The organism is Aliishimia ponticola (assembly GCF_004803475.1).
GTDB classification, from domain to species: Bacteria; Pseudomonadota; Alphaproteobacteria; order Rhodobacterales; family Rhodobacteraceae; genus Aliishimia; species Aliishimia ponticola.
This window is the reverse complement of sequence record NZ_SRKY01000002.1, coordinates 678,348-734,241: the sequence shown is the minus strand read 5'-3', so window position 1 is coordinate 734,241 and position 55,894 is coordinate 678,348. Positions and strand designations below refer to the sequence as shown.

Sequence of the window (55,894 nt, the reverse complement as noted above, 5' to 3'; positions counted from 1 at the left end):
CTGCACTTGGGCAAATCCGAACGGATCGCGCGGCGCGGCGGCACCCACCTGCCCCCCTATGAAACCCAGGACACGCTGGATCGTCTGGCGGCAGACCTGGACGCAACATCAGCCAAGACCGTGATTTGCCTTGGCGACAGTTTCGATGACCTTGGTGCGGCAGAGGCTTTGCCCGAAAGCGCGCGGTTGCAGATTACGCGGCTGCAGGCGGGGCGCCGCTGGTACTGGATTGAGGGGAACCACGACCCCGGCCCCGTCGCCCTGGGCGGGGCGCATCTGGCGGAGTTACCCCTTGGCCCGTTGCTGTTCCGGCATATCGCCGAGCCCGGATCACAAGGCGAAATCTCGGGTCACTATCACCCGAAGGTCCATTTGCGGACCCGCGCCAAGACCGTGACCCGGCCCGCCTTTCTAATGGATCGGGACCGCCTGATCCTGCCCGCCTACGGCACCTATACCGGCGGTTTGGCGAGCCATGATCCCGTCCTTGATGCACTGTTCGGGCCGGACGCCTTGGCGATCCTTACCGGGCGTCAGGCACTGGCGGTTGCCATGCCGCGCGGCTCAAGCAGGCCGGCCGCTTCCAAATCCGGCGCATAGGTGCTGCTGACCGGAACTTCGTCGCCATTCTTCAGGATCAGCACCGGCTTGCCGCGGCGGTAGCCGGACCGGACCACCGCGCTGCGCAGCACCCAGTGCGATCTATGGGTCCAGACGCCGTCGAACCCCTGCATGTCTTCGACCGCATCGCTCAGGCGCATACGGATGGTGCAATCGGCATCCGTCGTCACAACGCGCACGTAATGCCCTTCGCCAGAAAGGCGCAGGATCGCATCGGGAAACGCATCGGGCAGATGGCGCCTGAGCCGGGGCGCCTGGGGCGCTGCGGGAGGGGCATGAACCGGCTGGGCGGATTGAACCGCGAGGCGTGGCAAAAGCCGCGCAACCAGTCGGACCAAGGCCGTAACACTGGCCACATAGATTGCCAGCGCGAACAGGTCCGGACGGTCGTAAACCGGCTGCGGCAGCACCGCGCGTGTCCAAAGATACAGGATCGGCACAAATCCCAGAACGAACCCGGCAATCACGGCCGCGTCCCGGCGGGACGGGGTTTCGACGCCAAGCCACCGCACACCGCGCATCACGGCCATCGCAACGCCTGCCAGCGCCAGCACCACACCGCCCCAATACAGCAATCGGACTGCGAAACCGGTTGTGCCGAAAGTGCCGAACGGGCCGGACACAGCCAGCGCAAACGCCAGAACGACCAGCGCGGCCACACGCACCCAAAGCGGATAGGTGACCCGCGTGACTGAATTGATGGCGACGTTGTGTTTCATGTTCGGCGTCGTCATGATCCCCTCGAACCGGCTGAGCCGCATTACGCTTGCCGCCGGTCACAGCTGAGACCCGACATCGGAGTGACACACATGTCTGATCCCAACGCCGCGCGCATTCGCGAGAGCTTCGGCAAGCAATCCCTGATGACGACATTTGGCGCGCAGATCGATCATGTGGAAAGGGGAAGCGTAACCATCTCTTCCCCCATTGGCGAGAATGCGCTGCAACAACAAGGCTTTGCCCATGCTGGGCTGACCTTCGCGCTTGGCGATAGTGCGGCGGGTTATGCCGCGCTTACCATGTTGCCAGCGGATCAGGAGGTCGTGACGGCAGAGATAAAGATCAATCTGCTGTCTCCCGGTCGCGGCGCACGGCTTCGTGCAACCGGACGAGTCGTCAAGGCCGGGCGCAGGATGGTCGTTGTCACGTCCGAGGTGTTTGCCCAGGGCGAGGACGGCGCGGAAACCTGCATTGCCGTCCTGCAAGGCACCATGGTGCCTGTGCCTGCCTCTGCGCCTGTTTAGACGGTCAGCCCCTCGGGTTCAGCTAAGCCGTTCGCGCGGCAGCAGGCCGTGACCGTATTGGCCAGAAGGCAGGCGATGGTCATCGGCCCGACCCCACCCGGAACCGGCGTGATTGCCCCGGCAATGGCGGCGCAACTGTCGTAATCGACATCGCCCACAAGCCGCGTCTTGCCCGCGCCCTTTTCCGGCGCGTCGATACGGTTGATCCCCACATCGATGACCGTTGCACCCGGTTTGATCCAATCGCCCGGCACCATCTGAGGACGGCCCACGGCAGCGACAACAATATCGGCGCGGCGCACGACCTGCGGCAAATCCTTGGTGCGGCTATGCGCGATGGTCACCGTGCAGCTATCGCCCAGCAAAAGCTGCGCCATCGGCTTGCCGACGATCTTGGACCGGCCAATGACCACCGCATCCATGCCGGAAAGATCGCCATGATGGGCGCGCAGCATCATCAGACAGCCCAGCGGCGTGCAGGGCACCATGGATTTCTGTCCCGTCCCAAGCAGCCCCACATTGGAGATATGGAAGCCGTCCACATCCTTCGCCGGATCGATTGCGTTGATGACAAGGTCTTCGTCCAGATGTCCCGGCAGTGGAAGCTGGACGAGGATTCCATGCACGTCCGGATCGCCATTCAGCCGGTCGATCAGCGCCAGCAGATCGGCCTCCGATGTGTCGACGTCCAGCTTGTGCTCATAGGAATTCATGCCGACTTCGACGGTCATCTTCCCCTTGGAACGGACATAGACCTGACTGGCCGGATCTTCGCCAACCAGCACTACGGCCAGCCCCGGTGTCACACCGTGATCTGCCTTCAGCCGCGCCACATGGGCTGCCACTTTCTCCCGTACCGTGGCCGCAAAGGCCTTTCCGTCGATGACTGTCGCGCTCATGCATCCGTTCCTTTCGCATTCCAGATCGGGGGGCTGGCGGGCCGATGTTCCGGCCGCGCCCTTCCCGTAAGGCAAACGCCCGCCGAGGTCGACCCGCTGAGCGCCCCTTAGAACAGGCCTTCGATCTCGCCATCCTCGTTCAGGCAGATGCTTTGCGCCGCCGGAACGCGCGGCAGTCCGGGCATGGTCATGATCTCTCCGCAGACGACGACGACAAAGCCCGCGCCAGCGGACAGCCGTACCTCGCGCACCGGAACGCTATGCCCTGTCGGCGCGCCGCGCAGCCCCGGATCGGTCGAGAAGGAATACTGCGTCTTGGCCATGCAAACCGGCAAATGCCCATAGCCTTGCTCTTCCCAAAGCTTGAGCTGATCGCGCACCTTCTTGTCGGCCAGAACCTCATCGGCGCGGTAGATGCGCTTTGCGATGGTCTCGATCTTTTCAAAAAGGCTGATGTCATCGGGATAGATCGGCGCGAATTGCGATTCCCCCGCTTCGGCGATTTCCGCCACCCGCGCCGCAAGCTCTGCCGACCCTTCCGAGCCAAGCTCCCAATGGCGCGACAGGATTGCCTCTGCCCCCTGCTCTGCGACGAAATCCTTGACTGCCTGCACTTCGGCCTCGGTGTCGGTGACGAAGTGGTTGATTGCCACGACCACCGGCACCCCGAAGGATTTCAGGTTTTCGATATGACGGCCCAGATTGGCGCAGCCAGCGTTCACCGCCGCGACGTTCTCCGCCCCCAGATCGGCCTTGGAGACACCGCCATTCATCTTCATCGCACGCACAGTCGCCACCAGCACCACGCAATCGGGGGCCAGCCCGGCCTTGCGGCACTTGATGTTCATGAATTTCTCGGCCCCAAGATCGGCCCCGAAACCCGCTTCGGTCACGACGAAATCGGCCAGTTTCAGCGCGGTTTTCGTCGCAATGACAGAGTTGCAGCCATGCGCGATATTCGCAAAGGGACCGCCATGTACGAAGGCGGGGTTGTTTTCCAGCGTTTGCACAAGGTTGGGCTGCATCGCATCTTTCAACAGCACCGTCATCGCGCCATCGGCCTTGATGTCGCGGCAGAACACCGGCGACTTGTCCCGGCGATAGGCCACGATCATGTCACCAAGGCGCTGCTGCAAATCCGAAAGGTTCTTCGACAGGCACAGGATCGCCATGACCTCGGACGCCACCGTGATGTCAAAGCCATCCTCGCGCGGGAAGCCGTTCGACACACCGCCCAGCGAGGACGTGATCTGACGCAGCGACCGGTCATTCATATCGACCACCCGGCGCCATTGGACCCGCCGAATATCGATGCCCTGCTCATTGCCCCAATAGATGTGGTTATCCAGCATCGCCGACAAAAGCGAATGGGCCGAGGTGATCGCGTGGAAATCCCCGGTGAAATGCAGGTTCATATCCTCCATCGGAACGACCTGCGCATGACCGCCGCCCGCAGCCCCGCCCTTCATCCCGAAATTCGGACCCAGCGACGCCTCGCGGATACAGATCATCGCCTTCTTGCCGATCCGGTTCAGCCCGTCACCCAGACCCACGGTCGTCGTGGTCTTGCCCTCTCCCGCCGGGGTCGGATTGATCGCGGTCACAAGGATCAGCTTGCCATTCTGCCGGTCCTGAAGCGAATTGATGAAGCCCTGACTGACCTTCGCCTTGTCATGCCCATAGGGCAGCAGGTGTTGATCCGGGATGCCAAGAGCCGCCCCGATCTCCTGAATGGGTTTCTTTTTCGCACCGCGCGCGATTTCGATATCTGTTTTGAATGGCATGTCGCTGTCTCCCCGTCAGCTGTTCCTCAGCAAAAATGTTACTGGCCCGCCGCTGCTCCGGCACGCGCGTATTCCGACATTTCCTGCCGCTATTGCGGCGAAACGGCGGTTGATCGTTTCATTTCGGCATCTTGCGCGATCTGGGCCGGGATCAGGCATGGCCGCCGCTCAAGGCGTTGATCTGTGCTGCGACAGCGTCGACCGGGCCAAGCGCCGCGTGCAGGCGCACATTGGTGGCGACCAGCGTGCCGCGGGTGCTGGCGGCGAAGGCGTGTTCCAGATGCAGCCCGATCTTGGAGTGGCGGCGCCGTCATGCAGCGCGCCGACACGAACGCGAAGAACGCTCAGCCACCCTTGCGCGCCGCGTCCAGATGCGGCCAGACAGGCTGCCCCGGGATATAAAGCGTGCAGCTGTCCCCGATCGCAACGCTGCCGGGATGTTCCACCCAGGCCGTCACACCTCGACGCTGGCGGGCCGCCGCTTTGAACGGTTTGCCATGGCCGGGATGATCGCTATCGATCTCGCGCGCGGGCAGATGGCAGGGCAGGTTTTCCATATCAATGGTCAGCACCGCGCCCGATGCGAATTGCAACCGCGAGGATGGCGGCACCTTGGTAAAATCCGGGATGCCGGACAGCACCATGCTTGCCCCCAGAAGCTGCGGGTCCAGTTCATCCAACCCAACCTCACGGGCGATCAGGCTGATTTCCTCTGCCGACAACACCGACAATTGCCGCACATTGCGGATTTCGGTGCCGCGTTTGGGATATTGGTTCAGCACCCGACTGCAAGAGGGCCGCGTCAGCCCGCCATGGCGCTCCCCCACGGGACCGGTGAAATCCAGTTCCAGTTCGGACACGGCCTGGGCGCGAATGGACTCGCCCTCTTCCGGCACCTGCCCGAGCCACGTGATCTGGCCGGTGAAGGATGTTTCGATCAATGCAGGCATGGGCAACTCCGATCTGAACCCCGCTGCATGCTAGATCGGTCTGTTGATTTGGCAAAGAAAATCCCGACATCTAGGATCAGATGCCGGGATATTTGCTTTTCTGTTGTAGCTGCGCCGCCTTAGATCGGCTTCGGCTCCGGATCGCCAGAGGACCCGTCAGAGCGCTTCTTCCGCGTCTTCGGAATCGCCGTGACGGATGGTGCGCTGCCGGTGTCTTCCGGCTCGTCATCATCGGGGTCTTGCGGCGGCTCACCAGCCATGACGCGCTTGATCTCGTCGCCGGTCAGCGTCTCGTATTCAAGCAGGCCCTGCGCAAGGCGTTCGAACTCAACCTCGTGATCCTTGATCAGGTTGTAAGCGCGCTCATACCCTTCGTCGATGAACCGCTTCACTTCCTCTTCGATCAGTTCCTTGGTCGTCGCCGACACAGAGAAGCCACCGGTATTGCCCTGATAGCCCTCATGCGCTTCGGCGTAGTCGATATTCCCGACCTTGTCCGACATGCCGTACCGCATGACCATCGACCGCGCGAGTTGGCTGGCCTGCTGGATATCCCCAACCGGGCCAGAGGACACGCTGTCCTCCCCGTATTTGAAGATTTCAGCCGCCTTTCCTGCCATGGTCATGGCAATGCGTTGCTCGGCCTCATCCTTGAACAGTTGCAGCTTGTCGATCTCCGGCAGGCTCATCACCATCCCCAACGCACCACCGCGCGGAATGATCGTCGCCTTGTAGACCGGATCGCATTTGGGCAGCATCATCCCGACGATGGCATGGCCCGCCTCGTGATAAGCGGTCTTTTCCTTCTGATCGTCGGTCAGGACCATCGACCGGCGCTCTGCGCCCATCATGACCTTGTCCTTGGCGCTTTCGAAATCGACCATCGACACGAATAGCCGCCCGACACGCGCCGCCATCAGCGCCGCCTCGTTCACAAGGTTGGCCAGATCGGCGCCAGAGAAGCCGGGCGTGCCGCGCGCGATGATGCGCAGGTCCACATCCGGGCCAAGCGGCACTTTGCGCGCGTGCACGTTCAGGATCTTTTCGCGGCCCTTGATATCCGGGTTCGGCACCGTGACCTGACGGTCAAAGCGGCCCGGACGCAGCAGCGCGGGGTCCAGAACATCCTTACGGTTGGTCGCGGCGATGATGATCACACCTTCATTCGCCTCGAACCCGTCCATTTCCACCAGAAGCTGGTTGAGCGTTTGTTCACGCTCGTCGTTACCGCCGCCATAACCGGCACCACGGTGACGGCCCACGGCGTCGATCTCGTCGATGAAGACGATACACGGCGCGTTCTTCTTGGCCTGCTCGAACATGTCGCGCACACGGCTGGCGCCGACACCCACGAACATCTCGACGAAGTCAGAGCCGGAAATCGTGAAGAATGGCACACCCGCCTCACCCGCAATGGCGCGGGCCAGCAGGGTCTTACCGGTCCCCGGAGGGCCAACCAGCAGCGCCCCTGTCGGGATTTTGCCGCCCAGACGCGAGAATTTCTGCGGGTTGCGCAGGAATTCGACGATCTCTTCCAGTTCTTCCTTGGCTTCGTCGATACCCGCCACATCGTCAAACGTGACGCGGCCCTGCTTTTCGGTCAGCAGCTTGGCGCGTGATTTGCCAAAGCCCATCGCCCCGCCACCACGGCCACCCTGCATCCGGTTCATGAAGTAGATCCAGACACCGATCAGCAGCAGGAACGGCAGCAGGCTCAGCAAGAAGGCCTGAAAGCCCGATTGCTCCTGCTGTTCTGCTCGGATGGGGATATCGTTTGCCAGCAGCAGGTCGGTGACCTCTGCATCTTCGGGCTTGATCGCCACATAGTCCGTCTCGCCCCGGCGGAAGCGTACCTGTTCACCGTCGATCGTCACATCGGAAACCTGACCGGCCTCAACGGCCTCCACGAATTCCGAATAGCGCATCTCGCGGCTTTGCAGCGTGCTGCCCGAACCGGAGAACAGGTTGAACAGCGCCAGGATCAGCAGAAACAAGACGACCCAAAAGGCGATATTGCGTGCGTTGCCCAAGAAATTTCTCCTGTCATTGGATCACGGGCGACCGGTGCCGCCCTGTGTTCGTACTAAAATAGCCATCCCGGCCCGCCATTCAATGCGAAAGCGCCCAAGTTGCGAATGGGGTGACAATACGCGCGGCCCAATCGGCCTTTGCCATGGCCAATGGGGCACATACAAGCTCTGCCCCCTGCCAAATCGCCGGAGACGCGATAATCGCGGCGCGCGGCAACCCCGTTTCGCGCCAATCGGGACAGTCGGAAATCGCATCGCCGAGGGCGCGAATCTCCAGCCCCTGCGCTGCCGCCAAGGCATCCGGCGCGCTCACCGCCCACCGCCGGTCCCAAAGCTGCCCCACTGGCGCGCGCAAATCCCGCACGGCGGCGGGTTCGCGGAACACGACATAATCATTGGCCCGGCTCTCGATCTGTGCGCCGATCAGCGTGCCCGCCCCGCCGCTGGTGAGCCGGTCGAGCAGCCCTTCCAACCCCGATGCGCGCGGACGATACTCGGCCCCGCTGACCCACATACAGGCCGCCGCCAGTAGCCGAAGCTGGGTATCGCGCTCCACCCGGTCAAAGCCGGTGCGGTCCAGCAGCAACGCCCCGGCGCGTTCGGTCACGACTTCTTCCGCGACGCTCATCATGCGCGCATTCAGCGCCACGGCCGCGCGGCGCATCCGTCCCGCCGTGGCGAGAATGTCGTCACGGGACAAGCCCAGCACGTCAAGCCGATCCAGCAGCGCCCGCGCCCGCGACCGGTCGTATTTCGCGTCCTCATTGCTGGGATCATCCGCCCATGGCACTTGCAAGACGCGGGCATAGTGGCGCAGTTCGGCGCGGCTCATGCCCAGACAGGGACGCAGGATGTGAAAGCCCTGCGGCGCGCGGCGCATCGGTGCCATGGCGGACAGCCCTTCGACGCCAGAGCCGCGCGCCAAACGCAGCAGAAAAGTTTCCGCAACGTCATCGCTGGTATGGGCCATCAACACGGTCTGAATTGGGCCACGCCAGCCGTCGATCAGGTCAAGCCGCGCGCGCCGGGCGGCATCCTGAAGATTGCCCGTGCCGTCCCATCGCCATTCGAGAACCGTGTGCGGTCGTTCGATCTGCGCGCAGAATGCGCCGACCATCCGCGCCTCATCCGCGCTTTCCGGGCGCAGCCCGTGATCCACGGTGACGACGCTGAACGCGACACCCCAGCGATGCGCCCAGTTCTGCGCGAGGGCCAGCATCGCCATGCTGTCGCCGCCGCCCGACACCGCCAACGCGATATGGTCTGGAAAGTCCGGGCCAAGAAGCTGGCCCATCGCTTCGGCGAACCGCTGATCGAGCGTTGGCCCCGTCACGAGCACCCGATAGCGGCACGCGCGGATTGTGCGTCGGAAATCGCGTCCACCGCACCGGGATACCGCACGCTGACCTCGGACAAGGTCACGCAGGCTTCGTTGGTCTGGCCAAGCTGCCCCAGCGCGGCACCAAGGCGGACCAGTGCCATCGGTGCCTCAGGGCCGGTCTGGTTCGCCGAGAAGGCCGCCAGAAAGGCCCGCGCCGCTTCGCGCGTGTCGCCCAGCTGTTCCAACGCCTCACCCCGGCCCATTTCCGCAGCGGCGGCCAAAGGCCCGCCCGGATAGGTCTGGTTGAACGTCGCGTAAAGCTTGGCCGCAGTTGTATAATCGCCCTCTGCAAGGGCATCCTCGGCGCGCTGGAAATCCGCCTCTTCCGTGGCGGCGAATTGCGGTCCGCTTTCCGGCAGTGGCACCGGCGTCGGGGCGGGCGCAGCGGCCCCCGCCTCGGACGCGCCGCCCAGGGTCGGCGTATCGCCAAGCGTGGCAATGTCGCAGCCCGTCTCCAGTTCGCACAGGCGGAACTCAAGATCCGCAATCCGGTTCGTACCATCGGTCACGACCCGGTCGATGCGGAATTCCATCTCTTCGGCCTTGGCGGTCAGACGCTGCACTTCGCTTTCGATTGCGGCCAGACGATCCAGTGCGGAGCCTTGCGTCGCCACACTAGACGCGCCCTGCGTCGTGTTCAGCTCTTGTTTGAGCTTTTGCACCTCGACCCAAAGAACGGTCATTTCCTGCCGGATGTCGGCAAGGCTTTGTGCCCGGTCGTCCTGCGCCAGAACTGGCGCGGCAAGCAGGCTGAACGCAATCGCGAAACGCAGCATCGGCTTACCCGGTCAACCCAGCGGCCAGCACCGTGACGGAGCGGCGGTTCTTGGCATAGCAGGCTTCCTCGGAACAGATTTCCGCCGGACGCTCCTTACCATAGGACACAACGCGCAGACGGTTGCCCGCAACCCCCTTGGAGATCAGATAGTTACGCACCGTGTCGGCGCGGCGTGCGCCCAGCGCAAGGTTGTATTCCCGTGTGCCCTGCTCATCGGCGTGACCTTCGATCACGGCCGTATAGGCCACGTTCTGCATCAGCCAAGCGGCTTGCCCGTCCAGCGTGGCCTGCCCTTCGGCGGTCAAATTCGACTGGTCCACGGGGAACAGAACGCGGTCGCCGATGGACTGCTGGAAATATGCCGGCGACGTCGGGTCCGACGCGCTGCCCGGAACGATGCCTGCGTTTGCGGCCGTTCCGGCCCCGCCAGCGGTGGCATCCGCGCCGCCCAGACGGGCGGGATCGGTACAGGCCGACAGCGCAAGCGCGCCCAGCAGCAGGACCGTCTTGGAGGTCATTTTCATTGCTCTCGCCTCTTTCTTGTTTGACGCCCAGTCTATCATGACGCGCGCCGCGTTAAAAGCTATTGCAGCGGGCCCCAGCTGGCATCCGACGCGCCATCGGGCGTACGGATCTGGCGCAGCGCGCGGCCCGTGATATCGACGGAATACAGCGTGGAACGTCCCGACGCGCCTTGCGTTTCCCGGTGGAACATCAAAACCCGCCCATTGGGTGCCCATGTCGGCCCCTCATCAAGGAAGGACGCGGTAATCAAACGCTCGCGCGAGCCATCGGTGCGCATCACGCCGATATGGAACCGGCCCCGGTTCTGCTTGGTAAAGGCCACGAGGTCTCCGCGCGGCGACCAGACCGGCGTGCCATAGCGCCCTTCGCCAAAGCTGATCCGCTTCGCCTCGCCGCCCGAAGCCGGCATGATATACAGCTGTTGCGTGCCTGACCGGTCGGATTCAAAGACGATCTGGCTGCCATCGGGTGAAAAGCTGGGCGCGGTTTCAATCGACGGTGCCGAGGTCAGGCGCGTGGACTGTCCGGTGGCGATATCCATGGAGTAAAGGTCGGTATTGCCGCCCTGCGTCAGCGAATAGACCAGCCGCTGCCCGTCTGGCGCGAAGCGTGGCGCAAAGGACATCGTCCCTTCCGCGCTTTCAAGCACCCGCCGCTGCACAGATCCGACATCCAGCACGTAAATGCGCGGGAATCCGGTCTCGTAGCTGGTATACAGCACCCGGTCCCCGGTTGGCGAAAAGCGCGGGGCCAGCACCAGCGCGCTGGAATCGGTCAGGTACTGCACATTCGCGCCGTCCTGGTCCATGATCGCCAGCCGCTTCTGCCGCGCATCCTTTGGGCCGCTTTCGCTGACAAAAACGACCCGCGTGTCGAAATACGCGCCCTCGCCCGTGATCCGCGTATAAACCGCATCGGCCACCTTATGCGCCATGCGCCGCCAGCCTTCCGTGGTGCCCGCAAATTGCAGCCCTTGGCCCAGTTCGGCCCCCGAAGCCACGTCGAAGAGACGGAATTTCACCGTCACCTGCCCACCAGAGACAGACACAGCGCCACTGATCAGCGCTTGCACATTGATCGCCTTCCAATCGGGAAAGGATACCGGCGCGGCGAAATCGGTGATCGTGCTGATATGGGCAGAGGCCGGCACTTCGCGGAACAGGCCCGTACCGACAAGGTCATCCGACACCACGCGCGCGATATCCCCGGCCAAATCAGCGCCCGCCGCGTTCTCCGCCACGAAGGCCGGTGCCGCGAAGGGCATCGGTTCGATCACCCCTTGGGTAATATCAAGCCGCAGCGGCTGCTGCGCATAGGCCGCAACACCCGCACACAGGGCGCACAAACAGGCCAGAATTCCAAACAGTCTTTTCATCGCAGAAACATCCCTTCCGGATTGAACCGCATTTCGAGTTTGCGCCATTGATTGTATTTGTCACGGGGAAGCGGAAAGCCTTTGCGTCCACAATCGTTCATCAGACGGCGCACGGACCGATAAACCACATTGGCATCCTGCTGCGAGCCGCCCTCGAACCCGATCAGTTCCAGCGTCTCATAAATCACGCTGCCATCGGGGTTCATATCCATGGCAACCGTGATGATCGTGCCCTGCGCACTGGTCGACAGCGTGCCGATATACCAGCAATTGCCAATCGCGGCTTTGACATCCCCCAATTCGCCCGCCGTCAGCGGTGGCCCGGATGGCCCCGATTGCGCGCCGGGAGTGGTCTGTTGCTGGGCAACCTGGCTGGCCACGGCAGCGGCAATACTGTCGGCCACGTTTTCAGCTGCCTCCTGCGGCGGGGTCTCTGGTTCGGCCTGCGGGGCCGGGGCTGGCTCGGGCGTGGGCTGTGCCGTCTGCACCGGACGCGTGGGGCGCGAGCGCGGGCGCAGGCTGGCCGACGGCGCAGAGGGCGGCGCAGAGGCAGGCTCATCCGCCTCTGTCACGATCTGCGTTGTCGCCTCTGGCGGGGCGGTCGCCTCTTGCGGTGGCTGAGGCACATCGCCGGTGCTGTCTTCGGTCACGGTCTCTTGCGGCGTGTCATCGGGCACCGCTTCGGGCGTGGGTTCGGCCACGGGCACGGGCGCAATCCGGTCGGCCTGTTGCGGAACCGGCGTGTCCTGCTCCGGGGCAAGGACAGCGACATCCTCGGCGGGCGGCGCAGGCGGTTCTGGTTCGGCAGCGGGTTCGCTTGGCGGCTCCGGCGCGGGCGCGGGGTCCACCGGTTCCGGCGCAGGCTCCGCCACAGCCTCGGGCGCGGCGGGCGCTTCGGGGGCCTCTGCGATTTCAGGGGCGGCTTGCGGCGGCGCGGATGCCGCCTGCATCGCCTCGAAATCAGAGGCCGACACGACAGACACGTCCTGCACCATCATTGGCAATGGCTCACCGCGAAAGACGGGTCCGACAAGAACCCAGCCCAGCAGCAGCGCATGCGCGCCCAAAGAGATTTTGGTTCCGGTGTCCAAACCGACTCACCCATCCCGACCATCGAATGTCGGGCCGCCGATATCCGTCACCAGCCCGATATTGCTGAACCCGCCCGCATTGAGCGCGCCCATGATCTCCATCACGGTCGCATAGGGCACCGCCCCATCCGCCCGCAAAAACACGCGGTCCGAACTGCGTTCCGCCGCAATCGCGCGCAGTTTCGGCACCAGTTGATCGCGCGCTGTCTCAGCCGTCTGGATTTGCACCCCGCCATCGGCGGTGACGGTCACGGTCAGCGGCTCTTCCTGATCGGCGGGCAAGGCCCCGGCAGCGGTCTTGGGCAATTCCACCGGAACGCCCACCGTCAACAGCGGCGCGGCCACCATGAAGATGATCAGCAGCACCAGCATCACGTCCACGAAGGGCGTGACGTTGATCTCTGCCATTGGCTGTGCCCGCCGCCGACGCCGCCGCGAGCCACTGCGTTCCGACTTGATGACGCCTGCGCCCATGGGCTTACCCGTCCAACTGCCGCGACAGGATCGTCGCGAACTCGTCCGAGAACGCCTCGTACCCGGCGATGATGTGATCGCTGTCAGCGCTCAGCTTGTTATAGAAGATCACCGCAGGAATAGCGGCCAGCAACCCCAGCCCGGTGGCCAGCAGCGCCTCGGCGATACCGGGTGCAACAACGGCCAGATTGGTGTTCTGCTGCTCTGCGATTTCGATGAAGGCGTTCATGATGCCGACCACGGTCCCGAACAGGCCGATGAACGGCGCAGAAGACCCCACGGTCGCCAGCACCGTCAGCCCGCGCTGCAAATCTTCGGCCTCTTTCTGGATCGCCACATCCATGGACCGGTCGATGCGCGCCGTCGCCCCGGCAATCATGCCACCATCGTCGCGATGCGACCGGCGCCATTCGATCATGCCGGCGCTGAACACCCTCTCGGCCCGCCCGGAAGGGTCTGGCCCGATCTCGTCGAACAGCCCGTCAAGCGGGTCACCCGACCAGAAACGTGCGTCGAACGCCGCCGCTTCGGCCCGCGCCGCGCGGTAGACGACAATTCGCTGAATGATGATGCCCCACGCCCAGACAGACGCTGCAACCAGCGCAATCATGACGAGTTTGACGGTAAGGGTGGCGCGCATGAAAAGGCTCCACAAGGAGAAATCAATCTCCTGTGCCAGCGCCAGGGTCTCTGCTTCCATCTGCCTGCTCTTGCTTTATGGCCCGGTTTTGCCCGGTTGTTAGCGCGAATCTAGCAAGAAAGTCAGGGGAAGACCATCACTTCGGCGTCATGTCCGCCGATCACCCGCCAAGCCTTGAGCGAAGTTCCGCCGGAAGGCGCATGGGCTTGCCGCCGGTGCTCATTGTCGCGGCTGTCACCAGCGCCTTGAAGATCAACGTGTCGCCGCGCAGCACTTCCTGTTCGAAGATCCAGCGCACCGGTCCCTTGGCATAATGGCGCGTTTGCACCGTCAGCCGATCGCCAAGCCGCGCCGAGGAGACATAGTCCGCCTCCACCCGCGTAACGACAAAGACGATATCCATCTCGCGCATGGCCCGCTGGTCCAAGCCCAGCTCTTCCACGATGGTCGAACGCGCCCGCTCGATATAGCGCAGGTAATTGGCGTAATAGACGATGCCCGCCATATCGGTGTCTTCATAATAGACGGTGACCGGGAAACTATGCGGCTCTGACATGGTGGCTCCTGCGGTTGCCGGGGGATCGCGCCCCTATATCCCCCGAGCCGTGGGCCGGGCACAACCGTTTCGCTGCGTCCTTCGGGCAGTTCCGCCCAACCCGGCGACGAAATGGCAGCCGCGTCAATGCGGTGCCGTGCGCTCCGCCTGAGACACCCGCGCCGCCAAGCGCATCGCGTGGGACGCATCCTGCGCCATCACAGGCAAGACCGGATCATAGGCCGCGCGAATGACCGCCGCGACGTCAGGGCGCAGCACCGTCGTGCCATCGGCAATGGCAAGCGGCGAGCTGTCGCGGAAGGCCAGATCGGACCACAGCAGAATGCTTTGCACCGCCTGGTTCAACGCTAGCGATTCTGCGGGCATCTCGGACAGGGCCTTGTCCATCCGCAGGAACACGAAGCACGCCTGAATCGCCCCATCCTCATCGAAGCGGAACGCCCGGTACTGGTTCGCATCCGCATCGCGCAACCGCGTCACAAGGTCGGCCAGATCGGGCACCAGCTTGTCCATATTCGGCACATCCAGCATTTCCTGCCAGTCGCGCATCACGAACCACATGAAATTCGCACCCAGTTCGGGATCGGTCTCGCTTATCTGGTGACCGCAAAGCGCGCAGACCGCTTCGACCGCGCCCTTGATGACGCCCAGCGTTTCTTCTTCCACGCCGAAGACGACGGGGGCAAGGGGCCGCCCCCAGCGCGAAAACAGATAGGAGCCGTCCTCGCGGCGAAACAATCGTTCGATGTCTGACGCATCCATGAGGCGTTCTCCGATCCGCATTTTGCCCGCGCAGGGGATAAAGCCGCGCGCGCATCCATGCAAGCAATCGGGTTCAGGAACTCCCGTCAGGAAAACAGGTCGGACGGCCCCTTTGGTGCGTCCAGCCCAAGATGCCGCCATGCGCCCTGCGTCAGCATCCGCCCGCGCGGGGTGCGCTGTATCAAGCCTTGTTGCAGAAGGTAGGGTTCGATCACCTCTTCCAGCGCATCGCGGCTTTCCGACAGTGCCGCCGAAAGCGTTTCGATCCCCACGGGTCCGCCGCCGTAATGTTCCGCGATCAGCCGCAAATAGCGCCGGTCCGCGCCGTCAAGCCCGCGTCCATCTACGCCCAGCCGCGTCAACGCCATATCGGCCAGCGCCTGCGTCACGCGGCCATCGCCTTCGACCACGGCGAAATCGACCACGCGGCGCAGCAAGCGACCCGCGATCCGCGGCGTGCCACGGGCGCGACGGGCGATTTCCCGCGCGCCGCCCTCATCGGCGGGCGCGCCCAGCTTGATTGCATTGCGGCTCACGATCTCGAAAAGCTCATCCTCGGTATAGAATTGCAGCCGCGTCGGGATGCCGAACCGGTCGCGCAGCGGTGTCGTCAGCAGCCCCATCCGTGTGGTTGCCCCGACCAGCGTGAAGGGCTGCAATTCGATCCGCACCGTGCGCGCCGCCGGACCTTCGCCGATCACGAGGTCGAGTTCGAAATCCTCCATCGCGGGATAAAGCACCTCTTCCACCGCCGGATTGAGCCGGTGAATCTCGTCGATGAACAGCACGTCCCGCGCTTCGAGATTGGTGAGGATCGCGGCCAGATCGCCCGCCTTGGCCAGCACCGGGCCAGAGGTCATGCGGAAATTCACCCCAAGCTCATGCGCCATGATCTGCGCCAGCGTCGTCTTGCCCAGACCGGGCGGGCCATGAAACAGCGTGTGGTCCATCGCCTCGCCGCGCGACCGCGCGGATTGGACAAAGACCCGCAGGTTGGCCCGCGCCTCTGCCTGACCGATGAAATCGTCCAGCGCCTTGGGCCGCAGCGCGCGATCATTGTCTTCGGGCAGGGGATCGGGCCGCATCGTCGGGTCGAACGTATCGCTCATGCCACCCTACCCTTTCGGAGCCAGCAAGCGCAGCGCCGCGCGGATCAGTTCCGGCGTCTGCGCATCCGGCGCCTCGCCCGCGGCTTGCGCCACCGCCGACGCCGCTTCGGACGGGCCATAGCCAAGGTTGGACAGCGCCGACAGCGCCTCTGCCTGCGTGGCCCCGCTGGAGGCAGCAGGCGCAGAAGGCGGCGGCGCGGCAGGCGCGTCTGGTTCGATCACATCCTCCGCGGATATCTGCGGTTGCGCGGCCCCCACATGGCCCATCGCCATGACCTGCGGGGCCTTGTCCTTCAGGTCCAGCACGACGCGCTGCGCGATCTTGGGGCCAACGCCCTTCGCCGCCTTGACCGCCGCCCAGTCACCCGTTGCAATCGCGCGGCTGACACCATCGGGTCCAAGCGCGCCCAGGATGGCAAGCGAAGCCTTAGCGCCAATGCCCTGCACCGACATGAGCAGCCGATGCCATTCTTTTTCCGCCAAGGACAGAAAGCCGTAAAGCTGCATCAGGTCTTCGCGCACCAGCAAATCGGTATAGACGGACACCGCCTCGCCCGGCCCCGGCAAGGCAGCCAGCGTCCGATCCGAACAATGCACAATATAACCAACCCCGCGCACATCGATCAGCACATGATCGTCGCCGCGATAGTCCAGCCGTCCTGAAAGTTTTCCGATCACGCGCGCGCCCTCGCAATAGCCGCGGCATAGCCGCCTGCCCCGCCCCCATGATGCGCATGGCAAATGGCAATGGCCAGCGCATCCGCCGCATCCGCGCTATGCAGCTCGACCCCAGGCAATTGCAGGCGCACCATATGCTGCACCTGCTGCTTTTGCGCATGGCCGACACCGACCACCGTCTTCTTCACCGTGTTGGGCGAATATTCCGCCACCGCCAGCCCGGCCTGCGCCGGAACCAACAGCGTGACACCGCGCGCCTGCCCCAGCTTCAGCGTTGCTGCGCCATCCTTGTTCACGAAAGTCTGCTCCACCGCGGCCATATCGGGCGCATGTGCGCGCACAACTTCGGTCAATTGGTGATACAGCGACAGCAAGCGCCCCGCCAAATCCGACCCTTCGGACTTGCAAGTGCCATTGGCCACATGGGTGAGTCGGCTTCCATCGGCGTCGATCACGCCCCAACCGAGGTTCCGAAGCCCCGGATCGATCCCCAATACCCGCATTTCTGCCCCTGCTCATTCAAATTGTAGCTTTTTTGCTTCTTGGAAACAGAGCTAGCACGAAACGAGAACAACCGCCAAGCCCTGTCAGCCAGCGCCCATTTCCGCCACCCCATCGCACGATTGCGACACCGCCATCTGCGCGCTGTCCAAATTCGCGGCAGATGCGTCGTTTTTGACCTGCGAAAAACGGCGAAAAACGACGTGCCGTCAAACAGTTAACCAAGGGTTGAGACATATGCAAAACGCGCATTGCTCTCATGCAATTTTCGATCTTGCTCGATTACGACAACACGACTAGATGCCCGCTACTGGCGCCACGGGCGCCCTTTTTAATTTGTGCTCAAAGGAAAGACGCATGGCCGCAATCGACTTCTCCCGCGCCGCTTCCGGTTCTGCAACTGTTGCAAACCGCCGTGGCTCCTTCTTCTCCGCCTTGATCGGCGCAATCGTGTCGTGGAACGACGCACGTTTGACGCGCAACGCGCTGAACGACCTGACCGACCGCGAGTTGGAAGACATCGGTCTGACCCGCAGCGACATCGAAGACGTCGCGCAGCGCTATTCCTGAGCAGATCGGGCGGCTGACATGCTTGCCGCCCGCCCCGCTCTGCGCCGCTGCGACACGTGTCGCTAAAGCAACGCCCGCCCTGATGGGGATTTCTTGAAAGACGGGTGCTTCAGAACATCAAAAAACCGCGCTGCCGATCCCCGGCGCGCGGTTTTTTAATTCCTTGGGGATGCGTGGCCTCGGCTTATCGCACGTAAGGCCGCAGCGTGTCGGCAACCACTTGCGAGACAGGATCAATCCCCATCACGAACGCGCCAGCCTGCTCATAGACCGTACCGCCGCTCAGAACCGTCAGACGCTCCGAATAGGTCGCCGGGCCAAGCGTCGCCAGCATGAAGCCTTTGAACAGCATGAACACGCTCATCAGCAGGACGAAGCCGCGCACTGGCATGTGAAAGTGAACGCGGCGCGGATGCACAACAATGAGCCCATCCCCCCGCAAGCTAGCTGTATAGCCACGCGCCATCGCATTGTGGCGACGAGTCAGCCGGTTCAATCGTTTTGTAAATTCAATACGCCCATCAGACATGGCAACCTCGGCACTATTCCGGTTCGTTCAAGTTAACGGAAGGTTTACGGAAAAATTGTGGCGAAATCTGGGCAAAGCCAAAAATGTTGCGCTCTTTTTTGCCATATTAGGCGATTTTGCGCAAAACCAGTGTCGTCCAGTCAACAATCTCATCACGAGAGAGAAGATTGAAGCCAACTTGTGTATAATGGGCGACCACCTCATCCGCTTGCGGGTTCAGGATTCCGCTAAGAATTGCGTAACCACCCGGCTGAATGTGGCTCGCCATGTCCGGAGCCAGCGCGATAAGCGGGCCTTTCAGGATATTTGCAAAGACCAGATCGAAGGGCGCGGCAGCGGCAAGCTCCGGGTGGTCGAAACCAGCAGCTTCGACGCAGCGGACCCGGCCCTCAAGACCGTTCGCACGCACATTTGCCTCCGCCACATCGACTGCGACCTCGTCAATGTCAGAGGCCAGCACCGTTTCCGGCCAGACTTTCGCCGCCGCCATCGCCAGAACCGCCGTCCCGCACCCGATATCGACGGCGTTGTGGCATTCGACCCCGTCCCGCAGCAACCCGTCCAACGCCCGCAGACAGCCCAACGTGGTGCCGTGATGCCCGGTGCCGAAGGCCATCGCGGCTTCGATCAGCAGCGCCTCGCTTTCGGGCGGCACCTTATCCGCATCATGCGCGCCATAGACGAAGAAGCGCCCGGCCTCGACCGGGGCGAGTTCGCGCCGCACATGGGCGACCCAGTCGGTTTCCGGCAATTCGGACACGGTGAAGGGCTGCGCGCCCATCGCCGCCGCCAGAAGGTCCAGCGCCACCGCGTCGGGCGCTTCGGTGAAATAGCCGCCCACTTCCCACAGGCCCGAGCCATCCTCGACCTCGAACACACCGACGCCGGTCGGTTCGGGCGTCAACGTCTCCATCGCCTCGCCAAGCGCTTCTGCCTTGTCGCGGCCGGAAAGGGTGGTCAGTGCAGTGAAAGTGGGCATCAGCGTATCCTGTAGCGATCCGGAACCGGTCCCGGCGGGGGGTAAGGCCGCATCGCATCCGCGTCAAGCGGCGCCCCGCGCGCCAGCGTCTGAACATAGTTCCAGCCCCACGCAGCGGCGACGATCCCGGCCACCACACCGGCCAGGGTCTGCCCGTAGATCACGCCGGACGCGCCGAAAAACGCAGCCAGCGCCAAGGCCAGTGGCCAGCTGAGCACACCGTGATTGATCCAGTTGATCAGCGTTGAACGCCCCGGCTTGCCAAGGTTGTTGAACGCCGCGTTCGATACAAACAGCGCGCCGATAAAGACGAACCCGCCGACGCCAAAGCGGGTGAAGGCCATCAGCACTTCGGTCCCCAGATCGGTCAGTTCGAAAGCCGCCGCGACGAAACTGCCTGCGGTGGCCAGCAGCGCCCACGCCACCAGCGTATAAATGCCGCAAAAGATCAGCGCATCGCGATAGGTCGAGCGCAAGCGGTCGTAATAACCGGCGCCGAAATTCTGCCCGAAGATGCCGCCAATCGCACCCGACAGCGCAAAGATCCCGCCAAAGACCAGCACCGTCAGCCGCCCGACCACGGCCCAGGCCGCCACCGCATCGTCGCCATAGGGCGCCATGACCATCGTCAGCAGGTAGTTGCCGGAAGGCGTCGCCAATTGGGTCGCGATCGTTGGAACCGCGATTGCCGCAAAGGGACGCGCCACGCGGCGCACCACCGCTTTGCTGGGCCGTGCGATCAGGTTTTCCTGATGGATCGCGTAATAAAGACCAAAGCCCAACAGGAAGAAGCGGAAGACCACCAGCCCAATGGCCGCGCCATCCAGCCCCAGCCCCATCCAGATGATCAGAACCGGGTCGATCAGCAGCAGCACGATGCCCGATAGAAAGGTGACATACATCGCTTTTGCGCCGAACCCGTCTGCCCGCAGCGCGCCCGAGCAATTCATCGAAATCGCCATCGGCACCAGCGAGAAGACCGTAATCGCAAGATAACGCGCCGCAAGCCTGGCGGTTTCCCCCTCTGCCCCGGCGAGGGCAATCAGATCGTGCCTGAACACGAACAGCAGCAAGGCGACAAAGAACTGCACCACCGCTGAAATCATGACCGAGGCCCCGGCAAGCGCGCGCGCCTCCTCCCGATTGCCGCGTCCGATCGCCTGGCTGACAATCGCCGTGCCCGCAATCATCAACCCGATGCCGGAAGACACCGAAAAGAACTGGATCGCATAGGCAAAACCGATGGCGGCGACAAGCTGCGGGTCTCCGAACTGGCTTAGCCAGAACAGGTTGGTGGCATCGACGAGAAAGACGAACGTGATGCCGAATGCCCCGGTGGCCGTCATCCGCACCACATGCCCCATGGTGGAGCCTGTCAGAAAACGTCCGCGCGGCCCGCTCATTCCGCAGGGGCCGGCATGGGCGCGGAGAAGATCGTCTCATGTCCCGGCTCGGGGTGGCGCGGGATCAACAGCGCAAGACCAAGGCTGACCAGCGCCATCATCGCCGCCAAGCCAAACACAGCGCCGGGCGAGACCAGCCATAGATAGCCAAGCCCCGCAGGCAGGAACACCGCCGCGATGTGGTTGATCGTAAAGGCGACCGCCGCAGTGGGCGCGAAATCCCCCGGATCGGCGATTTTCTGGAAATAGGTCTTCAATGCCAGCGCAAGGGCAAAGAACAAGTGGTCGATCACATAAAGCGCCGCCGTTAGCACCACGCCCCAGCCGAACCAGTAGACCCCGCCATAGGCAAGGAACACCAGCACGAGGCCGGTATATTCGATGACCAGCGCGTTACGCTCGCCAAAGTGATGCACCGCCCGCCCCAGCAGCGGGGCCGCGATCATGTTCAGCACCAGCGTCAGCATCAGCAGCGAGGTCGTCTCGTGCACCTCAAATCCGAAGCGTTCAACCATCATGAACCCGGCAAAGACGACAAAGATCTGCCGCCGCGCACCGGCCATGAATTGCAGCGCATAATATAGCCAGTAGCGTTTGCGCAGCACGAATTCCTTGCGCTGCGGGTTCGGCTCCTGGAATTTGGGGAAGGCAAAGACGCAGTAAATCACGATCAGCAGCGTCAGCCCGCCCGCCGCCATATAGACGGCGTTATAACTCAACTCGAAGGCGCGCCATGTGGCGACGATCACGCCATAGGCCACAAGCGTCGCGCCCGACCCGATGGCGATAAGTTTGCCCAGCATCTGCGGCGCGCGGGCCTTGGGCAGCCATTGCAATTGCAGGCTCTGGTTCACGGTTTCGTAGTAGTGAAAACCGATGGAGCTTAGCAAAGTCACGAATAGAAGCCCGCCCATGGACGGGAACTGCGCGGTGATCGCCGTTGCCACGCCCAGCATCGCCAGCGACACCAGCGCCAGCACCTGTTCCCGCATGATGAACAGCAAGAAGATCACGAGGATCGCCAGAAAGCCCGGAATTTCGCGGACCGTATGCAGCCAGCCAATGTCCGACCCGTCGAAATGCGCGGCTTCGATAACGAAGTTATTCAGCAGCGCGGACCATGTCGAAAAGGACAATGGCATCGCCACGGCCATGCAGATCAGAAGGGCGACCGGTTGTTGCCACCGGGGAAGGTGACGCGCCTCATCCAGTGTGACGGTTTCGTTTCGCAAGGACATAACAATCGAGTTACGCCTGTTTCACGCGCTTGGCGAGCAGCAATTTTGCACAGAGCTATCTGCGCTGATGGTGGTCGGTGCGTCAGCGAGAAACTTGATTTGTCAAAGAAAACTCTGCGGATCGATGTCGACAGCAAGCCGCAACTCGCCCTTCAGTTTCACCTGTGACACCCAGCGCGACAACGCCTGTTGCAGCGCCACGCCCTTGCCCGCCTTGACCAGCAGACGCACCCTGTGCCGCCCGCGCACCCGCGCGATCGGGGCTGGCGCGGGGCCGAAAACCTGCGCCCCGATCTGCCGCAGCGGGCCATCGTTGCGCGCCAACATATTGCCCGCGTCAAAGACCTGCCCCACATCCGGGCCGGACAGGATGATGCCCGCCATGCGCCCGAAGGGGGGCACGCCCGCGGCTTCGCGCTCTGCCGCCTCGGCCCGCCAGAAGCCTTCCTCATCCCCGCCCAGAATGGCGCGGATCACAGGGTGTTCGGGCTGGAATGTCTGCAACAACGCCGTGCCCGGTGCCTCCGCCCGGCCCGCACGCCCTGCCACCTGCCGCATCAACTGGAACGTCCGCTCTGCCGCGCGCAGGTCAGAGCCTTGCAGCCCCAGATCCGCGTCGATCACCCCCACCAACGTCAGCTTGGGAAAGTTGTGCCCCTTCGCGACAAGCTGCGTGCCGATGATGATATCCGCCGCGCCCTCGGCAATCGCCTCGATTTCGGCCTTGAGCGCGCGGGCAGAGCCGAAGAGGTCAGAGGACAGCACCGCCACACGCGCATCGGGAAACAGCGCGGTCACTTCCTCGCTCAGCCGTTCGACCCCCGGCCCGACCGGTGCAAGCCGCCCCTCGGCCCCGCAGGACGGACATGCCTCCGGGATCGGGGTGCTTTCCCCGCATTGATGGCACATGAGCCGCTTGAGGAACCGATGTTCGACCATCCGCGCGTCGCATTGTTCGCAGCCCAACTGATGCCCGCAGGCCCGGCACAATGTCACCGGCGCATAGCCGCGCCGATTGAGGAACAAAAGCGCCTGTTCGCCCTTTTCGATGCGCGTGCGCACCGCCGCCTCCAGCGTCGGAGAGACCCAGCGCCCGCCGGGCAAATCTTCGTTGCGCATGTCGATCGTGCGCATTTCCGGCAGAACCGCAGGCCCGAACCGCGCCTCAAGGTCGATGCGCCGGTACTTGCCCGCCTCGGCATTGGCCCAGCTTTCCAGCGATGGTGTGGCCGAGGCCAGCACCACCTGCGCCGAACATAGCGATGCGCGCAGCACCGCCATGTCCCGGGCATTATACAGAACGCCGTCCTCTTGCTTGTAAGAGGTGTCGTGTTCCTCATCCACGACGATCAGACCAAGGTCGCGATAGGGCAAAAACAGCGCAGAGCGCGCGCCGATCACCAATTGCGCCCCGCCCGTGCCGACCATCCGCCAGATGCGGCGGCGTTCGGTCATGGTCGCGCCGGAATGCCATTCGGCGGGGCGCGCGCCGAACCGCGCCTCGACCCGCGTGAGGAATTCGGCGGTCAGCGCGATCTCTGGCAACAGAACCAGCGCCTGCCGTCCCGCGGCAAGACAGGCGGCGACGGCCTCCAGATACACCTCGGTCTTGCCGGACCCGGTCACACCGCGCAGCAGCGTCGTGCCATAGGTGCCCGATCTGATCCCATCGCGCAGATGCGCGGCAGCGGCTTCCTGATCGGCGGTCAGTTCCTTGCCCGGCCGCGACGGATCAAGCGGCGGGAATGGCATGTCGCGCGGCGCTTCTTCCTCGCTCACCACATTCTGTTTGACCAACCCCTTGATGACCGACGACGTAACGCCGGAGAGTTCCGACAACTCTTTGAGTGTAAAGCTCAAATCACCGTATTCGGCCAGGAAGTCGATCACCCGCCGGCGCGCATCCGTCATCCGGTCGGGCGTGCCGTCGCCGCGCCGGTACACCTTGCGCATCGATGGCGGATCACCCAGCCCCGGCGCCCGCGTTCCAAGCCGCAGCATTGCGGGCATTGGCGTCAACGTATAGGCCCCGGCCCGTTCCAAGAAGGCGCGCATCTCGGCACGCATCGGCGCCGTATCCAGCACGCGAGACACCGACCGGACCTTGGAAATGTCCCAATCACCGCGCCCTGCCCCCCAGACCACGCCCAGCACCTTGCGCGGCCCAAGCGGCACTTCGACGAACGCACCAAGCCAGCAGCCGCCCTCGGGCGCTTTGTAGTCGAGCACCCGGTCGAGCGGCTGCGTCGTCAGCACGCCGACAAGCGCGCCTTCTTCGAAGAACTCGGGGGTATCGGGGGTCACAGGGTTCACGGGGGTTCCAGACATCTTCCCTATGAGGTAAAGCCAGACGCGAACAAGGCCAAGCCATGACAGGAAAGCAGCCATGAAATTCTTCGTCGACACCGCCGAAATCGACGCGATTGCGGAACTCAACGATCTGGGAATGGTGGATGGGGTCACCACGAACCCCTCGCTCATCAAGAAATCCGGACGCGACATTCTGGAAGTCACCAAAGAGATTTGCGACCTCGTCGAAGGTCCGGTCTCTGCCGAGGTGATCGCGACGCAAGCCGATGACATGATCGCCGAGGGCCGCAAACTGGCGGAAATCGCGGAAAACATCGCCGTCAAACTGCCGCTGACATGGGACGGGCTGAAAGCCTGTAAGGTGCTGTCCGGCGAAGGCAAAATGGTCAACGTGACGCTGTGCTTCTCTGCCAATCAGGCACTGATCGCGGCCAAGGCCGGGGCGACGTTCATCTCTCCCTTCATCGGGCGCCTTGATGACATCAATCTCGACGGGATGGACCTGATTGAAGACATCCGCACGATTTACGACAATTACGGGTTCGACACGCAAATCCTCGCGGCGTCGATCCGGTCGGTGAACCACGTGCTGGAAAGCGCGCGTATCGGGGCCGATGTGATGACCGCGCCGCCGGAAGTCATCAAGAAGCTCGCGACGCACCCGCTGACCGACAAGGGGCTTGAGACGTTCCTGAAAGACGCCGAAGCCGCTGGCATCAAGATCGTTTGATCCGGCACGCCGTAATCTGAACAAGACGACGCGCCGCTCCGGCAGGAGCGACGCGCTTTGGCAGGGCAAGCCCGGATTGCATATGAGGGGCCGCCGGGCGAAGGGCGCGCCTAAACGCGCCCCCGCAATTGCTATTAACGGAACAGCTGCAGGATGGTCTGCGGCGACTGGTTCGCGATGGACAGCGACTGAACCGCCAGCGATTGCTGGGTTTGCAGCGCAGTCAGTCGGGCCGACGCTTCTTCCATATCCGCATCGACGAGCGAGCCGATACCGGTTTCCATCGCATCGGTCACGCGCGACACGAACTCGGCCTGATCGGAGATCCGGCTGGAGGACGCACCCAAAGCAGCAGCCGCGTCAACGGCGGTCTGGATGTGGGCTTCGATGTTCGCGATCGAAGCTTCCGCAGCGGAAGAAGAGCTGACGTCGATGTCGCTCAGATCAAGGTTCGATGTGAAGTCGACGGCGGTCACGGTAATATTCGCCGCAGTCACCGCACCAGAGCTATCCCGGTCGATCGAGGACAGCACTGTCAGATCCACACCATCGTCATTCAGCAGGTTGAAGCCGTTGAACTGCGACGCCGCGATGATGGAGGTCACCTGGTTGGACAGTTCCGTGACGTCGTTGCCCAGTTTGGTGTAATCGACGTTTTCACCGGTCGCCGCGACGACTTTCTCTTTGATGTCGTTGAGAACATTCACGATTTGCTCTGCACCGGCAGAGGCAACAGCCAGTGTGGATTCGCCAAGGGCCAGCGAGTCGGACACAGCCTTGAAGCCGGACACGTCGGATTCCATGACTTTGGAGATCGCCCAGATGGACGAGTTGTCCTTCGCGCTGGAGATGTCCTTACCGGTCGAGATCGCGTTTTGCGTGCTGGACAGGTCGGAGTTGACGGAGCGCAGAGTTTGCAGAGCTGTCATTGCGCTTGTGTTTGTAAGAATCGAAGACATAGGATTTTCCCTTTGTTTAACTGCATATAGCAGGAATTAACGCCCCGGAGTTCCCGGGAACGAACCAAAGGTCATTCTGACCAGTGCAAGGACTGAATGTTTCCAGATCGAGCGCCACCCAACGCGTCAGATGCCCTTTTGTGATGCACTGAAGGTGCTAACAGAACCCTAATGGCCGGTCTGGGCAAAGCTACGATTTGAGGGAAATGCTGTCGCTGATCCATCTTGCCTCTGGCGCGAAAATCGTTCTGCGAAAGCCTCGAAAATCGCCCGCAACGTGCCTGCGCAAGACAGTATTTTTGCAGAAGAAACAGGCCTTAGCGCGGGCGACTCGGAAGCTCGGGAACCTGATTCCATTGCGCAACACACCCGCGAATCCAGCGCCGCAGCACACGAAAAAGATGTGGGAGATTTCGCCCGACATGCTAAAGTCTCGCCAACAAAAAAGAGGCACCGATGAGCTCCAACCCGAAATTCGATGACGCCCTGCGTGAGGCGATCATTTCCCGCCCCGATGTGATTCTGGACGATCAGGATTTGATGCAGGCTTTGATCAGCGCGAATGAGCGCGCGATGGGCGGAAATATCGTCGATCTGCGCGGCATCGCGATGGAGCGCCTCGAACACCGACTCGACCGCCTCGAAGACACGCACCGCTCTGTCATTGCGGCCGCCTATGAAAATCTTGCCGGGACCAATCAGGTGCATCGCGCGATCCTGCGAATGCTCGACCCGCTGGAATTCGAACCCTTCCTGCGCAATCTGGGTAATGACGTGGCCGATGTGCTGCGCGTGGATTGCGCGAAACTGATCCTCGAATCTTTCGAAAGCGATGACGACCCGGTGGTCCACCGCCTTGGCGATGTGATGACCGTGGCAAAGCCCGGTTATGTTGACGCCTATCTGACGCAGGGCCGCTCGATCCAGCCGCGTCCGGTCACGTTACGGCAGGTGCAGAACGGGTCCGCAGCGATCTATGGCGAACAGTCTGACTGGATACGGTCGGAAGCCTGCCTCAAGCTCGACCTTGGCGAAGGCCGTCTGCCGGGGATGCTGGTGCTGGGCGCCGAAGACCCGCATATGTTCTCGCCGCAGCAAGGCACCGATCTTCTGACCTTCTTTGCCGGCGTTTTCGAACGATCCATGCGCCGCTGGCTGGCGTGAGCGCGCAAAGCCTTCTGATCTCGGACGCGGCGCGTGATGCGCTGCAAACTTGGCTGTCGCATCAAAAGGCGCTGAAAGGTGCGGCAGAGAATACGATCCTCGCCTATCAAACGGATGTGGCCGAATTCCTCGCCTTCATGACCGACCACAACGGCGATCGGCAGGGGCTTGCCGCGCTGGCCCGCATCACCGTGTCGGACATGCGCGCATGGATGGCGCGGATGCGGGGCAGCGGCGTCGGCGCGCGGTCACTGGCGCGCAAGCTCTCTGCGGTGAAGTCCTTCTATCGTTGGCTCGCCGCCCGCGAGGGGTTTGAACCCACCGCCGTCCTGTCTGCCCGCGCCCCGAAATTCACCAAGAAACTGCCCCGCCCGCTGCCGGAAAACGCGGCGCGCGATGTGATCGACACCGTGGCGCAGCAATCCTCGCAGCCGTGGGTCAATGCGCGCGATGCGGCGGTGCTGACCCTGCTTTGGGGCTGCGGGCTGCGGATTTCCGAAGCGCTCAGCCTGACCGGCCAGGACGCGCCGCTGGGCGACAGCCTGCGGATCACCGGCAAAGGCGGCAAGGAACGGCTGGTTCCGGTCTTGCCTGCCGCGCGTGACAGCGTTGCCGCCTATCTGTCGATCTGCCCTTACCCGCCAGAGCCGCAAGCCGCGCTTTTTCGTGCGGTGCGGGGCGGCCCGCTTAGCCCACGTGCGGTGCAGGGCGTGATGCAGAAGGCCCGGATGCAGCTTGGTCTGCCTGCCACGGCAACGCCCCATGCGATGCGCCACTCCTTCGCCACGCATCTGCTAAGCGCGGGCGGCGACCTGCGAGCCATTCAGGAACTCCTGGGCCATGCGAGCCTGTCGACGACGCAGGCCTATACATCCGTCGACACGCAACGGCTGATGGACGTTTACGCCGCGGCCCACCCCCGCGCCCGGCGATCAGGGGCCTGATTGCCGTTGCAGAAACCGTTAACATGGGCCAGAAACAGGTAATGTCACTCCGCTTTTCCGCCATCGCCGTCCACTTCTTTACCGCGACCGGTGCGGTCTTTGCCATGCTTGCCATGCTCGAAGCGGTGCAGCGCGATTGGCCGATGATGTTCGTCTGGCTCGTCGTCGCCTTCATCGTGGACGGGATCGACGGCCCGCTGGCCCGGCACTACCACGTCAAGAAGAACGCGCCCGAATTCGACGGGGTGCTTCTGGACCTGATCATCGACTACCTGACCTATGTGTTCATCCCGGCCTTTGCGCTGTTTTCTTCTGGGTTGATGGATGGCTGGTCCGGCTGGGCCATGATCATCATCCTGACCTTTGCCTCGGCGCTTTACTTCGCGGACACGCGGATGAAGACCAAGGACAACTCCTTCTCCGGCTTTCCCGGGTGCTGGAACATGGTGGTGATCGTGCTCTTCGCGATCGAACCGGGCTGGCAGATCTGCCTTGGCCTTGTCACCGTGCTGGCCATCGCGATGTTCTTGCCGGTGAAATTCATCCACCCGGTCCGCACCGCGCGGTGGCGCGCTGTCAGCCTGCCGATGATCTTCGCATGGACCTTCTTTGCGGGCTGGGCCGCTTGGGTCGGCTTCCACCCGGAAAGCTGGGCGATCTGGGGTCTGGTCGTGACATCGATCTACCTGACGGGCGCGGGCGCGGCGCAGCAATTGCTGTACGGGCCAGAGGGGTAATCCCCCGTCAGATCAGCAGCCCCGCAGCGCCCTCGTGGCGCAGCAACGCCACCTTCGTTTCAACCCCGCCTGCGCCGGAAAACCCGGTCAGCTTGCCCCCAGCCCCCATGACGCGGTGACAGGGGATGATGACCGGGATCGGATTGGCGCCGCAGGCCTGCCCCACCGCTTGCGCGGATGCCCCCACCGCCTGCGCGATCTCGCCATAGGTGCGGGTCTCGCCCAAGGGGATCGTGGCCATTTCAGCGCAGACCGATTGCACAAGCGCAGAGCCTGCGATGCGCAGCGGCAAGTCGAACTGCTCCAGCGTCCCGCGATCATAGGCGGCAAGCTGCGTGGCAGCCTCTTGTAACAACCTTGTCTGGGACGGCGCAGCGGCGTGACCCCATGCAAGCCGCGTAATCGCCCCATCCTCTTCGGTCACGCAAAGCGGGCCGAACCGGGTCTCAACTGAAATCTGATGTGCCATGAACGGCAAAGTGCCAGCCCGAAGGCTGGCACTCAATCCGAAACATGCGGCAAAGGGCGGGTTAGCTCAGCGCCTCGTCGCAGCGCCCGCAGACACCGGCATGGGAATGGGTGCCCACATCGGGCAGCACCTTCCAGCAGCGCTGGCATTTCTCGCCGGACGCTTTCTCGAAAACGACATCAAACCCCATTGCAGACGTTACAAAAATTGCGCCGTCAGGCGCTCTTTCGGCACGAATATCCAAGGCGGATGTGATGCACACGTCCGCGAAGTCGCATTCATTGAGCACGTCATAAGCAACGACGTTTGGGGCTTTCTCAGGATCGATCCGTTGACAAATGTCGAATGCGGCTTTGGTGTTGGAAGAGTCTATATCAATGTAGACAATCGGCGCAGCTTCCAACGAAGCTCCAATTGTTTTTTGACGCCGTTGTTCCTCCAGCACTAAAGTGACAGCCCGTCTGGCCAAACGAACCAGTTCCCATTTCGCCGCCAGCGCCGCGTCGCGCCAGCTTTCCGGCGTGTCGGGGAAGTCCTGCAAATGCACCGAGCTGCCCTCGCCCGGGTTCTGATCCAGCCAGACATCTTCCATCGTGAAGGGCAGGATCGGGGCCAGCCATGTGGTCAGCCGTTCGAACAAAAGCCCCAGCACGGTGCGCGCGGATCGGCGGCGCAGCGTGTCGCCGTCGCAGTAAAGCGCATCCTTGCGGATGTCGAAATAGAAGGCCGACAGGTCCACCGTGGCGAAGTTGAAGATCACCTGAAACACGTTCTGGAAATCGAAGGCGCGATAGCTTTTGCGCACCTCTGCATCCAGTTCGGCAAGGCGGTGCAACACCCAGCGTTCCAGTTCCGGCATATCCGCAGGATCGGTCCGGTCGCTTTCGGAAAAGTCCCCCATGGACCCCAGCATGAAGCGCATCGTGTTGCGCAGGCGGCGATAGCTGTCAGCCACCCCCTTCAGGATTTCCGGCCCGATCCGCTGGTCGGCAGTGTAATCGGTCTGCGCCACCCACAGGCGCAGGATATCCGCGCCATATTGCTTGATCACCTCTTGCGGCACGATGGTATTGCCGATGGATTTGGACATCTTCATGCCCTTCTCATCCAACGTGAACCCGTGCGTCACCACATTGCGATAGGGCGCGCGGCCCGTGGTGCCGACCGATTGCAGCAGCGAGGAATGGAACCAGCCGCGGTGCTGGTCGGTGCCTTCCATATAGACATCGGCGATGCCGTCCGGCGTGCCATCTTCGCGGTCGCGCAGCACGAAGGCGTGGGTGGAGCCGGAATCGAACCACACATCAAGAATGTCGAACACCTGTTCATAGGCGTCCGGGTCCACGATCCCGCCAAGGAAACGCTCTTTCGCGCCATCCACATACCACGCATCTGCGCCTTCGGCCTCAAATGCCTCGACGATGCGCGCGTTGACCTCGGGGTTGCGCAGCAGGAAATCGGCATCCGTGGGCAAAGCGCCCTTCTTGGTGAAGCAAGTCAGCGGAACGCCCCAGGCGCGCTGGCGCGACAGCACCCAGTCGGGGCGCGCTTCCATCATGGAATGCAGGCGGTTCCGCCCAGATTTCGGGGTCCATTTCACGTTGTCGATCTCGCGCAGGGCACGGTCGCGGATGGTGAAGGTGTCGTCGCCCACCGACATATCCTTGTCGATCGCGGCGAACCATTGCGGCGTATTGCGATAGATCACCGGCGCCTTGGAGCGCCACGAATGCGGGTAGGAGTGCTTGATCTTGCCCCGTGCAAGCAGCCCGCCAACCTCGACCAGCTTGTCGATCACCGCCTTGTTGGCATCGCCCTCGCCGCCCTTGCGTGACAGGATGTACTTGCCGCCAAAGAACGGCAGATCGGGGCGGAACGACCCGTCATCCATCACGTTATAGGTGATGACCTCGGACAACATGCCCAGATCGCGGTAAAGCTCGTATTCCTCCATCCCGTGCGACGGCGCGCAATGGACAAAGCCCGTGCCTTCCTCATCGGTGACGAAATCGGCGGCGCGGAAATCGCGCAGGTCGTCCCATTCGCCATTCGCGCCGTCGGCCCCGCGCAGCGGGTGAGAAAGCTTGATCGTCGAAAGTTCCTGCGCCGTGACATCACGCACCCGGCGGTACATGCCGGCATCCAGCCGTGCGCGGCCCAGAACGTCACCGGCCAGCTTGTCGGCCAGAATGAACCGGTCGCCCACATTGGCCCAGCATTCATCGGGCCGGTCCGTGATCTCATACAGCCCATATGCGTAATCAGCCCCATAAACGACCGCCTTGTTCGACGGCAGCGTCCAAGGCGTGGTGGTCCAGATAACGACGAACGCATCCTTGAGATCATCGGCAAGCAGCGCCTGATTGGCCGTGTCGAAATCACCGCCCTCATGGCCCAGCGGCATCTGCGCCGCGCCGCCCTCTGTCACCCGGAACTTCACCCAGACGGTGAAGCTTTCCTTGTCGTGATACTCGACCTCGGCCTCGGCCAGCGCGGTCTGTTCGATGGGCGACCACATCACCGGCTTGGAGCCTTGGTACAACGTGCCGTTCATCAGGAATTTCATGAATTCCTCGGCGATCACGCGTTCGGCGTGAAAATCCATCGTCAGATAAGGATCGGCCCAGTTACCGGTGATGCCCAGACGCTTGAATTCCTCGCGCTGCACATCGACCCAATGGGCGGCGAATTCACGGCACTCGGCGCGGAATTCGTTGATCGGCACATCGTCCTTGTTCTTGCCCTTCTTGCGGTACTGTTCTTCGATCTTCCATTCGATCGGCAGACCGTGGCAGTCCCAGCCGGGGATATAACGGCTGTCATGGCCCATCATCTGGTGCGACCGCACGATGATGTCCTTGATCGTCTTGTTCAGCGCGTGGCCGATATGCAGGTTGCCATTGGCATAGGGCGGGCCATCATGCAGGCAGAATACGGGGCGATCCCCCGCCGTGTCGCGCAGGCGGTCGTAAACGCCCAGCCGCGCCCAGCGCTCCAGCCATTCGGGTTCGCGTTTGGGAAGCCCGGCCCGCATCGGGAAGTCGGTCTTGGGCAGGTTCAGCGTGTCTTTGTAGTCGGTCGTGTCGGCGCACATGAGCGGCGTCCTTCGGAGAATTGGTCAATCGGGAAGAGGGGTGTCGCGGTGCGAAAGCTCAAGCACCTTTGCCCGGCCACTGTGCATCACAGCGCCGGGGTCATAATTCGTATGATTGCGATGACCCGTTCCATGTCGGCGGAGTTATAGGCAGGCCTATCCGGAGCGACAAGTACCCAATGGTCACAGGCCCGGCGCTACGCAAATCGCGCGAAATCGCTGCGGACGGGGCCAAGGCCGGACGCCCTGGGCGCGTCAGCTTTTGGAACTCAGGAACCCCGACAGCGCGTTACGCACCACGCGCGACGTCTTGGGCCGGTGCCGGTCCGAGAATGGCAGCGGGCGGCAAACCTCCATCGCGGCCACGCCGACGCGCGCGGTCAGCGCCCCATTCACCAGCCCTTCGCCAAAGCGGCGCGAGAGCTTGGCCAACACGCCGCCGCCAAGGATCGGCTCCAGCATGTCATCGCCCACCGCCACCGCGCCCGTGGCCACCAGATGCGACAGCACCGCGCGGGTCAGACGCCAGCCGCCCAGAACACCGGACCGCCCGCCATAGACTTCGGCGATGCGCCGGATCATCCGCAGGTTCGATGTCAGCGCCGCCGCGACATCGGCCAGCGCCAGCGGCACCAACGCCGTGACGGTGGCGACCTGCCGGGCTGCGGCTTCGACCTCCTTCTGGGCTGCGGCGTCCAACGGCGCGAGCAGTTCCTGTTCGGTCAGATCCAGCAAGCTCGCCGCGTCCAGTTGATCGCCGCGCAATTCAGCCAGACGGTCCCGCCCCCAGCGCGTATCTTCGCGCCCCCGGTACAGCGCCACAAGGCGATCGGCCACATCGCGCGCCCCCTTCAGATCGTTATCCGCCCGCGATTCCGCCGCCGCATGGCGCAGATGGTCGATCCGGGCCAGCCGCCCGAATGCCGCCGCCTCGCGCAGCGCAATCGCCAGCATCACCAGCACGAACACCGCTACCAGCGCCGTCACCGCATAGCCCAACACGACATTGCGCGCGATCAGGCCGGTCACGAAATCCCATGCGGCCACCGACACCACCGCGCCAATCAGCGCCGTCAGCAACCCCCAGAACCACCGCGTCAACCGCGATGGCCGCCGCGCCGCAACCTTTGCCGCAAGCTGCATCGCCCGCCCCTGCGAGGCGTCCTGCATATCGGGCACGGGCGGCGCATCGGCAACCGAAGGCGCCTCTGCAGCATCATCCAGTTCGATCAGGATCGGACCCTTGGCCATCATGCTCTCCATTCATAGCGGATATCGGGCAGCTTCTCGTCATTGCCCGCCCCGCTGGTGCGCTCCACCTCGGTGAAGCCATGACGTTCATAGAACCGCTGCGCGCCGGTATTGGCCTCGAAGGTCCACAGGTTCAGATAGTCCGCCTCGCGCTTCATCCGCTCCAGCAGCGCAGAGCCGCAGCCCCGCCCGCGCGCGCCCGCCGCCACGTATAGCGACTGGATCAGCGCACCGTCCCGCGCGACAAATCCTTCGATCCGCGCGCCCCGTTCGGCCACCACCGTCCAGCCCCGGTCGATCATCAAACCGGCAAAACTCAGATCCTCGGCCCGGCTGTGCAGACGCGGCATCCATGCGGTGCCGTCGATGAATTCCGACAGGATCGCCCCAACGCTCCCGGCATCCAACACCCGCGCCGGGCGCAGTACCAGACCGCTCACAGCCGATCCCCCAACAGGAACTGCGCCGCCCGGTCCAGCCGCAAATGCGGCGGCCCATCGCCCGGCCGCAGGGTAAGCGGCGCCGGGGCGAAATTCATCACCTCGTAATCCTGCCCCAGCCAATCCTCCGCCCCGCTACGGGCCGGCCCCAGAAGCTGTGCGGGATCGGATGGCAGCGCGCCCGGATAGAATGCCGCCTGTTTGCCACTCGCCAGCAAGGTGCCACGCACCACGCCCAGCGCCTCACCATCATGCGTGATCATGTCCTCGGTCGTGGCCCGCAGCGCCGCCAGCGACATGGCCTGCGTATCCGCCCCGGCAAACTGCGCCCGGTCCCGTGCCTCGCGCGTCAGCGCCTGCATGATCGCGGTCAAGGCCTCATGCTGGGTGTGATGCAGGTGATCGGCCTTGGTCGCGGCAAACAGGATTTTCTCGACCCGCCGCCCCATGAAAAGCTGCGTCAGGAAATCGTTCCGCCCCGGACGGAACGCCGACAGGATATCGGCCATAGCGTGGCGCATATCTTCCACCGCGCGCGGACCGCTGTGAATGGCCCCCAAAGCATCAACCAGCACCACCTGCCGATCGATCCGGCTGAAATGATCGCGGAAGAACGGTTTGACCACGCGCGCCTTATACGCTTCGAACCGGCGGGCCATCTCGCGGCGCAGGCTGCGGCGCGGAGCCTCCCCCGGCGGCAAGGGCGCAAAGGTCAAAACCGGCGAGCCCTCAAGATCACCCGGCAACAGAAACCGGCCCGGCGTGCAATCGTAAAACCCCGCCGCCCGCGCCGTGTTGAGATAGGCCGTAAACCCACGCGCCAAGTCCTGCGCATCGGTTTCCTGCAAACTGGCAGCGCCATCGACGCGCTCCAGAACCGCGCGAAATACATCCGCCTGCGGGCGCGGCGCGATCCGCTCCAACACCTCGGCGGACCACGTGTCGTAATCCTTGTCGAGCAGCGCCAGATCCAGCAGCCACTCGCCCGGGTAATCGACGATATCCAGATGTATGGTCCGCGGCCCCTGAAGCCCGGCCAGCAACCCTGTCGGGCGCACCCGCAAAGACAAGCGCAACTCTGACACCGCGCGGGTGCTGTCGGGCCAATGCGGTGCCGCTGCGGTCAGCGCCGATAAATGCGTCTCATAGTCAAAGCGCGGCAAGGTGTCGTTGGGCTGCGGCTGCAGGAATGCGCTCTCGATCCGGCCCTCTTGCGCGGCGACCAGACCGGGCATCCGCCCACGATCCATCAGATTGGCCACCAGCGAGGTAATGAACACCGTCTTGCCCGCCCGGGCCAGCCCCGTGACCCCGAGCCGGATCACCCGATCGGAAAAGACACCTTCGCCCACATCGCGCACGCCGCCGCGGACCCCGTCCACAACACCCACGATGCTGTCTGCAATGGTGGAAATGACCACGCCGTACCCCTGCTTGCCTGCGTTGTTAACATAGGCGCGCCAGCCGCCGCTTGCCAGCAGGGAAAGGCAAGGATATTTCCCCCTCCATGCCGCGTTACGCCCTCAAAGTCGAATACCATGGCGCGCCCTTCGCCGGCTGGCAGCGCCAAAAGGACCAGCCCTCTGTGCAAGGCGCGGTCGAGGCCGCGCTCGCCCGGCTGGAGCCGCGCGCACATACCATCGCCGCCGCCGGACGCACCGATGCCGGCGTGCATGGCCTGGGCCAGGTCGCCCATTGCGACATGGACAAGGACTGGGACCCGTTCCGCCTGTCAGAGGCGCTCAACCACCACCTCAAACCCGCGCCGGTGGCGATCACCGCCTGCGCCCGGGTGGAAGATGACTGGCACGCGCGCTTTTCCGCGGTCGAACGGCGCTATCTCTTTCGCCTGCTGATGCGCCGCGCCCCGGCAACGCATCTCTCCGGCCTTGTCTGGCGCGTGAATAACCAACTCGATGCCGAAGCGATGCAGGCCGGCGCGGATCGGCTGATCGGACGGCACGACTTCACCACCTTCCGCTCCTCCATCTGCCAGGCCGACAGCCCCGTGAAAACGCTGGACGAGCTGCGCGTCGAAACCGTCCAGACCGATTGGGGCCCGGAAATCCGCTTCCACGTGCGCGCGCGGTCCTTCCTGCACAATCAGGTCCGCAGCTTCGTGGGCACACTCGAACGTGTTGGCGCAGGCGCCTGGGCACCCGAGGATGTCACAAAGGCCCTCGCCGCATGCGACCGGGCGGCCTGTGGTCCGGTCTGCCCGCCGCAAGGCCTCTACCTTGCCGCCGTCCGCTATCCCGACGATCCCTTCGCCACCTGATCGCGCTGGCTTTCGCCTGTTTCCAAATACTTTGGGGAGTTTGAGGGGCAACGCCCCTCATTCATCCTCAATGGCGTCGGCGCAGCCGGCATTGCGGCGATATGGGCCGGGATGTGGCCCTAGTCATTGTCGGTCAATCCTGCCCCGGCCCCCGCTTGGCGCGACGCTGCGCTTTGCGGCACCAAAATGCGCTGCGCAAGCGCGGTCAGCCGCGCATGGACATCCGCCGGGCAGGTCAGGCGAGGCGGCAGGATCGGCCCCTCCCCCGGCGCGGCGCACGCCTCGGCATAGCTTTGACCCAGCGCGCTGCCATCGGGCGCGAATGGCAAGGTCTGGATCGGCCCCAGCGGCAAAGCCTCCAAAGCTGCCAGAACAGGGGCCAAGGGGCGCCCCGCCGCCACATGCCGCACAAAGGCGCGCCCGAAATGCGCCGCCTGCGCCGGATAGGCCCCGCCGCCCCGCGCGGCCTTTTGCGCCAGCATTTCCAGTTCATTCGCCGAAAACCCTGTCACAGCACCGGGCACCACCCAGCCTGCGCGCTCCCGCCTTGCATATCGGCGGCCATCAGCGCGCCCTGCGCCAGCGTCACGCGCGTCCAAAGGTCTGACTTCGGATCGAATTTCGTCGCACCAAACAGCGCCAGCTTGGCCCGTAACATGTCGATCGGGCGGCACGCGGCGTCGATCAGGTTGTCGTGGATTTCCGAATACGGACAAGCCCGCGCGATTTGCACGCGCTCCACCGCCAGCAAATGCTGCGGATGGCGCTGCAAGAACGCCGCGACCGGCGCAGCGCGGCGCGGAAGATCGTCGGCCAGCGCGGCGATCCGGCGTGCGATATCAAGCGGGCTTTCCCGTTCGGCCCCCGGTTCGTCAAAGCGGTTCCCCAGACGCGGCTCTTGCTTCTCTTCCGAGACATACCAGAACCGCGCGCAGGCCGCCGGCTGCGAATAATCCCGGCCCAACGCCCAACTGAAGTTCTGCGCCAGAGCGGCGCGCAAATCCTCTGTCGTCTCGAACGCCTGCCCGGTGCCGCCAACCGCATCCGTCAGCCCCGCCGCCAGATCATCGACCAGATCACCGAAAGGCTCCAACATCAAAGACAGAAGCAATTCCTGAACCTCCAAGCGATGCCCCTGCCCGTCCTGCCATAACCGCTCCATCGGGGCCGTGCCGGACAAATCCTCGAAAGCCGGTGCAAGCGCGGCCCACTCTTGCCGCAGCGTGTCCAGCTCGACCTGCCGCGCCGCATCGGGCACCTGCCACTGCGCCAGATGCGCCGCCGCGCGCGCATGCAAATCCCGCAGCTGCTGGGCCCGGCCTGTTTCCACCGTCTCAACGGCGCGCACCCGCGCCAATGCCGTTTCCCGCACCATCATCCAGTTGTTCAACAGGATCGGATGGGTCACCAGAAACGGCGCCATGCCCAGCCCGGTGGCATTGCCAATGCCCAGGTGCCGCTTGAGCGCCGGATCGAGCGCCGCGCGCCCCACATGCTGCACCAGATCATGGGTGAAATGCCGGATCAGCCAGACGGTCAGCATCTCTGCCATGAACGACAGGCCCAGCCCCGGACGCGCGGCCAGCACGGCCCGATCCGCAATACCGAACTTGCCGTTCCCATAGACGGCGGTAGTGCGCATGAGATAACCGATCTGCCCCACGAAATCCGCCTCCGGTTGCCGCCCCGCGCGCAACCGTTCCACCACATGGGTCCAAAGCCGCACCGATTTATTGGCCCGGCTCAGCACCAGATCGCGCGCGGTGAACCGGCCCGCCTCCTGGCGCGGGGCCTGCTGCGCGATCCGGTCCAGATCATCGGCATCCGGCATCCCGTCATGCAGCACGAAGGCCGCGTCCCAAGCGGTGGCGATCACCCGGTCCGACCGCGCCTCTGCATCCAGTGGCCGGGTCACGGCGACCAGCGCATAGACATGCCCATGGAACGTGATCCGATACACCGCGCGGCCATAGCCGTCGGCGTCCATCTGCCAAAGCGCCCGCTCCGGCACTCTGTTTTCGGCTGCAAGCTGCCGGGTCAGAATGCGCAGAAAGGACAGCCGCGTGGGAAACATCGCGCCCAACCGGCTCAAACGCATCACATCGCCCGGCGGGCGCAGTGCAGTCTGGGGCGGAGGCGCGGCGTCCTTCATGGCGGTCCGAACCCTTCGTCGTAGAAACGCATCCAGTTGCCGCCCATCAGCCCATCAACCTCGGCAGAGGAAAAGCCGACACGCTCCAGCCCGCCCCGAATATTGGTCCAGTCGCGGTTATCCCGGAACCAATGCGGCATCGGCGGAAAACCCGGCGCATCGGCAGAGCCTTCTCCGTAATCCATCTGCTTGGACCAGCGCCCGACGCGCATCCACTCGACCACACTGTCCGGCTGGTCCTGACACAGATCGGACCCGATCCCAAGCGACCCCGCCCCATAGCGACCGGCCGCGTCCGCCACCATCGCGCAAAAGCTCTCCAGCGTGCAGTCGGACCCGCCCTGCAAGTGATGCGGATAAAGCGAAAAGCCAAGCATCCCGCCCCGCGCGGTCAGTGCTTTCAGCACCGTGTCCGACTTGTTGCGCAACGCCGGGTGCCACCAATGGGGATTGGCATGCGTAATGGCGATAGGCCGACTGGACACCTCGATGGCTTCCAGCGTGGAGCGTTCGGCAGAATGGCTCATGTCGATCACAAGGCCGACCCGGTTCATCTCCGCGACCACTTGGCGGCCCATGCGCGTAAGGCCGGTATCCTCCGCCTCATAACAGCCCGTCGCCAGCAGGGATTGGTTGTTATAGGTCAGCTGCATGAACCGGACGCCAAGCTGGTGCACGATTTCCACCAGGCCGATATCGTCCTCGATCGGGTTCGGCGTCTGAAACCCGAAAAACACCGCCGTGCGCCCAGTCTCTTGCGCGCGTGTCACATCCGCCGCCGACACCCCTTTGAAGATCAGATCGCCATGCGCCTCGAACCAGAGATTCCAACGCTCAAGGTTCAGCACCATCTCGCGGAAGCTCTCGTGATAGGCGATGGTCACATGCACCGCATCGACCCCGCCCGCGCGAAGCTGGCGAAATATCTCCGGCGACCAGTTGCAATATTGCAGGTTGTCGATCAGGGGCGCTGTCATGGGGTCAGCCTGCGCAACTCGCACGGCGCTGACAAGCCCGCAGCGCGACGCGGCGGCGCCTTTCTACGACGCATCGCACGGATTTCGGCACCAGCCTTCGCCGCCCCCACGCCCAAACGCAAACGGCGCGAGGTCCACCCCCGCGCCGCTTTCGCAATCTTTCACGCCATCCGGGCGCGCCAGTCTCAGACCGGCTCTTGCGTATATTTGCGCAACTCAGCCCGCGCGATCTGGCGGCGATGCACCGCATCGGGACCATCGGCCAGACGCAACGTACGCTGATGCGTCCACGCAATCGCAAGAGGCGTGTCCTGGCTCATGCCCTGACCGCCATGCATCTGCATCGCCTCATCCAACACTTTCAGCGACACACGCGGCGCAATCACCTTGATCTGGCTGATCCAGGGCGCGGCGGCCCGGGCATCGCCCTGATCCATCATCCAGGCGGCCTTCAGACACAGCAGGCGCGCCATCTCGATCTCCATGCGGCACTCGGCGATGATGTCGTAATTCGCGCCCAGCTTGGCGAGCGGCTTGCCAAACGCCACTTTCGACAAGGACCGCTTGACCAGCAACTCAAGCGCCGCTTCGGCCTGACCGATCGCACGCATGCAGTGGTGAATCCGTCCGGGCCCAAGCCGCCCTTGCGCGATCTCAAAACCGCGCCCCTCGCCCATCAGCAGGTTCTCTGCCGGCACGCGCACATTGGTAAAACGGATATGCATATGCCCATGCGGCGCATCATCATGGCCAAAGACCTGCATGGGGCGCAAAATCTCCACCCCGTCGCTGTCCGCCGGCACGATGATCATCGAATGACGCTTGTGCTTGGGCATATCGTCGCCGCCGGTCTTGACCATGACCACATACACCTTGCAGCGCGGATCACCGGCCCCCGAAGCCCAGTATTTCTCGCCATTCAGCACATAGTCATCGCCATCACGCACGCAGGACATGGCGATATTCGTCGCGTCGGACGAGGCCACATCCGGCTCCGTCATCAGATAGGCCGACCGGATTTCCCCAGCCAGAAGCGGCTTGAGCCACTGCTCTTTCAGAGCCTCTGTCCCATAGCGCTCGAACACTTCCATATTGCCGGTATCGGGGGCGGAACAGTTGAATACCTCGGACCCCAGCGGCGTGCGCCCCATCTCCTCGGCGAAATGCGCATATTCCACCGTGGTCAGACCAAAGCCCTTCTCGCTATCGGTCAAGAAGAAGTTCCACAGCCCCTCGGCCTTGGCCTTCGACTTCAACCCTTCCAGAATCTCGGTCTGCCGGTCGGTAAACTGCCAGCGATCCCCCTTGCCGATCTCTGCTTGATACTCCTCCGCAAGCGGCTCGACATCCTCGCGCACCATCGTGCGCACACGGTCCAGCAACTTCTCGATCTCTGGACGTATAGTGAAACTCATTTCCATTGCGGTTCTCCTCCCGGCATGGCTCCCGTCGGGTCAAGGTTACGCGACTGCGCACAAGTGTCGAGAGGGCAGGACGCAGCGTCACTCCCAAAGGCCACCCCACTTTCGCCTGTTTCCAAATACTTTCGGGGAGAGTTTGAGAGGGGCAGACAGCCCCTCTCAAGGCCTGCGTGGCCTGAACGCAAATTCATCGCGCGCGCCGACAGGCGCACCGCGGGGTTACCCCCGCATCATGCGACGCGCCGGCCCAGAACCCATGTCTCGCGGACCTGCGGCACATGGCCCAGCAGGCGGAACCGCACCAAATCGGCGCGTTTGCCCACTTCCAGAACGCCGCGATCCGCAAGCCCCGTGGCCCGCGCCGGGGCCGCCGTGACCGTCGCCATGCCCCGCGCCATGTCGCCCCAAATGTCCGACAACATCACCGCCCCCATCAGCAGCGCCGCCGGCACGTAATCAGAGCTGAGAATATCCAGCAGCGACGCTTCGGCCAACGCGCTGGCCGCGACGTTCCCGGAATGAGAGCCGCCCCGCACAAGGTTCGGTGCCCCCATGATGGTGGCAATTCCCGCGTCATTGCAGGCCTGTGCGGCCGCCACGGTGGTCGGGAATTCGGCCATCGCGACCCCGTGCCCGGCACTGACCGCCACCTGCGCGGCCGTGGTATCGTCATGGCTGGCCAGCACCGCCCCGAACCGCGCCGCCGCCGCGACCGTCGCGCGCTCGTGTTTCTCGCCCAATTCCCCGTGCAAATTGCACAGGAACGTGCAGTACTCGTCGAATTCCGAACGCGAATAGCCATGCTTGCCGATGATGTAATCGGCGAATTTCTCAATATCCGTGAACTGCCGCTGACCCGGCGTGTGATCCATGATCGATACGATCCCGACCCGGTCCTGCGGCCCGAATTCATCCAGCTCCGCCATCAACGTCTGTGAACAGGTCTCTGCCCGCAGATGCAGCCGGTGCGAAATCCGCAACACGCCGCGTTCGTGCATATCCAGGATTTCCGAGCCGACCTGCCGCGCATACTTCGCGTAATCGGTCCGGTTCCCCCGCGAGATAGAGCCAACCCGCAGCGCATCGAACACGGTGGTGATGCCGCAGCCCGCAAGCTCCGCGTCATGGGCAAGGATCGCCGGGCCATGGGGCCAGTTCGCCTTGGGCCGGGGCGTGATGTGGCGCTCAAGATTGTCGGTGTGCAGCTCGATCAGACCGGGGGCAAGGAACTCGCCCTCCATGTCGATCGCACCAGCGGGGACAGCGCCGCCAGTGTCGATCGCGGCGATATGCCCGTCTTCGATCACCAACGCGCCGCGCAGCACTTCGCCTTCCAGCACCAACTGGGCATTTGCCAGATACTGGGTTTGAACGGGCTGGGTCAGATCCTTGGCACTCATGACGGTGTATACTCCGGGTAAAGCCGGGCGCGAATGGCACTGATCGTGTCGCCAAGCGCGCCGGAATTGTCGATCTCGTGGGTCTTAAGCCCGGTCGGTAACGGTTCTGCGACACGCGCCAGCCGCCGCGCAACATCCGCCGCGCTTTCACGTCCGCGCCCCGCAAGCCGCTGCGCGAGGATGGCAGGATCGGCCTGCAAGGCGATGATCTCAAGCCCGGAAATCCGCGCGCCCGCCTCTGCCAGCACGTTGCGAGACAGGTTGACCAGCAGATCGCGCCCGGCGGCCAGCTCTGCCGTGATGCTTTTGGGGATACCATAGAGCAGCCCATGCGCGCCCCAATGCAGGATGAAATCGCCGCGCGCGCGCATCTGCATGAACGCAGCTTCGCTGACGGGCTGATAGGCCTCGCCCCCGGCCTCTGGCGCGCGGGTGATAACCCGCCGCACGAGCGACAAGCGCGGCTCGGCCGCGGCCAGCGCCTCCATCACCGTGTCCTTGCCGACGCCCGAAGGCCCCACCACCGCGATCAGCTTGCCGCTCATGCCGCCCGCTCCGGGGTAAAGCCGGTCACGTCGATTTCCCGGTCCGCTACCCGCGCCCGCGCTTCGGCATCGTGGAAAATGCCGACAATCGCCGCACCGCGCGCCTTGGCCTCTTCGATCAGGCACAGCACGGTTTCCCGGTTCACCGGGTCGAGCGAGGCAGTGGGCTCGTCCAGCAGCAGCGCCGGATAGGAATGCACGAAGCCGCGCGCGATGTTCACCCGCTGTTGCTCGCCGCCGGAAAAAGTGGTCGGGCTCAGCGCCCAAAGCCGTTCCGGGATGCGCAACCGCGCCAGCATCTCCTCGGCGCGCGCGCGGGTCTCTTGCGGATCATGGCCCAGCGCCAGAAGCGGGTCAGCGACCACGTCGCGCGTCGGCACACGCGGCACCACGCGCAGGAACTGGCTGACATAGCCGAGAACCTCGCGCCGCAACGCCAGCACCTCGCGCGGCTGTGCTCCGACCAGCTCCGTCTCGCCCACACGGATCGAACCGGCAGAGGCAAGGTAATTGCCATAAAGCATCCGCATCAGCGTGGATTTCCCCGCGCCGCTTTCGCCAGTCAACGCCACGCACTCGCCTTTGGCCACCTGCAAGGACGCCTCTGCCATCACTGGGATCACCGCACTGCCCTGATTGTGCAGCACAAAGGATTTGGACACGTCGCGGATATCGAACATGGGCGTCATCGCCGCACCTCCTGTCGGGAAAAGATTGTGGCCCGAAGGCATATGGACCCAGAGCGCGCCATCAGACCTGCAGGACCGATGACACAAGAAGCTGCGTATAGGCGTGTTGCGGGTCGTCCAGCACCTGATCGGTCAAACCCGTTTCCACCACACGGCCCGATTTCATCACCATCAGCCGATCCGCCAGCAGCCGCACCACGGCCAGATCATGGGTGACGATCACCGCGCTCAGCCCCATGTCGCGCACCAACGCGCGCAGCAGGTCAAGCAGCCGCGCCTGCACCGAAACATCCAGCCCGCCGGTGGGCTCATCCATGAACACCAGGCGCGGCCCGGTCACGAGGTTGCGCGCGATCTGCAAGCGTTGCTGCATCCCGCCCGAAAAGGTCGAGGGCCGGTCATCGATGCGCGCGTCGCTGATCTCCACCCGGCCCAGCCAATCCACCGCTTGCGCACGAATATCGCCGTAATGCCGCGCGCCCACCGCCATCAGCCGTTCGCCGACATTACCGCCGGCGCTGACCGTCATGCGCAGCCCGTCACGTGGGTTCTGATGCACAAAGGCCCAATCGGTGCGCGCCAGCATCCGCCGCTCCGGCTCGGACATGCGCAGCACATCGCGCGGCCCTTCGGCGCGCGTGTCGAACAGCACCTCGCCCGCGCTGGGGCGCAGATGCCCCGCCATGCAGCCCAGCAAGGTCGACTTGCCGGACCCGCTTTCGCCAACGATGCCAATCACCTCGCCCGGATAGAGCGAGAAATTCACATCCATGCAGCCGATATTGCGCCCGTAATTCTTGGACAGGTTGCGCACGTCGAGAATGGGGGTCATGCGGTGTCTCCTTCGCGGCGCGTTGTGCAGTAATCGGTGTCCGAGCATACGAACATGCGCCCGCCGCGATCATCGGTAATGATCTCGTCCAGATAGCTGTCCTCCGCCCCGCACAGCGCGCAGGGGTGATCGGCCTTGGACGGATCGAACGGGTGATCCTCGAAATCGAGCGACACGACCTGCGTGAAGGGCGGCAGGGCGTAAATGCGCTGCTCGCGCCCGGCCCCAAAAAGCTGGATCGCACCCATTTTCAGCTTGGGATTGTCGAATTTCGGAATGGGTGACGGGTCCATGACATAGCGCCCGCTGACCTTCACCGGATAGGCATAGGCGGTGGCGATCTGCCCGTGCTGCGCGATGTCCTCGTAAAGCTTCACATGCATCAGCCCGTAATCTTCCAATGCATGCATCCGGCGGGTTTCGACCTCGGAGGGTTCCAGAAAACGCAGCGGCTCCGGGATTGGCACCTGATAGACAAGCACCTGCCCCGCGCCCAAGCGCTCTTCGGGGATGCGGTGGCGGGTCTGGATCACGCTGGCCTCAGCGGTGTGTTCCGTGGTCGCCACATCCGCCGTGCGCTGAAAGAACCGGCGAATGGACACCGCATTGGTCGTGTCATCCGCGCCCTGATCAATCACCTTCAGCCGGTCCATCGGCGTCAGGATCGACGCGGTGACTTGCACCCCGCCCGTGCCCCACCCATAAGGCATCGGCATTTCGCGGCTGGCGAATGGCACCTGATAGCCGGGGATCGCCAAGCCCTTCAGGATGGCGCGCCGGATCATGCGTTTCGTATCTTCGTCAAGATAAGCAAAGTTATATTCGGTCATGCTGCACCCATCGTGTCAAAAGCCCGGCCAAAAACGTCACGCGGCGCGGAACACGGCAGGAATCCGCACGCAACTCCGGCGAAAAACCGCTCAACCTTAGGGAGATTTGTTAACTTTTGTTCCCCTAATTCTTGTTTCGAGGGAACCGCAGCGCTACTCTTGCGTTGTTTAACGTAATCACTTTTTCCCCTCGACAGCACGGGATAACTCAAAAAATGGCTCCAATCGAAATCCAAACCACCCACCCGAACGCACCGCGCCGCGGTGACGCGCAGGCCGTGGAAGAAGCGCGCATGCGTCGCCGCTTCTGGTCGCAGGTCGCGCTCATCGTCGCAGGGATCAGCCTGCTGGTGCTTGTCTTCCTGTAGACGCATCCTCATTCCGCGGCCTCCGCCTGAATGGGGGCCGCTGCAAACGCTTGCCGCAACCGCCGAAGCAATTCGGTCTCGGATTGAAAATCCACGTAATGCGGCAGCTTGATATGCTCCAGAAACCCGGTCGCCTGAATGTTATCCGCATGATAGAGGACGAATTCCTCATCCTGCGCCGGCGCGCCAAGGTCATCCTCGTCCAATTCCTTCCAGCGCAGCGCCCGGTCCACCAGCGCCATTGAGATCGCCTTGCGTTCCGTCTGGCCGAATACTAGCCCATAACCGCGTGTGAATTGCGGCGGCGCGGTCTCCGATCCTCGAAACTGGTTCACCGTCTCGCATTCGGTCAGGGTGATCTCCCCGATCTCGATGGCAAAGCCTAGCTCTGGGATGTCCATCTCCACCGGCACGGTGCCGATCCGTAGTTCGCCGACGAAAGCGTGATTGCGTGCATAGCCACGCTGGGTCGAATAGGCCATGCCCAGCAAGAACCCCTCATCCGCACGGGTCAGCGATTGCAGGCGGAGCGCGCGCGAGGCGGGCAGCTCCAGCGGGGCGCGGGTCAGATCGCCCGGGGCCTCACCGGGATCGACTTCCGGTTCGATCAACCCTTCGGCGTTCAGAAACTCGGTGACGCGCGGCATCGGCTCTGGCGCAGTATCCGGCGCGGCCTCCGCCACATCCTCCGCCACGTCGCGCGCGGCCAATGCCCCATCGGCGGCCAGTTTGAAATCCAGCAAGCGGTGCGTGTAATCGAAGGTCGGCCCCAGCACCTGCCCGCCCGGCAGATCCTTGAACGTGGCCGAGATACGCCGGTCGCACGCCATATCTCCTGTCTCCACCGGATGCGACGCGCCGAACCGGGGCAGCGTGGTCCGATATGCGCGGATCAGGAAGATCGCCTCGATCAGATCGCCGCGCGCCTGCTTGATCGCCAGCGCCGCCAGATCAGGATCGTAAAGCGAGCCTTCAGCCATCACGCGCGCAATGGCGAGCGACATCTGCCCCTTGATCTGGCCCAGCGTCAGTTCCGCAATATCCGTGGGGCCGCGCCGCTCTTCGGCGAGCCAGTCATGCGCCGCGTCGATTGCCGCCTCACCGCCCTTTACCGCAACATACATGGTCAGACCTCCTCTGCCGCGACGGGCTGCGCCGTCACGTCTGTGGATCGTGGCAGCCCCGCGACCCGGTTTCCGGCGGTGAAAAAGCAATCGAAGCCCAGTGGGAACAAAGCGCGATTGGCTTGGTGCGCTTGCGGGTCCGGCAGGTTCAGCCGCGTGGTTTCCTCGATACCGGGGCCGCGTAGCACCGCGCCTGTATTGGACAGCTCCGGCATCTCGACGATCAGTGTCACAGACCGGTCCGGGTATTCGGGCGTGCCAGTGGCATACGCGCCAAGCGGGGCCAGATCGCTCCATGTGCCCAGCGCGAATTGGGCGTCTTCACGCCGCGCGATGGGCGCGCCGGTGTGAAAGGCCAGCCATGCGCGGATGTCATCCGTATCATGACTCGCGCCCAGAAACAGCGGCGTGGTGGTATCGCAAAGCGTCAGCAGCAGCGTCGCGGCCGCGTCCGACAAGGGCGCGGGACCGGTGCCGCCGGACAGGGTTTCGATCGTGCCGGGGCGCGCCATCGCCTCCATCGCGGCGCGAAACGCCTGTGCCGATCCGGTGGCCGGACTGTCGAACCCGCCAGAAAGAATATGTGTCTGGCTCATCCGTCTTCTCCGCGCACGAGGGTAAAGAAATCAACGCGTGTGGCATCGGCCTTGGCCGCGCGCCCAGCCTTGCGGGCCTGGGCCTTGGCCCGCAGCGGTTCGATCAGGCCATCAAGGATCGCCTGCGCCGCCGCTGTTTGCAGCAGCGCATCGGCCAGCGCCGCAATCTCTGCCTTGGCCGCGTCCCGCCCCTGAACATAGCCAACGCCGACCGGCCCGTTTTCCAACTGCAAGGTGCAGCGCGTCACCGTCATTTCACCCAGATTGAACGCCGCGCCGGTGCCCCCGGCCCGGCCCTGCACCATCACCGCGCCAATTTGCGGGCGGCGCAGCCAGGAAAAGGCGGGCGCGAGCGCAAGCGCGTCCCAAAGCGCCGAAAGCTCGGCGGTATCGGCCTTGGCCAAGATCGACAGCCATGTCTTGCGGTCCATTCGGTGCCTCCGTGGGAATAGACAGGTTGCGGATATGTCTAGCGAACTATACAACTAGACAAATCATAGGCCATTCGCCGCGTGTCGGCAATGCCGGGACTGTGAAGATTTGGTGACGTTCGGGGCGCCAAGCCCCGACCGGCAGGGAGAGCAGGATGACAAAGACGCCGCTCTGGCAGGCGATCGCGGAAAGCGTGCGGCGCGATATTGCGGACAAGCGCTATACAGCTGGGGACAAGCTCCCGACCGAGGCCGCGTTATCGGGCCGGTTCGGGGTGAACCGGCACACGATCCGCCGCGCGCTGAAGGCACTTGGCGAGGAGGGGCTGGTCTTTGCCCGGCGCGGCGCGGGCGTGTTCATCGCCTCTGACGTGACCGAATACCCGATTGGGCGGCGCGTGCGCTTTCACCAGAACCTACGGGCGGCGGGGCGCTCTCCGGCCAAGAAGCTGCTGGCACTGGAAACGCGCGGCGCGGCCCAGCCCGAGGCGGAGGCGCTGCGCATCGATCCCGGCGCGCCCGTGGTCGCCTATTTCGGGCTGTCCCTGTCGGATGATGCACCGATTGCGCTGGTGGTGTCGGCCTTCCCCGCAGAGCGGTTGCCGGGAATTTCCGACGCTTTGGCGCAGAATACGTCGATCACCGCGGCGCTGGCCGCGGCCGGGGTCGATGACTACACGCGCGCCAGCACGCGGCTGACCGCCGTGGCGGCGGACGCGACGCAGGCCCTGCACCTGCACGTGGTCGAAGGCGCACCGCTGCTGCGCAGCCAAAGCGTCAACATATCGGATATCGGCCCGGTGGAATACGGCACCACATGGTTCGCGGGCGAGCGCACCGCCCTGATCGTCGAAGAAGACCCCGACGCGCAGGTGCGCTGAAGCGCACCCTACACACCAGCCCGTAGGGTAGGCTTCAGCCTACCCCGGACAGCGCTAGCCGCCATAACGCTCCAGAAAGGCTTCGGCGGGCAAGGCGCGGAAATCCTCCAGCGCGGCGCGCAGCCGCGCGTGGTCCCAATCCCACCACGCCAGCGCGATCAAGCGTTCGGCCACCGGTTCGGGCAGGCGCCGCCGCAGTGGCGCGGCAGGCAGCCCCGCCACGATGGTATAGGGCGCGACATCCTTCGTCACCACCGCGCCCGAGGCGACGACCGCGCCATGCCCCACCGTCACGTCCGGCTTGATCTGCGCATTATGACCGATCCACGTGTCATGGCCGATCACCGTGCGCCGCGCGGCCCGCTTTTCAAACCAATCGGCATCCGGCGCGGCATCATCCCAGTAATCCCCGGACCGATACATGAAATGGTGCAGCGACGCCCGGTCCAGCGGATGATCCGTCGCCCCGATCCGCACGAAACTGGCGATATTCGCAAATTTCCCGATCTCGGCATTGGCCAGATCGCAGCTCCGGTCGCAATAGGAATACGCCCCCATCACCACATTGGACAGGCGCGTGCCTGCCCCGATCTCCGTATAGGCCGCAAGGGTGCTGCCCTGCACGGCGCAGCCTTCGTGGATCAAAGGCTCCGACCCCAGCTTGGCGCTCAATGCCCCGCCTCGTCGCCCTTGATCAGACGCGCGCGGATCAGACCGGACAGCCAGTCCATCAGCATCACCATCAGCACGATCAGCACGATGTAATAGGTCACCTCTTCCCAATCCTTCTGCGTCAGGATCGCCTGGGTCAGCATCAGCCCGATCCCGCCCCCGGTAATCGCACCGATGATAGTGGCCGAGCGCACATTGGATTCAAGGAAATAGAGGATCTGGCTCAGCAAAACTGGCGTGACCTGCGGCAGAACCCCGAACCGATAGCGTTGCGCCGGGCGCGCGCCGGTGGATTGAACCCCTTCGATCTGCTTTTCGTCGACATTCTCCAGCGCTTCGGAGAACAGCTTGCCGAACGTGCCGGTATCGGTGATCAGGATCGCCAGCGCGCCGGTCAAGGGCCCCAGCCCGAAGGCCCGCGTCAGGATGATCGTCCAGATCAGCGCATCCACCCCGCGGAAGAAATCGAAAAACCGCCGCGCGCCCATGCGCACCCACATCATCGGTGCAAAATTCCGCGCCGCGAAGAAGGCCAGCGGCAGCGCCACCAGCGCCGCGCCGAACGTGCCCAGAAAGGCCATCAGCACGGTTTCGAAGATCGCCCATGCGACTTCCTTGTGCAGCCACATCGGGTTGTTCCAGAAATCGCTCAGGATCGCGCCCGCTTCGCCGTGAACAGCGCGGCTCAGCAGCGCGCCAAAGCCAAGCCCGTGATACGGGCTGTCCAGCGTGAAGAAGAACAGCTCCCAGCCGGTGAAGTACCGGAAGACCTCCGCCCGGTTGCGCGTGATGGTCAGACGCCCCGCATCGGTCGTGATCGCCACCCGGTTCTTGGAGGCATTGATCCACTCCGGCATCTCGTCCAGCGGGAAGGGATAGTCTGCCACAACACCCTGACTGCGCGACACGCGAAACGTCGATGTCCCGATATCCGGGTTTACATACGTGATGAGGTCCGGCCCGAAGGTGACGCTATGGCCGCCCTCCAGATCGACGAATGTGGTCTCTCCCAGATCGACCCAGTACGGGCTTTCGCCCTCGGGATAACGGCCCTTCTTCTCCCCCTCGATCGCGACACTGACCGCCCCGGTCCGATTGTCGCGCGTCACATGGGTCTTGTAGCTATAGGCGTCCGATATGAGGATCTGCGCATTTCTGCCGTCAGCGCGTTGCCACAGCCCCGCGATGTCGAAGGAGAAGAAGATATACACCAGATAGGCGAGGATCAGCGACGGCACGGCGAGCGTGATCAGACGCTTGCGGCGGAAAATCTGTTCGGTCTGCGCCCGCAGGTCGGCATTGGTGTCGAGCATTGCCATCGGATTACCCTTTCACACGCTGGCCGTGAGTCAGACGGTCGCGGACATGGCTGGAAAGCTGGTCGAAGAAGACGATGGTCAGGAACAGCATCAGGAACATCGCCCCGGCCTCGTCGAACTTGCCCTGCCCCCACTGAATCGCGACCTTCAGCTCATAGCCAAGCCCGCCCGCCCCGACGAAGCCAAGGATGGCCGAGGCGCGAATATTGATCTCAAGCCGCAGCAACGCATAGCTCAGCCAGTTCGGCGCCACCTGCGGCACAACGCCCAGCAGCATCCGCTGCGACCAGCTGGCGCCCACCGATTGCAACCCTTCGACCGGTTTCAGCGAGGCGTTCTCGTTCACTTCCGAAAACAGTTTGCCCAGCGCCCCCGCCGTATGCACCGCAATGGCGATCATCGCCGGCACCGGCCCGCCGCCCAGCACAAAGATCAGCAGCAGCGCGATCACGATTTCCGGCACCGCGCGCATGACGTCCATGGTCCGGCGGAACAGGCCCGTCAGCCGCGGAAACGCCGCCATCCCGCGGGTCGACAGCAGCGAAAGCACCACCGCGAAAAGCGCGCCGATCAGCGTGGCCACGGCGGCGATGTTCACGGTCTCCAGCAGGGCTGGGAAATAGGTCACGATATGGCCGGGGATTTCCGACGCCTTGCTGAGCGCCTCGCTCACCACCTCGGACGGGTAATCAAGGATATTGGGCAGCCCGCCCCAGAAACTGCCGCCATTGCGCGATGCGGCAAGGTTGAAGCCCGACACCATCAGCGCCACGAATATCGCCAGCATGATGCCCGAATAAAGCCGCCGCCGCCCGACCAGCGCCATATAGGACTGGTGCAGATCGGTCGTCGGTCGATGCGCGTGTGTCAGGTCAGCCATGGGGCCTCGCAGTCAGGGGGTGCCGAAAAAGAGGGAAGAGCGCGAAAATTGACGGGCCCCCGAAGGGACCCGCCTGCAGGTACTGAAACCTTATTGGGATTTCGCTTTGCGCGCTTCCACGATGGATACGTAGGCGTCATGGGTGATCGGATCGAAGCCCAGCGATTCACCGGCAGAGATCGCGTAGGTGCAATCCTTGTCCGCCTCGTACATGCCATCGACCAGCGCGACCATTTTCGCCTTCACATCCGCAGGCAGGCTCTTGCGCAGAACGATCGGGCCTTCCGGGATCGGCTTGGATTTCCAGATCTGCACCAGGTCGTTCATATCCACGAGACCCGCATCGACCGCCTTGCGCAGCGCGCCGGAATTGTAGCCGTCTTCCCAGTCGCCCTGACCGTCGGCCCATGTCACGCCGCCATCGATATCGCCATTATTGACCGCAACGATGGTCTGTTCGTGACCGCCGGTGAATTTCACCTCACCGAAATACGCGCCCGATTCCATGGTCACGCCGTCCTTGTAGGTTGGGATTTCGATCGAGGGGATCAGGTAGCCAGAGGTGGAGTTCGGATCGCCGAAGCCGAATACCTTGCCTTCCATGTCGTCAAGCGAGGTGATGTTGGAATCTTTGCGCGCAAACCCGATGGAGTGATAGCCGTAGGAGCCGTCGAGATTGATCTTCACCAGAACCGGCTCAACCGCTTCGGGGTCTTGCAGATAGGTGGACGCATAAGCGGATGCACCCAGCCACGCCATGTCCAGCGTGCCGCCGACAAGGCCCTGAATGACACCGGCGTAATCGGCAGGCGCGAACAGTTTGGTCGGAACGCCCAGCGCCTCTTCGGTATAGGCGCGCAGACACTCGTTGGAGTTCATGCGGTCTTGCGCGTTTTCACCGCCCAGAATGCCGATGCGGAATTCGGAAATGTCCTGCGCGGCGGCCATGGACGTCAATGCGGTGGTTGCCACAAGGGCAGCGACGATCTTTTTCATCGAGTGTACTCTCCAGTTGGATGGCCCCTGTCAGGCCGGTTGGTTGATCTTTTAGCGATCAGCTTGCGGTCTCCAGCCGGGCGCGCCGCGCGGTGTTCAGCACGGAAATATCGGTGGAGGTTGCCTCTTCGGAGAAATCGGCCTCGGCGCCATAGATGTCGCGGGCCACTCCGGTGGTCAGTTGGTCCGGCGTGCCATCGAACACCACGCGGCCATCGCGCATCCCGATCACCCGGTCGCAATAGCGCCGCGCCGTGTCCAGGGTATGCAGGTTGCACAGAATCATGCGCCCGTCTTCCTCGTGGATACGGCGCAGCGCATCCATGACGATCTGCGCATTCATCGGGTCCAGCGAGGCAATCGGCTCATCGGCCAGAATGATCTTGGGATCCTGCATCAACGCCCGCGCGATGGCGACGCGCTGCTGCTGGCCGCCCGACAGCGCCTCGGCCCGCTTCGCAGCGTTCTCGGCGATGCCCAGCCGCTCCAGAATGTCGATGGCGCGGTAGATGTCATCCTTGGGGAACAGGTTGAACAGCGTCGCGAGGGTGGACCGGCGGTTTAGCGTGCCATGCAGCACGTTCGACACCACATCCATGCGCGGCACGAGGTTGAACTGCTGGAAGATCATGGCGCAGTCCGACTGCCATGCGCGAATATCACGCCCGCGCAGCTCGGTGATATCCCGCCCCTCGAAGGTGAAGCTGCCCGATGTGGCCGGCGCAAGGCGGTTCATCATCCGCAACAACGTGGATTTGCCCGCCCCGGACCGTCCGATGACACCCACCATCATGGGCCGGTCGATCGTCAGGCTGACCGCGTCCACGGCGGTCTTGGTACCGAAGCTCTTGGTGAGCTTTTCGAATGTCAGCATGTGGCAGCGCCCCCTGTCTTGGGGCCTGCACCTAGGGGCGCTGCGTGCAGCTTATGTTACGCTTTTGCGAAAATTTTGTAACGCTCGCGGGTGACCTAGGGGCAACGGCACAGGCGTCAGAACAGCGCACCGGCCGCGCAGCCCCATTCCAGCCGTGCAAGCAGACCCTTTCAGGCGGGGCCCCTACTCAGGCGAAATCCTCAGGCGAAACCGATTCTCAGGCGAAGTTGATTTTGACGTTCCCGAACTCACCGAACTCGGCCTCGAACGTATCCCCGCTTTTGGCGTCGATCGGACGGATGAAGCTGCCCGACAGCACCACATCGCCTGCGCTGATCTTCATGCCATAGCTTTCCAGCCGTTCCGTCAGCCACACGATAGAGGCAACCGGATCGTTCAAAACGCCCGCGCCCAGCCCGGTTTCCTCGACCGCGCCATTGCGCTGCACAATCGCCCCGACACGGCGCAGATCGACGCCCGACGGGTCGTGGCGGCTGTCGCCCAGCACATAGCCCGCATTGGAGGCATTGTCGCTGACCGTATCCACCAGTTGCCGCAACGCGCCAGAGGCCGGATCGAACCGGCGCACGCGCGTATCCAAAATCTCCATCGCGGCGCAGACGTAATCGGTCGCCGCCAGAACCTCGTCCCGGCTCGCCGCCGCGCTGATATCGCTTTTCATGACGAAGGCGATCTCCGCCTCGACGCGCGGCACAAGAAAGCGCCCCTCCGGCACCGTATCGCCGGACTTGAAGGCCATGTCCTCGAACAGAACGCCGCTATCGGGCGTGTCGATCTTCAGCGCGTCCTGCATCGCCTTGGCGGTCAGGCCGATTTTCCAGCCAGTGACCACCCGCCCGGTTTCCTTGCGCTTTTCGACCAGCGCACGCTGTACCGCATAAGCGTTTTCAAGCGACATTCCGGGATTGGCCTGACTAAGCAGACCGATCTGCTGGCCGGTGATTTCAGCCGCGAACAATGCCGCCGCCGCTTCTTCGATCTCGTCCGGTGTCATATGGCTCATTGCGCCCCTTCCCCAATCGCTGCGGCAATTTCCGTAATCACGCCAAAGGCTGTTTCTACATCTTCGCGCGTGGCGTCGAATTGGCAACCGGTAAACCGGATCGCCGTCACGCCATCCACCTTGGTTTGAGTAAGATATATGCGTCCGTCATCGTTAATCGCGTTCACAAGGTCGAGATTGAAGGCATCATCCGTGCCATAGCGGAAGGTGAACAGCGCCAGAATCGGCTCTGTCACGATCTCCACGCCCGGCTCGGCGCGCAGCTGCTCGCACAGGCCCTGCACCCACGTCACGTGGTTGCGCAGCCGGGTGCGCAGCCCCTCCATCCCGTAGCCGCGGATCAGGAACCACAGCTTGAGCGCGCGGAACCGGCGGCCCAGCGGGATCGACCATTCGGAATAGTTGATGATGCCATCCGCGCCGTGGGTCTTGAGGTATTCCGGCTGGATTGCCAGCGTGCGCACCAGATCGTCCGGCGTGCGCAGGAAATGCGCTGACAGATCGAAATTCGTGCCCAGCCATTTATGCGGGTTCATGACAACCGAATGGGCGCGGTCCACCCCGTCCCACAGCGTGCGGAATTCGGGGCAGAGCATGGCGGACCCCGCCCATGCCGCATCCACGTGGGTAAAAAGGTCAAACGCCTCCGCCACATCCATGACCGCCGCCACATTATCCGTGGCCCCGGTGCCGGTGCCGCCGACGCAGGCGATGACCCCGGCCGGGACAAAGCCCGCCGCCTTGTCCGCCTCGATCGCGGCGCGCAGCGCGCCCGTGTCGATCCCGCGCAACGGATCGCCCGGCGTGATCGGCACCTTGACCAGATTGTCCTGCCCGATCCCCGCAACCCAGATCGCCTTGTCGATAGAGGAATGCACCTCGGCAGAGCAGTAGATCCGCAGCACCGGCCCTTGCGCCAGCCCCTTGCGATTGCCTTCGAAATTCAGCGCCCGTTCGCGCATGGTCAGCACCGCCGCCAGCGTCGCCGAGGACGCGCTGTCCTGAATGACCCCCGCGAACCCTTCCGGCAGACCCAGCCCCTGGCGGAGCCAGTCCAGCACCTTGGTCTCCACCTCGGTCGCAGCGGGCGATGTCTGCCACAGCATACATTGCGCGGCCAGAACGCTGGTGACCTGATCGGCCAGCATCGAAGGCGGCGCGGCGTTGGACGGGAAATAGGCAAAGAAGCGCGGGTGCTGCCAATGGGTGATCCCCGGCATCACGATGCGGTCGATATCGGCGAAGATATCCTCCATCGGCGCGGGGCCTTCGGGCGGGCTTTCGGGAAGCTGCGCGGCAATCTCGCCCGGCCGGGTCTGCGCCCGCACGGGGCGATGGCGCAACCCCTTGTGATAGTCCGCACCCCATGTGCCGATGCGCCCGGCCCATT

Annotated in this window: 58 protein-coding genes (2 of these 58 only partly in view); 11 read left to right on the top strand and 47 right to left on the bottom strand. The window is 63.6% G+C overall.

Annotation, left to right across the window (positions count from 1 at the left end):
• Positions 1 to 600 carry the 3' portion of a ligase-associated DNA damage response endonuclease PdeM gene (pdeM, locus tag E4Z66_RS09910; protein ID WP_136462826.1) on the top strand. 99 nt of this gene lie to the left of the window's left edge, so 600 of the gene's 699 nt are visible here — the last part of the coding sequence; its start codon lies beyond the left edge, outside the window; its stop codon occupies positions 598 to 600.
• Here pdeM and E4Z66_RS09905 read toward each other — a convergent pair.
• Entirely contained in the window at positions 534 to 1,355 is an 822-nt protein-coding gene (locus tag E4Z66_RS09905) for a LytTR family DNA-binding domain-containing protein (protein ID WP_168797770.1), read from the bottom strand. The two genes, pdeM and E4Z66_RS09905, sit on opposite strands and share 67 nt — an antisense overlap.
• Positions 1,356 to 1,430: 75 nt before the next feature.
• On the opposite strand from E4Z66_RS09905, the gene E4Z66_RS09900 reads away from it, so the two are divergent.
• Entirely contained in the window at positions 1,431 to 1,865 is a 435-nt protein-coding gene (locus E4Z66_RS09900) for a PaaI family thioesterase (protein ID WP_136462824.1), read from the top strand.
• Here the strand turns inward: E4Z66_RS09900 and folD are convergent.
• The 16 genes from folD to ruvC all read right to left on the bottom strand — a co-directional run bounded on the left by folD (position 1,862) and on the right by ruvC (position 17,400).
• Entirely contained in the window at positions 1,862 to 2,764 is a 903-nt protein-coding gene (folD, locus tag E4Z66_RS09895) for a bifunctional methylenetetrahydrofolate dehydrogenase/methenyltetrahydrofolate cyclohydrolase FolD (RefSeq protein WP_136462823.1), read from the bottom strand. The genes E4Z66_RS09900 and folD overlap by 4 nt on opposite strands.
• Before the next feature lie 107 nt (positions 2,765 to 2,871).
• Complete coding sequence (locus E4Z66_RS09890; RefSeq protein ID WP_136462822.1) at positions 2,872 to 4,548, bottom strand: formate--tetrahydrofolate ligase; 1,677 nt, start codon at positions 4,546 to 4,548, stop codon at positions 2,872 to 2,874.
• Between the two features lie 344 nt (positions 4,549 to 4,892).
• Positions 4,893 to 5,498, bottom strand: coding sequence for an MOSC domain-containing protein (locus tag E4Z66_RS09885; RefSeq protein WP_136462821.1), 606 nt, complete (start codon positions 5,496 to 5,498; stop codon positions 4,893 to 4,895).
• Positions 5,499 to 5,617: 119 nt separating this feature from the next.
• Positions 5,618 to 7,528, bottom strand: a complete 1,911-nt coding sequence (gene ftsH, locus E4Z66_RS09880) for an ATP-dependent zinc metalloprotease FtsH (protein WP_136462820.1) — start codon at positions 7,526 to 7,528, stop codon at positions 5,618 to 5,620.
• Positions 7,529 to 7,607: 79 nt separating this feature from the next.
• On the bottom strand, positions 7,608 to 8,867 hold the full coding sequence (gene tilS, locus E4Z66_RS09875) for a tRNA lysidine(34) synthetase TilS (RefSeq protein WP_246035957.1): 1,260 nt from the start codon (positions 8,865 to 8,867) through the stop codon (positions 7,608 to 7,610).
• Entirely contained in the window at positions 8,858 to 9,685 is an 828-nt protein-coding gene (gene ybgF, locus E4Z66_RS09870) for a tol-pal system protein YbgF (protein WP_211097133.1), read from the bottom strand. The genes tilS and ybgF overlap by 10 nt, the downstream gene beginning before the upstream one ends.
• Positions 9,686 to 9,689: 4 nt before the next feature.
• A complete protein-coding gene (gene pal, locus E4Z66_RS09865) occupies positions 9,690 to 10,211 on the bottom strand; it encodes a peptidoglycan-associated lipoprotein Pal (protein ID WP_136462819.1) in 522 nt (173 codons plus the stop codon).
• 59 nt (positions 10,212 to 10,270) lie between these two features.
• Entirely contained in the window at positions 10,271 to 11,587 is a 1,317-nt protein-coding gene (tolB, locus tag E4Z66_RS09860; protein WP_136462818.1) for a Tol-Pal system beta propeller repeat protein TolB, read from the bottom strand.
• Positions 11,584 to 12,678: a hypothetical protein gene (locus E4Z66_RS09855; RefSeq protein ID WP_136462817.1), complete on the bottom strand. Its 1,095-nt coding sequence runs from the start codon at positions 12,676 to 12,678 to the stop codon at positions 11,584 to 11,586. The genes tolB and E4Z66_RS09855 overlap by 4 nt, the downstream gene beginning before the upstream one ends.
• 6 nt (positions 12,679 to 12,684) lie before the next feature.
• Positions 12,685 to 13,152 (bottom strand): protein TolR, encoded by a 468-nt coding sequence (gene tolR / locus E4Z66_RS09850; protein ID WP_136462816.1) that lies wholly within the window; start codon positions 13,150 to 13,152, stop codon positions 12,685 to 12,687.
• 4 nt (positions 13,153 to 13,156) lie between these two features.
• Positions 13,157 to 13,852, bottom strand: a complete 696-nt coding sequence (gene tolQ / locus E4Z66_RS09845; RefSeq protein ID WP_136462815.1) for a protein TolQ — start codon at positions 13,850 to 13,852, stop codon at positions 13,157 to 13,159.
• 100 nt (positions 13,853 to 13,952) lie between these two features.
• The gene (locus E4Z66_RS09840) at positions 13,953 to 14,348 is read right to left on the bottom strand and encodes a YbgC/FadM family acyl-CoA thioesterase (protein ID WP_136462814.1); all 396 of its coding nucleotides are present in this window, start codon (positions 14,346 to 14,348) and stop codon (positions 13,953 to 13,955) included.
• Between the two features lie 123 nt (positions 14,349 to 14,471).
• Positions 14,472 to 15,110 (bottom strand): hypothetical protein, encoded by a 639-nt coding sequence (locus E4Z66_RS09835; RefSeq protein ID WP_211097132.1) that lies wholly within the window; start codon positions 15,108 to 15,110, stop codon positions 14,472 to 14,474.
• A gap of 86 nt (positions 15,111 to 15,196) precedes the next feature.
• Positions 15,197 to 16,219: a Holliday junction branch migration DNA helicase RuvB gene (gene ruvB / locus E4Z66_RS09830; protein ID WP_136462812.1), complete on the bottom strand. Its 1,023-nt coding sequence runs from the start codon at positions 16,217 to 16,219 to the stop codon at positions 15,197 to 15,199.
• Positions 16,220 to 16,225: 6 nt separating this feature from the next.
• Positions 16,226 to 16,897 (bottom strand): Holliday junction branch migration protein RuvA, encoded by a 672-nt coding sequence (gene ruvA / locus E4Z66_RS09825; RefSeq protein ID WP_136462811.1) that lies wholly within the window; start codon positions 16,895 to 16,897, stop codon positions 16,226 to 16,228.
• Complete coding sequence (ruvC, locus tag E4Z66_RS09820; RefSeq protein ID WP_136462810.1) at positions 16,894 to 17,400, bottom strand: crossover junction endodeoxyribonuclease RuvC; 507 nt, start codon at positions 17,398 to 17,400, stop codon at positions 16,894 to 16,896. Before ruvC ends, ruvA begins: the two co-directional genes overlap by 4 nt.
• Positions 17,401 to 17,755: 355 nt before the next feature.
• On the opposite strand from ruvC, the gene E4Z66_RS09815 reads away from it, so the two are divergent.
• Complete coding sequence (locus E4Z66_RS09815) at positions 17,756 to 17,968, top strand: DUF1127 domain-containing protein (RefSeq protein ID WP_136462809.1); 213 nt, start codon at positions 17,756 to 17,758, stop codon at positions 17,966 to 17,968.
• A 184-nt stretch (positions 17,969 to 18,152) separates the two neighbouring features.
• On the opposite strand, the gene E4Z66_RS09810 is transcribed toward E4Z66_RS09815, so the two are convergent.
• The 5 genes from E4Z66_RS09810 to E4Z66_RS09790 form a co-directional block, all read right to left on the bottom strand.
• Complete coding sequence (locus E4Z66_RS09810) at positions 18,153 to 18,434, bottom strand: hypothetical protein (RefSeq protein WP_246035955.1); 282 nt, start codon at positions 18,432 to 18,434, stop codon at positions 18,153 to 18,155.
• A gap of 169 nt (positions 18,435 to 18,603) precedes the next feature.
• Entirely contained in the window at positions 18,604 to 19,476 is an 873-nt protein-coding gene (locus E4Z66_RS09805; RefSeq protein ID WP_136462807.1) for a 50S ribosomal protein L11 methyltransferase, read from the bottom strand.
• Positions 19,476 to 20,879: an MATE family efflux transporter gene (locus E4Z66_RS09800; RefSeq protein WP_246035953.1), complete on the bottom strand. Its 1,404-nt coding sequence runs from the start codon at positions 20,877 to 20,879 to the stop codon at positions 19,476 to 19,478. Before E4Z66_RS09800 ends, E4Z66_RS09805 begins: the two co-directional genes overlap by 1 nt.
• On the bottom strand, positions 20,876 to 22,117 hold the full coding sequence (locus tag E4Z66_RS09795) for an MFS transporter (RefSeq protein ID WP_136462806.1): 1,242 nt from the start codon (positions 22,115 to 22,117) through the stop codon (positions 20,876 to 20,878). Before E4Z66_RS09795 ends, E4Z66_RS09800 begins: the two co-directional genes overlap by 4 nt.
• A gap of 102 nt (positions 22,118 to 22,219) precedes the next feature.
• Complete coding sequence (locus E4Z66_RS09790) at positions 22,220 to 24,445, bottom strand: primosomal protein N' (protein ID WP_136462805.1); 2,226 nt, start codon at positions 24,443 to 24,445, stop codon at positions 22,220 to 22,222.
• 58 nt (positions 24,446 to 24,503) lie between these two features.
• Between E4Z66_RS09790 and fsa the strand changes: the two genes are divergently transcribed.
• On the top strand, positions 24,504 to 25,157 hold the full coding sequence (fsa, locus tag E4Z66_RS09785) for a fructose-6-phosphate aldolase (protein ID WP_136462804.1): 654 nt from the start codon (positions 24,504 to 24,506) through the stop codon (positions 25,155 to 25,157).
• A gap of 134 nt (positions 25,158 to 25,291) precedes the next feature.
• Here fsa and E4Z66_RS09780 read toward each other — a convergent pair whose 3' ends face one another.
• Positions 25,292 to 26,116, bottom strand: coding sequence for a flagellin N-terminal helical domain-containing protein (locus tag E4Z66_RS09780; protein WP_136462803.1), 825 nt, complete (start codon positions 26,114 to 26,116; stop codon positions 25,292 to 25,294).
• Positions 26,117 to 26,322: 206 nt separating this feature from the next.
• Here E4Z66_RS09780 and E4Z66_RS19655 point away from each other — a divergent pair, with 206 nt between their 5' ends.
• The 4 genes from E4Z66_RS19655 to E4Z66_RS09765 are packed head-to-tail and all read left to right on the top strand — an operon-like array spanning position 26,323 to position 28,961.
• Entirely contained in the window at positions 26,323 to 26,598 is a 276-nt protein-coding gene (locus E4Z66_RS19655) for a hypothetical protein (RefSeq protein WP_168797769.1), read from the top strand.
• Positions 26,573 to 27,280, top strand: a complete 708-nt coding sequence (locus tag E4Z66_RS09775) for a DUF484 family protein (RefSeq protein ID WP_136462802.1) — start codon at positions 26,573 to 26,575, stop codon at positions 27,278 to 27,280. The genes E4Z66_RS19655 and E4Z66_RS09775 overlap by 26 nt, the downstream gene beginning before the upstream one ends.
• On the top strand, positions 27,277 to 28,224 hold the full coding sequence (locus E4Z66_RS09770) for a tyrosine recombinase XerC (protein ID WP_425456130.1): 948 nt from the start codon (positions 27,277 to 27,279) through the stop codon (positions 28,222 to 28,224). The genes E4Z66_RS09775 and E4Z66_RS09770 overlap by 4 nt, the downstream gene beginning before the upstream one ends.
• A gap of 41 nt (positions 28,225 to 28,265) precedes the next feature.
• Positions 28,266 to 28,961 (top strand): CDP-alcohol phosphatidyltransferase family protein, encoded by a 696-nt coding sequence (locus E4Z66_RS09765; protein ID WP_136462800.1) that lies wholly within the window; start codon positions 28,266 to 28,268, stop codon positions 28,959 to 28,961.
• A gap of 7 nt (positions 28,962 to 28,968) precedes the next feature.
• Here the strand turns inward: E4Z66_RS09765 and E4Z66_RS09760 are convergent, their stop codons facing one another.
• The 5 genes from E4Z66_RS09760 to E4Z66_RS09740 all read right to left on the bottom strand — a co-directional run bounded on the left by E4Z66_RS09760 (position 28,969) and on the right by E4Z66_RS09740 (position 35,636).
• Entirely contained in the window at positions 28,969 to 29,430 is a 462-nt protein-coding gene (locus E4Z66_RS09760; RefSeq protein WP_136462799.1) for a methylated-DNA--[protein]-cysteine S-methyltransferase, read from the bottom strand.
• 61 nt (positions 29,431 to 29,491) lie between these two features.
• Positions 29,492 to 32,524, bottom strand: coding sequence for an isoleucine--tRNA ligase (gene ileS, locus E4Z66_RS09755; protein ID WP_136462798.1), 3,033 nt, complete (start codon positions 32,522 to 32,524; stop codon positions 29,492 to 29,494).
• Positions 32,525 to 32,779: 255 nt separating this feature from the next.
• Positions 32,780 to 33,775: a YcjF family protein gene (locus E4Z66_RS09750; RefSeq protein ID WP_136463086.1), complete on the bottom strand. Its 996-nt coding sequence runs from the start codon at positions 33,773 to 33,775 to the stop codon at positions 32,780 to 32,782.
• Positions 33,775 to 34,215: a GNAT family N-acetyltransferase gene (locus tag E4Z66_RS09745; protein ID WP_246035951.1), complete on the bottom strand. Its 441-nt coding sequence runs from the start codon at positions 34,213 to 34,215 to the stop codon at positions 33,775 to 33,777. Before E4Z66_RS09745 ends, E4Z66_RS09750 begins: the two co-directional genes overlap by 1 nt.
• Positions 34,212 to 35,636 carry a YcjX family GTP-binding protein gene (locus E4Z66_RS09740; RefSeq protein ID WP_136462797.1) on the bottom strand — a complete coding sequence of 475 codons (1,425 nt, stop codon included), beginning with the start codon at positions 35,634 to 35,636 and terminating at the stop codon, positions 34,212 to 34,214. The genes E4Z66_RS09745 and E4Z66_RS09740 overlap by 4 nt, the downstream gene beginning before the upstream one ends.
• Before the next feature lie 86 nt (positions 35,637 to 35,722).
• On the opposite strand from E4Z66_RS09740, the gene truA reads away from it, so the two are divergent.
• On the top strand, positions 35,723 to 36,493 hold the full coding sequence (gene truA, locus E4Z66_RS09735) for a tRNA pseudouridine(38-40) synthase TruA (RefSeq protein WP_136462796.1): 771 nt from the start codon (positions 35,723 to 35,725) through the stop codon (positions 36,491 to 36,493).
• Positions 36,494 to 36,612: 119 nt separating this feature from the next.
• On the opposite strand, the gene E4Z66_RS09730 is transcribed toward truA, so the two are convergent.
• The 9 genes from E4Z66_RS09730 to E4Z66_RS09685 form a co-directional block, all read right to left on the bottom strand.
• Positions 36,613 to 37,005, bottom strand: coding sequence for a hypothetical protein (locus E4Z66_RS09730; RefSeq protein WP_246035950.1), 393 nt, complete (start codon positions 37,003 to 37,005; stop codon positions 36,613 to 36,615).
• Positions 37,002 to 38,645, bottom strand: coding sequence for a hypothetical protein (locus E4Z66_RS09725; protein ID WP_136462794.1), 1,644 nt, complete (start codon positions 38,643 to 38,645; stop codon positions 37,002 to 37,004). Before E4Z66_RS09725 ends, E4Z66_RS09730 begins: the two co-directional genes overlap by 4 nt.
• A complete protein-coding gene (locus E4Z66_RS09720) occupies positions 38,642 to 39,622 on the bottom strand; it encodes a membrane dipeptidase (RefSeq protein ID WP_136462793.1) in 981 nt (326 codons plus the stop codon). Before E4Z66_RS09720 ends, E4Z66_RS09725 begins: the two co-directional genes overlap by 4 nt.
• A gap of 185 nt (positions 39,623 to 39,807) precedes the next feature.
• The gene (locus E4Z66_RS09715; RefSeq protein WP_136462792.1) at positions 39,808 to 41,043 is read right to left on the bottom strand and encodes an acyl-CoA dehydrogenase family protein; all 1,236 of its coding nucleotides are present in this window, start codon (positions 41,041 to 41,043) and stop codon (positions 39,808 to 39,810) included.
• A 230-nt stretch (positions 41,044 to 41,273) separates the two neighbouring features.
• Positions 41,274 to 42,443 carry an alpha-D-ribose 1-methylphosphonate 5-triphosphate diphosphatase gene (locus E4Z66_RS09705; protein WP_136462791.1) on the bottom strand — a complete coding sequence of 390 codons (1,170 nt, stop codon included), beginning with the start codon at positions 42,441 to 42,443 and terminating at the stop codon, positions 41,274 to 41,276.
• Positions 42,440 to 42,988, bottom strand: coding sequence for a phosphonate metabolism protein/1,5-bisphosphokinase (PRPP-forming) PhnN (gene phnN, locus E4Z66_RS09700; RefSeq protein ID WP_136462790.1), 549 nt, complete (start codon positions 42,986 to 42,988; stop codon positions 42,440 to 42,442). The genes E4Z66_RS09705 and phnN overlap by 4 nt, the downstream gene beginning before the upstream one ends.
• Positions 42,985 to 43,668, bottom strand: coding sequence for a phosphonate C-P lyase system protein PhnL (gene phnL / locus E4Z66_RS09695; RefSeq protein WP_136463084.1), 684 nt, complete (start codon positions 43,666 to 43,668; stop codon positions 42,985 to 42,987). The genes phnN and phnL overlap by 4 nt, the downstream gene beginning before the upstream one ends.
• Positions 43,669 to 43,738: 70 nt before the next feature.
• On the bottom strand, positions 43,739 to 44,509 hold the full coding sequence (gene phnK / locus E4Z66_RS09690; protein ID WP_136462789.1) for a phosphonate C-P lyase system protein PhnK: 771 nt from the start codon (positions 44,507 to 44,509) through the stop codon (positions 43,739 to 43,741).
• Positions 44,506 to 45,339 (bottom strand): alpha-D-ribose 1-methylphosphonate 5-phosphate C-P-lyase PhnJ, encoded by an 834-nt coding sequence (locus tag E4Z66_RS09685; protein WP_136462788.1) that lies wholly within the window; start codon positions 45,337 to 45,339, stop codon positions 44,506 to 44,508. Before E4Z66_RS09685 ends, phnK begins: the two co-directional genes overlap by 4 nt.
• 215 nt (positions 45,340 to 45,554) lie before the next feature.
• Here E4Z66_RS09685 and E4Z66_RS19650 point away from each other — a divergent pair, with 215 nt between their 5' ends.
• Positions 45,555 to 45,707, top strand: coding sequence for a hypothetical protein (locus E4Z66_RS19650; RefSeq protein WP_168797768.1), 153 nt, complete (start codon positions 45,555 to 45,557; stop codon positions 45,705 to 45,707).
• 8 nt (positions 45,708 to 45,715) lie between these two features.
• On the opposite strand, the gene E4Z66_RS09680 is transcribed toward E4Z66_RS19650, so the two are convergent.
• From E4Z66_RS09680 to phnG, 3 genes are read right to left on the bottom strand one after another with little or no spacing between them, the layout of a single operon-like run.
• The gene (locus tag E4Z66_RS09680; protein ID WP_136462787.1) at positions 45,716 to 46,831 is read right to left on the bottom strand and encodes a carbon-phosphorus lyase complex subunit; all 1,116 of its coding nucleotides are present in this window, start codon (positions 46,829 to 46,831) and stop codon (positions 45,716 to 45,718) included.
• 2 nt (positions 46,832 to 46,833) lie between these two features.
• Positions 46,834 to 47,427 (bottom strand): phosphonate C-P lyase system protein PhnH, encoded by a 594-nt coding sequence (gene phnH / locus E4Z66_RS09675; RefSeq protein WP_136462786.1) that lies wholly within the window; start codon positions 47,425 to 47,427, stop codon positions 46,834 to 46,836.
• Entirely contained in the window at positions 47,424 to 47,858 is a 435-nt protein-coding gene (gene phnG / locus E4Z66_RS09670) for a phosphonate C-P lyase system protein PhnG (protein ID WP_136462785.1), read from the bottom strand. The genes phnH and phnG overlap by 4 nt, the downstream gene beginning before the upstream one ends.
• A 155-nt stretch (positions 47,859 to 48,013) precedes the next feature.
• Between phnG and phnF the strand changes: the two genes are divergently transcribed.
• A complete protein-coding gene (gene phnF / locus E4Z66_RS09665) occupies positions 48,014 to 48,739 on the top strand; it encodes a phosphonate metabolism transcriptional regulator PhnF (RefSeq protein ID WP_136462784.1) in 726 nt (241 codons plus the stop codon).
• 54 nt (positions 48,740 to 48,793) lie between these two features.
• Here the strand turns inward: phnF and E4Z66_RS09660 are convergent, their stop codons facing one another.
• From E4Z66_RS09660 to E4Z66_RS09630, 7 genes are all read right to left on the bottom strand, one after another.
• Positions 48,794 to 49,411: an LbetaH domain-containing protein gene (locus E4Z66_RS09660; RefSeq protein ID WP_136462783.1), complete on the bottom strand. Its 618-nt coding sequence runs from the start codon at positions 49,409 to 49,411 to the stop codon at positions 48,794 to 48,796.
• Entirely contained in the window at positions 49,408 to 50,730 is a 1,323-nt protein-coding gene (gene phnE, locus E4Z66_RS09655) for a phosphonate ABC transporter, permease protein PhnE (RefSeq protein WP_136462782.1), read from the bottom strand. The genes E4Z66_RS09660 and phnE (E4Z66_RS09655) overlap by 4 nt, the downstream gene beginning before the upstream one ends.
• Before the next feature lie 4 nt (positions 50,731 to 50,734).
• A complete protein-coding gene (gene phnE / locus E4Z66_RS09650; protein ID WP_136462781.1) occupies positions 50,735 to 51,610 on the bottom strand; it encodes a phosphonate ABC transporter, permease protein PhnE in 876 nt (291 codons plus the stop codon).
• Between the two features lie 90 nt (positions 51,611 to 51,700).
• Positions 51,701 to 52,606 carry a phosphonate ABC transporter substrate-binding protein gene (phnD, locus tag E4Z66_RS09645; RefSeq protein WP_136462780.1) on the bottom strand — a complete coding sequence of 302 codons (906 nt, stop codon included), beginning with the start codon at positions 52,604 to 52,606 and terminating at the stop codon, positions 51,701 to 51,703.
• A 58-nt stretch (positions 52,607 to 52,664) separates the two neighbouring features.
• Entirely contained in the window at positions 52,665 to 53,480 is an 816-nt protein-coding gene (gene phnC, locus E4Z66_RS09640; RefSeq protein WP_136462779.1) for a phosphonate ABC transporter ATP-binding protein, read from the bottom strand.
• Positions 53,481 to 53,697: 217 nt separating this feature from the next.
• On the bottom strand, positions 53,698 to 54,495 hold the full coding sequence (locus tag E4Z66_RS09635; RefSeq protein ID WP_136463083.1) for a 2-keto-4-pentenoate hydratase: 798 nt from the start codon (positions 54,493 to 54,495) through the stop codon (positions 53,698 to 53,700).
• Between the two features lie 5 nt (positions 54,496 to 54,500).
• Positions 54,501 to 55,894, bottom strand: the 3' portion of a protein-coding gene (locus E4Z66_RS09630) for a pyridoxal phosphate-dependent decarboxylase family protein (RefSeq protein ID WP_136462778.1). 22 nt of this gene lie beyond the right edge of the window; only the last 1,394 of its 1,416 coding nucleotides appear in the window; its start codon lies off the right edge, out of view — the gene reads right to left on this strand; its stop codon occupies positions 54,501 to 54,503.

Bases quoted from the DNA above. Each gene is read 5' to 3' on its own strand.
- tolR (WP_136462816.1), bottom strand. From the start codon at position 13,152: ATGGGCGCAGGCGTCATCAAGTCGGAACGCAGTGGCTCGCGGCGGCGT.
- tolQ (WP_136462815.1), bottom strand. From the start codon at position 13,852: ATGGAAGCAGAGACCCTGGCGCTGGCACAGGAGATTGATTTCTCCTTG.
- E4Z66_RS09815 (WP_136462809.1), top strand. From the start codon at position 17,756: ATGGCCGCAATCGACTTCTCCCGCGCCGCTTCCGGTTCTGCAACTGTT.
- E4Z66_RS19650 (WP_168797768.1), top strand. From the start codon at position 45,555: ATGGCTCCAATCGAAATCCAAACCACCCACCCGAACGCACCGCGCCGC.
- phnC (WP_136462779.1), bottom strand. From the start codon at position 53,480: ATGCTGACATTCGAAAAGCTCACCAAGAGCTTCGGTACCAAGACCGCC.
- phnN (WP_136462790.1), bottom strand. From the start codon at position 42,988: ATGAGCGGCAAGCTGATCGCGGTGGTGGGGCCTTCGGGCGTCGGCAAG.
- E4Z66_RS09635 (WP_136463083.1), bottom strand. From the start codon at position 54,495: ATGACACCGGACGAGATCGAAGAAGCGGCGGCGGCATTGTTCGCGGCT.
- E4Z66_RS09890 (WP_136462822.1), bottom strand. From the start codon at position 4,548: ATGCCATTCAAAACAGATATCGAAATCGCGCGCGGTGCGAAAAAGAAA.
- E4Z66_RS09885 (WP_136462821.1), bottom strand. From the start codon at position 5,498: ATGCCTGCATTGATCGAAACATCCTTCACCGGCCAGATCACGTGGCTC.
- ruvB (WP_136462812.1), bottom strand. From the start codon at position 16,219: ATGAGCGATACGTTCGACCCGACGATGCGGCCCGATCCCCTGCCCGAA.
- phnE (WP_136462781.1), bottom strand. From the start codon at position 51,610: ATGGCTGACCTGACACACGCGCATCGACCGACGACCGATCTGCACCAG.
- E4Z66_RS09795 (WP_136462806.1), bottom strand. From the start codon at position 22,117: ATGTCCTTGCGAAACGAAACCGTCACACTGGATGAGGCGCGTCACCTT.
- ileS (WP_136462798.1), bottom strand. From the start codon at position 32,524: ATGTGCGCCGACACGACCGACTACAAAGACACGCTGAACCTGCCCAAG.
- E4Z66_RS09680 (WP_136462787.1), bottom strand. From the start codon at position 46,831: ATGTATGTTGCGGTAAAGGGCGGTGAGGCGGCAATCGACGCGGCGCAT.
- E4Z66_RS19655 (WP_168797769.1), top strand. From the start codon at position 26,323: ATGCTGTCGCTGATCCATCTTGCCTCTGGCGCGAAAATCGTTCTGCGA.
- E4Z66_RS09840 (WP_136462814.1), bottom strand. From the start codon at position 14,348: ATGTCAGAGCCGCATAGTTTCCCGGTCACCGTCTATTATGAAGACACC.
- E4Z66_RS09835 (WP_211097132.1), bottom strand. From the start codon at position 15,110: ATGGATGCGTCAGACATCGAACGATTGTTTCGCCGCGAGGACGGCTCC.
- truA (WP_136462796.1), top strand. From the start codon at position 35,723: ATGCCGCGTTACGCCCTCAAAGTCGAATACCATGGCGCGCCCTTCGCC.
- E4Z66_RS09810 (WP_246035955.1), bottom strand. From the start codon at position 18,434: ATGGCGCGTGGCTATACAGCTAGCTTGCGGGGGGATGGGCTCATTGTT.
- phnD (WP_136462780.1), bottom strand. From the start codon at position 52,606: ATGAAAAAGATCGTCGCTGCCCTTGTGGCAACCACCGCATTGACGTCC.
- phnL (WP_136463084.1), bottom strand. From the start codon at position 43,668: ATGTTCGATATCCGCGACGTGTCCAAATCCTTTGTGCTGCACAATCAG.
- E4Z66_RS09685 (WP_136462788.1), bottom strand. From the start codon at position 45,339: ATGACCGAATATAACTTTGCTTATCTTGACGAAGATACGAAACGCATG.
- tolB (WP_136462818.1), bottom strand. From the start codon at position 11,587: ATGAAAAGACTGTTTGGAATTCTGGCCTGTTTGTGCGCCCTGTGTGCG.
- E4Z66_RS09760 (WP_136462799.1), bottom strand. From the start codon at position 29,430: ATGGCACATCAGATTTCAGTTGAGACCCGGTTCGGCCCGCTTTGCGTG.
- E4Z66_RS09905 (WP_168797770.1), bottom strand. From the start codon at position 1,355: ATGACGACGCCGAACATGAAACACAACGTCGCCATCAATTCAGTCACG.
- fsa (WP_136462804.1), top strand. From the start codon at position 24,504: ATGAAATTCTTCGTCGACACCGCCGAAATCGACGCGATTGCGGAACTC.
- E4Z66_RS09715 (WP_136462792.1), bottom strand. From the start codon at position 41,043: ATGGAAATGAGTTTCACTATACGTCCAGAGATCGAGAAGTTGCTGGAC.
- E4Z66_RS09800 (WP_246035953.1), bottom strand. From the start codon at position 20,879: ATGAGCGGGCCGCGCGGACGTTTTCTGACAGGCTCCACCATGGGGCAT.
- phnK (WP_136462789.1), bottom strand. From the start codon at position 44,509: ATGACCCCCATTCTCGACGTGCGCAACCTGTCCAAGAATTACGGGCGC.
- E4Z66_RS09705 (WP_136462791.1), bottom strand. From the start codon at position 42,443: ATGAGTGCCAAGGATCTGACCCAGCCCGTTCAAACCCAGTATCTGGCA.
- ybgF (WP_211097133.1), bottom strand. From the start codon at position 9,685: ATGCTGCGTTTCGCGATTGCGTTCAGCCTGCTTGCCGCGCCAGTTCTG.
- phnG (WP_136462785.1), bottom strand. From the start codon at position 47,858: ATGGACCGCAAGACATGGCTGTCGATCTTGGCCAAGGCCGATACCGCC.
- pal (WP_136462819.1), bottom strand. From the start codon at position 10,211: ATGAAAATGACCTCCAAGACGGTCCTGCTGCTGGGCGCGCTTGCGCTG.
- E4Z66_RS09900 (WP_136462824.1), top strand. From the start codon at position 1,431: ATGTCTGATCCCAACGCCGCGCGCATTCGCGAGAGCTTCGGCAAGCAA.
- E4Z66_RS09725 (WP_136462794.1), bottom strand. From the start codon at position 38,645: ATGAAGGACGCCGCGCCTCCGCCCCAGACTGCACTGCGCCCGCCGGGC.
- E4Z66_RS09805 (WP_136462807.1), bottom strand. From the start codon at position 19,476: ATGCCCACTTTCACTGCACTGACCACCCTTTCCGGCCGCGACAAGGCA.
- E4Z66_RS09750 (WP_136463086.1), bottom strand. From the start codon at position 33,775: ATGGCCAAGGGTCCGATCCTGATCGAACTGGATGATGCTGCAGAGGCG.
- phnE (WP_136462782.1), bottom strand. From the start codon at position 50,730: ATGGCAATGCTCGACACCAATGCCGACCTGCGGGCGCAGACCGAACAG.
- phnF (WP_136462784.1), top strand. From the start codon at position 48,014: ATGACAAAGACGCCGCTCTGGCAGGCGATCGCGGAAAGCGTGCGGCGC.
- E4Z66_RS09720 (WP_136462793.1), bottom strand. From the start codon at position 39,622: ATGACAGCGCCCCTGATCGACAACCTGCAATATTGCAACTGGTCGCCG.
- E4Z66_RS09775 (WP_136462802.1), top strand. From the start codon at position 26,573: ATGAGCTCCAACCCGAAATTCGATGACGCCCTGCGTGAGGCGATCATT.
- E4Z66_RS09780 (WP_136462803.1), bottom strand. From the start codon at position 26,116: ATGTCTTCGATTCTTACAAACACAAGCGCAATGACAGCTCTGCAAACT.
- phnH (WP_136462786.1), bottom strand. From the start codon at position 47,427: ATGAGCCAGACACATATTCTTTCTGGCGGGTTCGACAGTCCGGCCACC.
- E4Z66_RS09790 (WP_136462805.1), bottom strand. From the start codon at position 24,445: ATGTCTGGAACCCCCGTGAACCCTGTGACCCCCGATACCCCCGAGTTC.
- E4Z66_RS09765 (WP_136462800.1), top strand. From the start codon at position 28,266: ATGTCACTCCGCTTTTCCGCCATCGCCGTCCACTTCTTTACCGCGACC.
- folD (WP_136462823.1), bottom strand. From the start codon at position 2,764: ATGAGCGCGACAGTCATCGACGGAAAGGCCTTTGCGGCCACGGTACGG.
- ruvC (WP_136462810.1), bottom strand. From the start codon at position 17,400: ATGCGGGTATTGGGGATCGATCCGGGGCTTCGGAACCTCGGTTGGGGC.